Origin of the sequence: Sphingomonas natans (assembly GCF_030546695.1) — a bacterium.
GTDB lineage: Bacteria > Pseudomonadota > Alphaproteobacteria > Sphingomonadales > Sphingomonadaceae > Sphingomonas_I > Sphingomonas_I natans.
In genome coordinates, this window is the sequence record NZ_JAUOTP010000010.1 from 56,456 (window position 1) to 111,857 (window position 55,402).

Annotated in this window: 55 protein-coding genes and 1 tRNA gene (2 of these 56 cut by a window edge); 26 read left to right on the forward strand and 30 right to left on the reverse strand. The window is 66.2% G+C overall.

All coding sequences use genetic code 11. The features are described from left to right. The 4 genes from Q4F19_RS18305 to Q4F19_RS18320 form a co-directional block, all read right to left on the reverse strand. Positions 1-237, reverse strand: the 5' end (the start) of a protein-coding gene (locus tag Q4F19_RS18305) for a PEPxxWA-CTERM sorting domain-containing protein (protein ID WP_303545734.1). It extends 552 nt beyond the left edge of the window; 237 of the gene's 789 nt are visible here — the first part of the coding sequence; it begins with the start codon at positions 235-237; its stop codon lies beyond the left edge, outside the window. 176 nt (positions 238-413) lie between these two features. Beyond that, a complete protein-coding gene (locus Q4F19_RS18310) occupies positions 414-1,034 on the reverse strand; it encodes a glutathione S-transferase family protein (RefSeq protein WP_303545736.1) in 621 nt (206 codons plus the stop codon). A gap of 137 nt (positions 1,035-1,171) precedes the next feature. After that, positions 1,172-2,482, reverse strand: a complete 1,311-nt coding sequence (locus tag Q4F19_RS18315) for an NF038122 family metalloprotease (RefSeq protein WP_303545737.1) — start codon at positions 2,480-2,482, stop codon at positions 1,172-1,174. Positions 2,483-2,696: 214 nt separating this feature from the next. Beyond that, positions 2,697-5,108, reverse strand: a complete 2,412-nt coding sequence (locus Q4F19_RS18320) for a TonB-dependent receptor (protein ID WP_303546073.1) — start codon at positions 5,106-5,108, stop codon at positions 2,697-2,699. Positions 5,109-5,400: 292 nt separating this feature from the next. On the opposite strand from Q4F19_RS18320, the gene Q4F19_RS18325 reads away from it, so the two are divergent. Genes Q4F19_RS18325 through Q4F19_RS18340 form a run of 4 tightly spaced genes read left to right on the forward strand, consistent with a single transcriptional unit; the run spans position 5,401 to position 7,854 of the window. Next, entirely contained in the window at positions 5,401-5,676 is a 276-nt protein-coding gene (locus Q4F19_RS18325; protein WP_303545739.1) for a DUF4242 domain-containing protein, read from the forward strand. Between the two features lie 60 nt (positions 5,677-5,736). Continuing rightward, positions 5,737-6,756, forward strand: a complete 1,020-nt coding sequence (locus Q4F19_RS18330; RefSeq protein ID WP_303546075.1) for a GlxA family transcriptional regulator — start codon at positions 5,737-5,739, stop codon at positions 6,754-6,756. A 37-nt stretch (positions 6,757-6,793) separates the two neighbouring features. Continuing rightward, positions 6,794-7,480, forward strand: a complete 687-nt coding sequence (locus Q4F19_RS18335; RefSeq protein WP_303545742.1) for a hypothetical protein — start codon at positions 6,794-6,796, stop codon at positions 7,478-7,480. Positions 7,481-7,530: 50 nt separating this feature from the next. Continuing rightward, positions 7,531-7,854 (forward strand): UrcA family protein, encoded by a 324-nt coding sequence (locus tag Q4F19_RS18340; RefSeq protein WP_303545744.1) that lies wholly within the window; start codon positions 7,531-7,533, stop codon positions 7,852-7,854. A 56-nt stretch (positions 7,855-7,910) separates the two neighbouring features. Here Q4F19_RS18340 and Q4F19_RS18345 read toward each other — a convergent pair whose 3' ends face one another. The 4 genes from Q4F19_RS18345 to Q4F19_RS18360 form a co-directional block, all read right to left on the reverse strand. After that, on the reverse strand, positions 7,911-8,312 hold the full coding sequence (locus Q4F19_RS18345; RefSeq protein ID WP_303545747.1) for a type II toxin-antitoxin system death-on-curing family toxin: 402 nt from the start codon (positions 8,310-8,312) through the stop codon (positions 7,911-7,913). Then, the gene (locus Q4F19_RS18350) at positions 8,309-8,536 is read right to left on the reverse strand and encodes an AbrB/MazE/SpoVT family DNA-binding domain-containing protein (protein ID WP_303545749.1); all 228 of its coding nucleotides are present in this window, start codon (positions 8,534-8,536) and stop codon (positions 8,309-8,311) included. Before Q4F19_RS18350 ends, Q4F19_RS18345 begins: the two co-directional genes overlap by 4 nt. Positions 8,537-8,664: 128 nt before the next feature. Next, positions 8,665-10,980, reverse strand: a complete 2,316-nt coding sequence (gene clpA / locus Q4F19_RS18355) for an ATP-dependent Clp protease ATP-binding subunit ClpA (RefSeq protein WP_303545750.1) — start codon at positions 10,978-10,980, stop codon at positions 8,665-8,667. A 124-nt stretch (positions 10,981-11,104) separates the two neighbouring features. Continuing rightward, positions 11,105-11,302, reverse strand: a complete 198-nt coding sequence (locus tag Q4F19_RS18360) for a DUF1192 domain-containing protein (protein WP_303545754.1) — start codon at positions 11,300-11,302, stop codon at positions 11,105-11,107. 72 nt (positions 11,303-11,374) lie between these two features. Between Q4F19_RS18360 and Q4F19_RS18365 the strand changes: the two genes are divergently transcribed. After that, complete coding sequence (locus tag Q4F19_RS18365; RefSeq protein WP_303545757.1) at positions 11,375-12,376, forward strand: NAD(P)H-quinone oxidoreductase; 1,002 nt, start codon at positions 11,375-11,377, stop codon at positions 12,374-12,376. Positions 12,377-12,502: 126 nt separating this feature from the next. Then, on the forward strand, positions 12,503-14,413 hold the full coding sequence (locus tag Q4F19_RS18370) for a CocE/NonD family hydrolase (RefSeq protein WP_303545760.1): 1,911 nt from the start codon (positions 12,503-12,505) through the stop codon (positions 14,411-14,413). A 9-nt stretch (positions 14,414-14,422) separates the two neighbouring features. On the opposite strand, the gene Q4F19_RS18375 is transcribed toward Q4F19_RS18370, so the two are convergent. From Q4F19_RS18375 to Q4F19_RS18385, 3 genes are all read right to left on the reverse strand, one after another. Then, positions 14,423-14,926: a retropepsin-like aspartic protease family protein gene (locus Q4F19_RS18375; protein WP_303545763.1), complete on the reverse strand. Its 504-nt coding sequence runs from the start codon at positions 14,924-14,926 to the stop codon at positions 14,423-14,425. A gap of 46 nt (positions 14,927-14,972) precedes the next feature. Further along, complete coding sequence (locus Q4F19_RS18380; RefSeq protein ID WP_303545766.1) at positions 14,973-15,212, reverse strand: class III extradiol ring-cleavage dioxygenase family protein; 240 nt, start codon at positions 15,210-15,212, stop codon at positions 14,973-14,975. A gap of 489 nt (positions 15,213-15,701) precedes the next feature. Beyond that, positions 15,702-17,486, reverse strand: coding sequence for an ABC transporter transmembrane domain-containing protein (locus Q4F19_RS18385; RefSeq protein WP_303545769.1), 1,785 nt, complete (start codon positions 17,484-17,486; stop codon positions 15,702-15,704). A gap of 129 nt (positions 17,487-17,615) precedes the next feature. Here Q4F19_RS18385 and Q4F19_RS18390 point away from each other — a divergent pair, with 129 nt between their 5' ends. Continuing rightward, the gene (locus Q4F19_RS18390) at positions 17,616-18,854 is read left to right on the forward strand and encodes a polyhydroxyalkanoate depolymerase (RefSeq protein ID WP_303545772.1); all 1,239 of its coding nucleotides are present in this window, start codon (positions 17,616-17,618) and stop codon (positions 18,852-18,854) included. Positions 18,855-18,908: 54 nt separating this feature from the next. Continuing rightward, complete coding sequence (dgcA, locus tag Q4F19_RS18395; protein ID WP_303545774.1) at positions 18,909-19,895, forward strand: N-acetyl-D-Glu racemase DgcA; 987 nt, start codon at positions 18,909-18,911, stop codon at positions 19,893-19,895. Positions 19,896-19,925: 30 nt separating this feature from the next. Here the strand turns inward: dgcA and Q4F19_RS18400 are convergent, their stop codons facing one another. The 4 genes from Q4F19_RS18400 to Q4F19_RS18415 all read right to left on the reverse strand — a co-directional run bounded on the left by Q4F19_RS18400 (position 19,926) and on the right by Q4F19_RS18415 (position 24,457). Further along, on the reverse strand, positions 19,926-20,411 hold the full coding sequence (locus Q4F19_RS18400) for a pyridoxamine 5'-phosphate oxidase family protein (protein ID WP_303545777.1): 486 nt from the start codon (positions 20,409-20,411) through the stop codon (positions 19,926-19,928). 58 nt (positions 20,412-20,469) lie between these two features. Further along, entirely contained in the window at positions 20,470-21,684 is a 1,215-nt protein-coding gene (locus tag Q4F19_RS18405; RefSeq protein ID WP_303545781.1) for a mechanosensitive ion channel family protein, read from the reverse strand. Next, entirely contained in the window at positions 21,684-22,718 is a 1,035-nt protein-coding gene (locus tag Q4F19_RS18410) for a DNA topoisomerase IB (RefSeq protein ID WP_303545784.1), read from the reverse strand. The genes Q4F19_RS18405 and Q4F19_RS18410 overlap by 1 nt, the downstream gene beginning before the upstream one ends. Positions 22,719-22,999: 281 nt before the next feature. Continuing rightward, a complete protein-coding gene (locus Q4F19_RS18415; protein WP_303545786.1) occupies positions 23,000-24,457 on the reverse strand; it encodes a Gfo/Idh/MocA family protein in 1,458 nt (485 codons plus the stop codon). On the opposite strand from Q4F19_RS18415, the gene Q4F19_RS18420 reads away from it, so the two are divergent. Next, positions 24,456-24,617, forward strand: a complete 162-nt coding sequence (locus Q4F19_RS18420) for a hypothetical protein (RefSeq protein ID WP_303545788.1) — start codon at positions 24,456-24,458, stop codon at positions 24,615-24,617. The two genes, Q4F19_RS18415 and Q4F19_RS18420, sit on opposite strands and share 2 nt — an antisense overlap. A 103-nt stretch (positions 24,618-24,720) precedes the next feature. Continuing rightward, positions 24,721-25,416, forward strand: a complete 696-nt coding sequence (locus tag Q4F19_RS18425) for a PEPxxWA-CTERM sorting domain-containing protein (protein ID WP_303545790.1) — start codon at positions 24,721-24,723, stop codon at positions 25,414-25,416. Positions 25,417-25,519: 103 nt separating this feature from the next. On the opposite strand, the gene Q4F19_RS18430 is transcribed toward Q4F19_RS18425, so the two are convergent. Next, on the reverse strand, positions 25,520-25,858 hold the full coding sequence (locus Q4F19_RS18430) for a hypothetical protein (protein WP_303545793.1): 339 nt from the start codon (positions 25,856-25,858) through the stop codon (positions 25,520-25,522). Then, positions 25,855-26,040 carry a hypothetical protein gene (locus Q4F19_RS18435; protein ID WP_303545796.1) on the reverse strand — a complete coding sequence of 62 codons (186 nt, stop codon included), beginning with the start codon at positions 26,038-26,040 and terminating at the stop codon, positions 25,855-25,857. The genes Q4F19_RS18430 and Q4F19_RS18435 overlap by 4 nt, the downstream gene beginning before the upstream one ends. A gap of 89 nt (positions 26,041-26,129) precedes the next feature. Between Q4F19_RS18435 and Q4F19_RS18440 the strand changes: the two genes are divergently transcribed. Further along, positions 26,130-26,810 carry a S24 family peptidase gene (locus Q4F19_RS18440; RefSeq protein WP_303545798.1) on the forward strand — a complete coding sequence of 227 codons (681 nt, stop codon included), beginning with the start codon at positions 26,130-26,132 and terminating at the stop codon, positions 26,808-26,810. Positions 26,811-26,963: 153 nt separating this feature from the next. Here Q4F19_RS18440 and Q4F19_RS18445 read toward each other — a convergent pair whose 3' ends face one another. Next, entirely contained in the window at positions 26,964-27,149 is a 186-nt protein-coding gene (locus Q4F19_RS18445; protein WP_303545801.1) for a hypothetical protein, read from the reverse strand. A gap of 88 nt (positions 27,150-27,237) precedes the next feature. Between Q4F19_RS18445 and Q4F19_RS18450 the strand changes: the two genes are divergently transcribed. Together Q4F19_RS18450 and Q4F19_RS18455 are read left to right on the forward strand one after the other, a co-directional pair. Next, the gene (locus Q4F19_RS18450; protein ID WP_303545803.1) at positions 27,238-29,250 is read left to right on the forward strand and encodes an autotransporter assembly complex protein TamA; all 2,013 of its coding nucleotides are present in this window, start codon (positions 27,238-27,240) and stop codon (positions 29,248-29,250) included. After that, positions 29,250-33,431 carry a translocation/assembly module TamB domain-containing protein gene (locus Q4F19_RS18455; protein WP_303545806.1) on the forward strand — a complete coding sequence of 1,394 codons (4,182 nt, stop codon included), beginning with the start codon at positions 29,250-29,252 and terminating at the stop codon, positions 33,429-33,431. The genes Q4F19_RS18450 and Q4F19_RS18455 overlap by 1 nt, the downstream gene beginning before the upstream one ends. A gap of 3 nt (positions 33,432-33,434) precedes the next feature. Here Q4F19_RS18455 and Q4F19_RS18460 read toward each other — a convergent pair whose 3' ends face one another. The 5 genes from Q4F19_RS18460 to Q4F19_RS18480 form a co-directional block, all read right to left on the reverse strand. Continuing rightward, a complete protein-coding gene (locus tag Q4F19_RS18460; protein ID WP_303545809.1) occupies positions 33,435-34,688 on the reverse strand; it encodes a multidrug effflux MFS transporter in 1,254 nt (417 codons plus the stop codon). Between the two features lie 91 nt (positions 34,689-34,779). After that, positions 34,780-35,244 (reverse strand): Ros/MucR family transcriptional regulator, encoded by a 465-nt coding sequence (locus Q4F19_RS18465; RefSeq protein WP_303545814.1) that lies wholly within the window; start codon positions 35,242-35,244, stop codon positions 34,780-34,782. Between the two features lie 109 nt (positions 35,245-35,353). Further along, complete coding sequence (locus Q4F19_RS18470) at positions 35,354-36,364, reverse strand: glycosyltransferase family 4 protein (protein ID WP_303545816.1); 1,011 nt, start codon at positions 36,362-36,364, stop codon at positions 35,354-35,356. Continuing rightward, positions 36,361-37,962: an alpha-amylase family glycosyl hydrolase gene (locus Q4F19_RS18475; RefSeq protein WP_303545819.1), complete on the reverse strand. Its 1,602-nt coding sequence runs from the start codon at positions 37,960-37,962 to the stop codon at positions 36,361-36,363. Before Q4F19_RS18475 ends, Q4F19_RS18470 begins: the two co-directional genes overlap by 4 nt. Beyond that, positions 37,959-39,080: a glycoside hydrolase family 130 protein gene (locus tag Q4F19_RS18480; protein ID WP_303545822.1), complete on the reverse strand. Its 1,122-nt coding sequence runs from the start codon at positions 39,078-39,080 to the stop codon at positions 37,959-37,961. Before Q4F19_RS18480 ends, Q4F19_RS18475 begins: the two co-directional genes overlap by 4 nt. Positions 39,081-39,146: 66 nt before the next feature. Between Q4F19_RS18480 and Q4F19_RS18485 the strand changes: the two genes are divergently transcribed. From Q4F19_RS18485 to Q4F19_RS18495, 3 genes are all read left to right on the forward strand, one after another. Continuing rightward, positions 39,147-39,350: a hypervirulence associated TUDOR domain-containing protein gene (locus Q4F19_RS18485; protein WP_303545825.1), complete on the forward strand. Its 204-nt coding sequence runs from the start codon at positions 39,147-39,149 to the stop codon at positions 39,348-39,350. 79 nt (positions 39,351-39,429) lie between these two features. Then, positions 39,430-39,714: an SWIB/MDM2 domain-containing protein gene (locus Q4F19_RS18490; protein ID WP_303545830.1), complete on the forward strand. Its 285-nt coding sequence runs from the start codon at positions 39,430-39,432 to the stop codon at positions 39,712-39,714. A gap of 175 nt (positions 39,715-39,889) precedes the next feature. Beyond that, entirely contained in the window at positions 39,890-40,348 is a 459-nt protein-coding gene (locus Q4F19_RS18495; protein ID WP_303546077.1) for a Ros/MucR family transcriptional regulator, read from the forward strand. A gap of 14 nt (positions 40,349-40,362) precedes the next feature. On the opposite strand, the gene Q4F19_RS18500 is transcribed toward Q4F19_RS18495, so the two are convergent. After that, a complete protein-coding gene (locus Q4F19_RS18500) occupies positions 40,363-42,276 on the reverse strand; it encodes a S9 family peptidase (RefSeq protein WP_303545833.1) in 1,914 nt (637 codons plus the stop codon). A gap of 128 nt (positions 42,277-42,404) precedes the next feature. Between Q4F19_RS18500 and Q4F19_RS18505 the strand changes: the two genes are divergently transcribed. After that, a complete protein-coding gene (locus tag Q4F19_RS18505; RefSeq protein WP_303546079.1) occupies positions 42,405-43,115 on the forward strand; it encodes a glutathione binding-like protein in 711 nt (236 codons plus the stop codon). Continuing rightward, positions 43,112-44,359, forward strand: a complete 1,248-nt coding sequence (locus tag Q4F19_RS18510) for an MFS transporter (protein ID WP_303545836.1) — start codon at positions 43,112-43,114, stop codon at positions 44,357-44,359. Before Q4F19_RS18505 ends, Q4F19_RS18510 begins: the two co-directional genes overlap by 4 nt. Here Q4F19_RS18510 and Q4F19_RS18515 read toward each other — a convergent pair. Then, complete coding sequence (locus Q4F19_RS18515) at positions 44,332-45,090, reverse strand: competence/damage-inducible protein A (RefSeq protein ID WP_303545839.1); 759 nt, start codon at positions 45,088-45,090, stop codon at positions 44,332-44,334. The genes Q4F19_RS18510 and Q4F19_RS18515 overlap by 28 nt on opposite strands. Before the next feature lie 63 nt (positions 45,091-45,153). On the opposite strand from Q4F19_RS18515, the gene map reads away from it, so the two are divergent. Further along, a complete protein-coding gene (gene map / locus Q4F19_RS18520; RefSeq protein ID WP_303545842.1) occupies positions 45,154-45,987 on the forward strand; it encodes a type I methionyl aminopeptidase in 834 nt (277 codons plus the stop codon). A 489-nt stretch (positions 45,988-46,476) separates the two neighbouring features. Beyond that, positions 46,477-46,815 (forward strand): PEPxxWA-CTERM sorting domain-containing protein, encoded by a 339-nt coding sequence (locus tag Q4F19_RS18525; protein WP_303545844.1) that lies wholly within the window; start codon positions 46,477-46,479, stop codon positions 46,813-46,815. 54 nt (positions 46,816-46,869) lie between these two features. Here the strand turns inward: Q4F19_RS18525 and Q4F19_RS18530 are convergent, their stop codons facing one another. Together Q4F19_RS18530 and pdxH are read right to left on the reverse strand one after the other, a co-directional pair. After that, entirely contained in the window at positions 46,870-47,667 is a 798-nt protein-coding gene (locus tag Q4F19_RS18530) for a PhzF family phenazine biosynthesis protein (RefSeq protein ID WP_303545846.1), read from the reverse strand. Continuing rightward, on the reverse strand, positions 47,664-48,257 hold the full coding sequence (gene pdxH / locus Q4F19_RS18535) for a pyridoxamine 5'-phosphate oxidase (RefSeq protein WP_303545848.1): 594 nt from the start codon (positions 48,255-48,257) through the stop codon (positions 47,664-47,666). Before pdxH ends, Q4F19_RS18530 begins: the two co-directional genes overlap by 4 nt. A 107-nt stretch (positions 48,258-48,364) precedes the next feature. Here pdxH and Q4F19_RS18540 point away from each other — a divergent pair, with 107 nt between their 5' ends. Then, positions 48,365-49,477, forward strand: coding sequence for an acyl-CoA dehydrogenase family protein (locus tag Q4F19_RS18540; protein WP_303546081.1), 1,113 nt, complete (start codon positions 48,365-48,367; stop codon positions 49,475-49,477). Between the two features lie 4 nt (positions 49,478-49,481). On the opposite strand, the gene Q4F19_RS18545 is transcribed toward Q4F19_RS18540, so the two are convergent. Next, positions 49,482-49,817, reverse strand: coding sequence for a DMT family protein (locus Q4F19_RS18545; RefSeq protein ID WP_303545850.1), 336 nt, complete (start codon positions 49,815-49,817; stop codon positions 49,482-49,484). A 99-nt stretch (positions 49,818-49,916) separates the two neighbouring features. Between Q4F19_RS18545 and Q4F19_RS18550 the strand changes: the two genes are divergently transcribed. Next, a complete protein-coding gene (locus Q4F19_RS18550) occupies positions 49,917-50,348 on the forward strand; it encodes a nuclear transport factor 2 family protein (RefSeq protein ID WP_303545852.1) in 432 nt (143 codons plus the stop codon). Between the two features lie 2 nt (positions 50,349-50,350). On the opposite strand, the gene Q4F19_RS18555 is transcribed toward Q4F19_RS18550, so the two are convergent. After that, the gene (locus Q4F19_RS18555; protein WP_303545854.1) at positions 50,351-51,487 is read right to left on the reverse strand and encodes an NAD(P)/FAD-dependent oxidoreductase; all 1,137 of its coding nucleotides are present in this window, start codon (positions 51,485-51,487) and stop codon (positions 50,351-50,353) included. Positions 51,488-51,609: 122 nt separating this feature from the next. On the opposite strand from Q4F19_RS18555, the gene Q4F19_RS18560 reads away from it, so the two are divergent. The 4 genes from Q4F19_RS18560 to Q4F19_RS18575 all read left to right on the forward strand — a co-directional run bounded on the left by Q4F19_RS18560 (position 51,610) and on the right by Q4F19_RS18575 (position 54,615). Continuing rightward, positions 51,610-51,683: transfer RNA gene (locus tag Q4F19_RS18560), tRNA-Gly, on the forward strand. A 44-nt stretch (positions 51,684-51,727) separates the two neighbouring features. Next, positions 51,728-53,608, forward strand: a complete 1,881-nt coding sequence (sppA, locus tag Q4F19_RS18565) for a signal peptide peptidase SppA (RefSeq protein WP_303545856.1) — start codon at positions 51,728-51,730, stop codon at positions 53,606-53,608. Position 53,609: 1 nt separating this feature from the next. Further along, complete coding sequence (locus tag Q4F19_RS18570; RefSeq protein WP_303545857.1) at positions 53,610-54,059, forward strand: RrF2 family transcriptional regulator; 450 nt, start codon at positions 53,610-53,612, stop codon at positions 54,057-54,059. 79 nt (positions 54,060-54,138) lie between these two features. After that, a complete protein-coding gene (locus Q4F19_RS18575) occupies positions 54,139-54,615 on the forward strand; it encodes a hypothetical protein (RefSeq protein ID WP_303545859.1) in 477 nt (158 codons plus the stop codon). 6 nt (positions 54,616-54,621) lie between these two features. On the opposite strand, the gene Q4F19_RS18580 is transcribed toward Q4F19_RS18575, so the two are convergent. Then, on the reverse strand, positions 54,622-55,402 hold the final stretch of the coding sequence (locus Q4F19_RS18580; protein ID WP_303545861.1) for a M28 family metallopeptidase. The gene runs 797 nt beyond the window's last position; the window shows 781 of its 1,578 coding nt (coding positions 798-1,578); the start codon falls outside the window, past its right edge; the stop codon is at positions 54,622-54,624.

Genomic DNA, 55,402 nt, shown 5'->3' on the forward strand with positions numbered 1-55,402 from the left:
CGTACCCACGACGAAACGGCTGCGCTCGCCCTTGAGCTCGATCGAACCATCGCCGTCATGCGCGGATCCACCGGTGATGGTCGCCGATCCGAGCGGATGCCCCGGATAGGCATTCTCATCGGCAGGGTTGCTCCAGCCCTGCATGCTGCCGGGCGTGACCTGCACGACGGTAGCCGAAGCGACACCGGACACGGCAAAAGACACGGCCGCAACGGCCGCCAACGCATAATTCTTCAAGATCGCTCTCCCCTAGGCCTCCGTCGGCCATGCGGACGAGCTACCAAATGATTAACGCGTTGTTAAGAGAAAAATTGTGGCTGATCAAAAGCATGGCGGCGAGCATCGTTTTTCGCTCCGGCCTGCCTGCGATAGCGCGGCATTTCTCGTGGCAGCGCGACTGCCCACGACGATCTTCATTGCGGCTTGGGCATCGCCGCATCGTCGAGTTCGCTCGCCCGGACATAAGCGGGTCGCGTCTTCATGCCGTCCCAATAGGAAACGAAGGCCGGCCGCGCCGGGATCGTCCCGAACTGCAGGCCCCAGCCGATCTGCGATCCGGCATAGACATCCGCCGCGCTGAACGCGCCACCGGCAATATAGGTCTTGCCCGCCACGGCCGTTTCCAGCGCTTCGAGGACGTGATCGAGGCTGCCATAGCCGGCCGACCTGCCCTTGCCCTCCGGCAGCACGAAGCCCATCGCCTTGTTCGTGATCGCTGCCTCCACCGGGCCGGCGGCGAAGAACAGCCAGCGATAATAGTCCGCGCGGTCGGCCGGATCGGGCGCTAGGCCGGCCTCGGGAAACGCATCGGCCAGATAGGCGCAGATCGCCGCGCATTCGGTGACGACCAGATCGCCGTGGCGAAGCGCGGGCACCTTCCCCATCGGATTGATCGCGAGATATTCCTCGCTCTTCAAGGTCCCGCCATAGCCGAGATAATCGACCTCATAGGGCTGGCCGATCTCTTCCATCATCCATCGGGCGATGCGGCCGCGCGACATGGGGTTGGTGTAGAGCGTCAGTGCTGCGGCCACGATATCCTCCCTGCGCGACGAGTCGCGGGCAGCGAGCATCCGTTCTTATTGTGTTCTTGTCGGGCCCGGATCGGCAATGATGCGTGACCGGCATGGCGCACTTGGACGGCTACGCCGCCACGCGATCTGCGCCCGGCTCAGGAAAAGCTGGCGACGCTCCGTCGCCGGCGCAACGTCCCGCCGATCACGCCGAAGCCGACGACCAGCATCGCCCAGGTCGCGGGCTCGGGCGCGTTTGAACTGGCATCCGCAAGAAGGAACGCCTGCGCGGTCGTGAATTTGTATTGCGGGTTGGCCATGACGTCGATCCCGAGATTATAGCCGATGGCGTCAAACGCGGCGAGATCGTCGGCGGAGACGGTGTCGAGGACGCAGGCGCCGATCGTCGGGTCCATAACGCCGATCGGATTGATGTCGACGATGCAGCCGTTAGGGCCGCTCAGATAGGAATAGGCATCCTTCCAGTGCGAGGCTTGGTCGCCGTCGCCATAATTGGTTCCGGTCGCGAACAGCGCCGGATTGCCCGATTCCGCGCCATATGGGGTCAGCGTATTGATCGAAAAGAAGGCCTCGCGACCGGGATCCAGCTGCAGCTGCCGCGATCCGTCGCTTGCGAAGGCGTTGATGCCGTAGCGGAACAGATCGAGGTTGGTGAGCACCGAAGTCTGGTCGACGAACGCCTTCGAAACCGTATCGACATAGCTATAGTCATAATCGTCGGTACCGCTGACGAAGCCCAGCGCGTGCCCGATCTCGTGGATCGCGACGCCCATGAAATCATAGGTTCCGGTTGATATGCCGTTGGTCGGATCGAAATCGAAGGCGAATGTCGAGCTGAACGTGATGTCGCCGTCGCGATTGATGTTCAGCGGCGTGAAGGTCGGATCGTCCGCATAGGCGTCGTTGATCACCTTGAAGAGCGAGTTGTTGTAATCGACACCGATGCCGAGCGCCTTGTCGACCGCGGTGTTGGCGTTGATGAACCGGTTATTGTAGCTGTTATCATTGTCGAACTGACTGCCGGCTGTCGTCGCCGTCAGCAGACCGGTGTTGGGATCGGTCCCGGGCCCGCGATAGCCCACGCCCCCAGCGGCGGTCAGCGGGCGCAGATTGCTGACCGCGATCGCGTCGAGCGAACTCTGCGATTTCGCAGCCATCTGCGCATAGGTCGTCGAGGCCAGCGTGTCGTACGTGTTGCTGTAGGTGCCGCCGAGCACGTTCGGGCCGAGATCCCCGAAGTGGATATCGAAGTCCAACGTCACGTTGGTCGTGATCGTCTGGTTCCAATAGTTCGCCGCCTTCTGAAAGGCGTAGAGCGCCGCGCTGCCATTGGGGGCGCTGGTAAAACCGGAATCGGGATGCAGCACGATGCTGAGCGCGAAAGCCGGCGACCCCATCAAGCCAACGGCCGCGGCGGCATACAAGGCGAGCGTCTTGATCTTCGACATCGGATCGACCCCCTTTGATCTCAGCAACACCAGGCCCGGAGACTCGGTTAATTGTTGGTTAAGAGTTTCATCGATCTGTCATATTGGTCAAGTGGTTATTAACCATGCGCCAGCTGATCTGCGGGCGACCGTTCAGTCCGGAGCCCGAACAGCAGCGCCCCGCTTCGCCCCGCCATCCCGAGATTGGAGATGGCGAAGCGAGCGTCTGTCTGTCCTAGAACCGCGCCTTCAGCGTCGCCCCATACGTGCGCGGATCGGCGGGCTGGCCCACGACGAGGCCGGTGCTGCCCGACTGCGTCGCCAGTACCTCGTAATAATCCTTGTCGAAGACGTTGCGGACCCAGCCATAGACCTCCCACGTCCGGTTGACGCGGATGCCGGCCCGGATGTTGCCGAGATAATAGCCGGCGATGTCGGTCGAGGCCGAGCGCGACGGGTTGGACGAGAATTTCGAGCGGTAGCTGCCGTCGTAGCCGAAGAAGAACTCGCTATCGCCGAACAGCTGCGCGGGCACGCGATATTCGCCGCCATGGCTGGCCGCCCAGCGCGACACGCCCGGCAGCCACTGGCCCGAAATGTCGCAGACGAGCGGGCTGAGCCCCGGCACCCCGGCCGGGGCCGGCGTCGCCCCGTTCAGCGCGGGATTGCCGCCCGCCAGTTCGGGCGGGCACGGCGCATTGACGAACTTCACATATTTGGCGTCGGTGAACGCACCCGACGCGTAGAGGCTGAGCTGGCTCGACGGGCGGAAGCTCGCATCCGCCTCGATCCCACGCGTCCGCACCTTGCCGGCATTGGCGAGATAGCCGCGAATGACGGTGATCTGGCCATTGTTCACCGTCGCCTGATAGTTCTTCACATCGGTCCAGAAGCCCGCGAGATTGAAGGTCACGCGCCGATCAAGGAACTGGCTCTTGAGGCCGACCTCATAATGGTTGACGCTCTCGGGCTTCACCGTCTGCGTCGTGAGATCGACGCCCGTATTCGCCGCGTTGAGCGGCAGGCCGGAAAGGTTGATGCCGCCCGACTTGAAGCTTTTCGCATAGGTCGCATAGGCCAGGACATCGCGTGCGACGTCGAACGAGGCGGTGAAGTCGCCCGACAGGTTCCAGTCGCTGAAGCTCGGCTGGTAGCTCTGCGGCGCGAGCACACCGAGCTGATCGGCGGTCAGCGCGGTGCCCGTGCCGTTGGTCACGGTCGAGACGTAGCTGCCGGTTTTCTTGTCGTAGTTGACGCGCGCGCCGGGCTGGAGGCGCAGGCGATCCGTGACGTGCCACGTGATCTGGCCGAACGCCGCCAGGCTCGTATTCTTGAAGTGGATGTCGTTGAGCGAGGTCAGCCCGTTCAGCACCGCCGGGTTGCATGCCGCCGTCGTCGGCGTGGCGCATCCCGCCGAGCCGACCGCGACGTTGCCGGGATTGAGCAGCCAGCGGCTGGCGGCCGATCCCTGGACCTGGCTGCCGGTCGTGTCGATCTTCTGGTAGAAAGCGTAGAGCCCGCCGACATAATCCAGCGTGCCGCTGTTGCCCGCATAGCGGAGCTCCTGAGTATACTGATCCTGCTTGGACGGGTTCTGCGAGACGGTCGTGATCGGCAGGCCGGTGAAGTCGCGATCGTTCGACGGCGTCCAGTCCCAGAAGCGCCACGCCGTGACCGAGGTGAGCGTGCCGGGGCCGACATCCCATTCGGCGCGCAGCGACGCGCCGCCGATGATCTGCTTGGCCTCGAGCCGCCCGTCGAGATCGGTCACGCGATCGAACGCATTGGTCGAGGGCGGGCGATAGTTGAAGGCGGCGGCGAGCGCGGCGAACTGACGGTTGAGCGGGCGCTGCGTCGGTCCGGTCCGCACGTAGATCTGCACGCAGCAATCCGGATTCTGGCGGTTATAGTCGCCCGACAGCGTCAGCTTGAACGTCTCCGTCGGCTTGTAGAGCAAGGTGCCGCGTACGCCGAGATTGTCCTGCGCGTTCACGTCGGCATTGGTCGTGACGTTGTGGATCGTGCCGTCGCGCTTCGTCGCCGAACCGCCGATGCGGATCGCGACCGTGTCGCTCAGCGGCCCGGAAACCGAGGCCTTGCCCTGCACGAAGCCCAGATTGCCCGCCGAGACCTCGATCTGCCCCTCGGGCGTGAAGCTCGGCGCCTTGGAGGTGATGCTGATCGCGCCCGCGGTCGTGTTCTTGCCGTAGAGCGTCCCCTGCGGCCCGCGCAGCACTTCGACCCGCTCGATATCGAGGAAGTCGAACGTCGCCGAACCCGGCCGGGCGTAATAGACCTGGTCGATATAGAAGCCGACGCCCGGCTCGATCCCGTCATTGATCAGACCGAAGGGCTGGCCGAGCCCACGGATGTTGACCGTCGTGTTGCGCGGATTGGTCGAATAGAATTGCAGGCTCGGCTGGATCTGGGTGAGCTTCAGGACATTGAAGCTGCCCGTCGCGTCGATCGCGCGCGCATCCAGCACCGAGATGGCGAGCGGCACCTTCTGCACCGTCTCCGAGCGGCGGCGCGCGGTGACGAGGATGTCGCCCGACGGCGCAGAGGCTGGCACGGTGCGCGGACGCGCCGGCTCTGCTGCCGGCAGAGCGTCAGTCGTGGCCGTCTGGGCCAATCCCGGCGCCGCCATCAGTGACACGCCTGTCAGCCACGCCAACCGGCTCTTCCCCACACCCATATCAACCCCCTGAGATTCGTTTTTCGTGAGGGTCTCCTAGTTCGGGAATAGGATTAGACGAGTTAGCAAATCTTGGGACGCCCCAAGCCGGAGGCGGGTCCCGCCTTGCGATCGCGGCCGATCGGCGAGAGCGGCGAAGCCCGCCGTCCCGCGCTATCGCCGTCGCTAATTGTCCTGATCGCCATCTACAGTCTGCAGGTTCATCCCGACTATACGGCCTTCCGACAACACACAGGAGGGTGTAATGAACGCCTATATCATCGAACGCGACATTACGGGTGTCGATCAGATGTCAGATATCCAGCTCGTCAATGCTTCGGCTGTTTCCAACGCGGCGATCGAAAAGCTCGCGGGCAAGGTGAAGTGGATCAGAAGCTTCGTCACTAAAGACCGGATTTTCTGTCACTATCTCGCCGAAACCGAGGATTCGATCCGCGAACATGCGCGGCTCAGCGGCTTTCCCGCATCCCGGATCACGCCCGTTGCGGGCATGATCGGCCCCGAAACGGCGAATGGCTGAACGATGGTGGTGGGGGAATTAATGCCGCGGGGCGAACGCGTTCTCGATGTCACGATCGTGATGTTCGAAGGCGGGCTTTCGTCGACCGCGGTCATGCCGACCGAGATCTTCCATTCGGCCGGGCATCTGTGGAACCTGCTGATGGAGGAGCCGGCGCGGCCGCGCTTCCGCGTCAGGACCGTCTCGGTCGATGGCCGCCCGGTGCGGACGCCCTACGGCTTCGCGATGCTGCCCGAATGCGGGATCGGCGATGTCGATCAGTGCGACATCGTCATCGTGCCGACCTCGGGCCTCGATCTGGATCTCAAGCTCGTCGAGAATAGCGCGATCCTGCCGTGGCTGCGGCGGCTGCACGCGCAGGGCGCCTATGTCGTCGGCGTCTGCATGGGCGCCGCGTATCTCGCCGCCGCGGGCCTGCTCGACGGCCGGATCGCGACGACGCACTGGGCGGCTTGTCCCGATCTCGCTGCGCGCTTCCCGGAGGTGATCTGGCGGCCGGAGCTGTTCGTGACCGAGGATCAGCGCCTGTTGTGCAGCGGCGGGGTCGGCGCCGCGATCGACATCAGCCTGTATCTCGTCGCCAAATTTTGCGGGCACGAGGTGGCGGTGCAGACCGCCAAGGCCTTGCTGCTGCCGATGCCGCGGCTGATGCAGTCCGGCTATGCGGTGCTGCCCGTGTCGAAGGCGCATGACGATCCGCAGATCCGCGCCGTGGAAGCCTATCTGCTTGAACATTTCCGGGAGGACGTCTCGACCGAGCTGCTCGCCGAGCGCGCCGCGCTGGGCGAACGGACGTTCGTGCGCCGCTTCAAGGCGGCAACGGGGCGGCTGCCCGCCGCTTATCTCCAGTCGCTGCGGATCGAGGCGGCGAAGGTCATGCTGGAGCATGAGAGCCGCGCGGTCGGGCTGATCAGCGAGGCGGTCGGCTATAGCGATCTCGGCTTCTTCCGGACCCTGTTCAAGCGAACGACCGGCATGACGCCGGGCCAATATCGCGCGCAGTTCGGCCCGATCAGCGTGCGCGGCCACGCGCCGCCCTCGCTCCATCTGGCGCTGCCGGAGCCTCTCGCCCGCTGCTGACGCGGGCGGCTTTTCCCAACCAACGAAGGACAAGACAATGAAGCGACTCTTCGTCGCGGCGTGCTGCGCCGCGTTCCTGGCCGTGCCGGCCTCCGCCGCCGAGTTGATCCTCGACGGCAGCTTCGAGCTGAACCCCGCCGAGATCGGCGGCTACAGCCACCATGCCGGCGGCGGCTCGTTCGACGGCGGCCACTGGTACACGACCGGAGTCGACATCCTCCAGGTCGACCGCGGCTATATGAGCGGCACCGGGCCATCCCTGGTCTTCAATGCGCAGGATGGCCGCAACTCGCTCGATCTGACCGGCACCGGTAACTCCAGCCCCGCCGATGGCGTCTATCAGGACATTTCGACGACGATCGGCGAGGTTTACACGCTCAGCTTCTTCGTTGGCCGCGTGATCGCGAGCGGCAGCGTCTCCTCCGATTACCGGTCCGCCGCGACATTGCGCCTGTCGATCGACGGCGGACCGCTGACCGAGTTCGTCAACGACGACGGCACCGACAATGGCATCGTCTGGAAGCGCTTCAGCCTGCCCGTCACCGCCACCCGCGCGACGACGCGGATCGCCTTCCTGAACGGCGAGGGCAACGATTATCTCGGGCTTGATACAGTGAGTTTCGCCTCCGCCGCGCCCGAGCCCGTCAACTGGGCGGCGATGGTGCTGGGCCTCGGCCTCGTCGGCACGAAGCTGCGCGCCCGTCCCCGCCCCGCGCGGGCCTGATCCCATACCGCCGGGCGGGCGGCTCCCGCCCTTATACCAAGGAGTGAACAATGCTCGATCTACTTGCCTTCGCCGCGCTCGCGGCCTCGTCCCGCCTGACGCTCACCGATGTCCGGCAACTCAGCCGGCCCGTTCCTTATGCCGATCTCGATCTGTCGACGGCATTGGATCGCGAAACGCTCCAGCGTCGCGTCCGCGACACCGCGAACCTGATCTGCCGCGATCTTGCCTTCGGCCAGGCGCTGCCGTCAGGCGAGGAATATCACTGCCGTTCCGAGGCGATGGCGAGCGCGCGCCCGCAAGTGACCCGGGTCCTCGCAGATTATCGCGGCGGGCCGGAAACGGAAGACGTGATCCTTCTCGCGCAGAAATGATCGACGGACTGCCGACCGCCGGCCTTCGCTCGCCAGGGCGGCGGCCGGCGAGAGTGTCAGCCGCCGGCGATCCGACTGCGGAACCAGTCCGCCAATTCCTCCTCGGCTAGCTCACCTGCGGCAAGCGAGAGCACGGTCGCAATGGCATCCGCCGGATCGAAGACAAGGCGTTGATGATTGACGACGAGAAAGAGACGCGCGAGCACCCACGCGGTCCGCTTGTTTCCGTCCACGAACGGGTGATTGCGGGCGATGCCATAGGCATAAGCAGCCGCCAGCGCGGCCGGATCATCTTCGCCGTAGGCCCAACGATTGATCGGCCGGGCAAGGGCGGATTCAAGCAAACCGTGATCCCGTACGCCCGAACCGCCGCCATGCTCGGCGAGCTGTCGATCGTGAATGGCAAGAGCATCGGCAGCGTCGAGCCAGACCGGCTCGATGCGCTCGGGCTCGGTCACTGGGCCAGAACGCGCAATATATCGCGATCTTCACGCATGATCGCTTCGGCCGCCGCCATCTTCGTCTCGAAATTGGGATCGGACGCTGTCAAACGCACCCCATCCGGCGCTTCGCTGGCATATAGGCTATCGCCCAGGCCGACCCGGAGGCGCGCCAACAATTCCTTCGGCAGAACGATGCCCGTCGAGTTACCGATCTTCACGAGTTTTAGCGGCATGTTCATACGAGCGTTATAACGCACTTCGCCGTCACGAGCAACGCGACTCCGGCCAAACCAGTCGGGAATGGACGAATACAGGAAGAGCGCCGGCTCCCGCCGACGCCCTCTCCGTCACCAAATCAAGCTGAAGCCTACGCCTGCTCGGCAGTCTTCTTGGCGCGACCACCCTTCTTGGGCTTCTTCGGCGCGGCCGACACGATCTCGAACGCAAGCGCGCCCTCCTTCATGTGGACCTTCACCTCGCCACCATGGACGAGCTTGCCGAACAGCAGTTCCTCGGCGAGCGGCTGCTTGATCTTCTCCTGGATCAGGCGACCCATCGGCCGCGCGCCATAGAGCTTGTCGTAGCCGCGCTCGGTAAGCCATGCCTTGGCGGGCTCGTCGAGGCTGATATGCACGTCGCGATCCGCCAGCTGCAGCTCGAGCTGCAGAATGAACTTCTCGACGACGCGGCCGATGACCGGCGTCGGCAAATAGTCGAACGGCACGATCGCATCGAGGCGGTTGCGGAATTCGGGGGTGAAGAGCTTCTTCACCGCCTCCTCCTGCACATCCTCGCGGCTGCTCGCGCCGAAGCCGATCGACTCCTTGGCCATGTCGGAGGCGCCCGCATTGGTCGTCATGATCAGGATGACGTTGCGGAAATCGACCGTCTTGCCGTGGTGATCGGTCAGCTTCCCGTTATCCATCACCTGCAGCAGGATGTTGAACAGATCGGGATGCGCCTTCTCGATCTCGTCGAGCAGCAGCACGCAATGCGGCTGCTGGTCGACCGCGTCGGTCAGCAGCCCGCCCTGATCGTAGCCGACATAGCCCGGGGGCGCGCCGATCAGCCGGCTGATCGAATGCCGCTCCATATATTCGCTCATGTCGAAACGCTGGAGCGGGATGCCCATGATCGAGGCGAGCTGGCGCGCGACCTCAGTCTTGCCGACGCCGGTCGGGCCGGAGAACAGATAATTGCCGATCGGCTTGTCCGGATCTCGCAGGCCCGCACGGCTCAGCTTGATCGCCGACGACAGCACCTCGATCGCCTTGTCCTGCCCGAACACGACGCGCTTCAGATCGGTATCGAGGCTGGCGAGCGCGCGCGTGTCGTCGGTCGAGACCGATTTCGGCGGGATGCGCGCCATCGTCGCGATGACCTGCTCGATCTCCTTGGCGGTGATCACCTTCTTCCGCTTGGAGGGCACGACCAGCATCTGCATCGCGCCGACCTCGTCGATCACGTCGATCGCCTTGTCGGGCAGCTTGCGATCGTTGATGTAGCGCGCCGAAAGCTCGACCGCCGACTTGATCGCCTCGGGCGTGTAGCGCACCGAATGGTGCTGCTCGAACGCCGAGCGCAGCCCGGTGATGATCTTGATCGTGTCCTCGATCGTCGGCTCGTTCACGTCGATCTTCTGGAAGCGCCGGAGCAGCGCCCGGTCCTTCTCGAAATGATTGCGGAACTCTTTGTAGGTGGTCGATCCGATGCAGCGGATCGTGCCGCCCGACAGAGCCGGCTTGAGCAGGTTGGACGCATCCATCGCCCCGCCCGAAGTGGCGCCCGCGCCGATCACGGTGTGGATCTCGTCGATGAAGAGCACGGCATGCGGCATCTTCTCGAGCTCGTTGACGACCTGCTTCAGCCGCTCCTCGAAATCGCCGCGATAGCGTGTGCCCGCGAGCAACGCGCCCATATCGAGCGAGTAGATCACCGCCGGCAGCAGCACGTCGGGCACCTGGCCCTCGATGATCTTGCGCGCGAGGCCCTCAGCGATCGCCGTCTTGCCGACGCCCGGATCGCCCACATAGAGCGGGTTATTCTTCGAGCGGCGGCACAGGATCTGCACCGTGCGATCCACCTCGGCGGTGCGGCCGATCAGCGGATCGACGCGGCCGTCCTTGGCCTTCTCGTTGAGGTTGACGCAGAATTGCTTGAGCGCGCTCTCGCCCTTCTGCTTGCCCTCGGATTTCTGCGCCTTCTCGTCCTCGCCCTTCACCTCGCGATTCTCCGTGGGCTGACCGGCCTTGCCGACGCCGTGACTGAGGAAGCTCACCGCATCGAGGCGGCTCATATCCTGCTGCTGCAGGAAATAGACGGCATAGCTCTCGCGCTCCGAGAAGAGCGCGACGAGCACGTTGGCGCCCGTCACCTCCTCGCGGCCCGAGGACTGGACATGGAGGATCGCGCGCTGGACAACGCGCTGGAAGCCGCTGGTCGGCGACGGATCGGCATTGCCCTGCGTCTTCAGGGCATCCAGTTCGGTGTCGAGATAGGTCGTCACGGCGGTCTTGAGATCGCCGAGCTCGACCCCGCAGGCGCTCATGACCTTGGCGGCATGCTCGTCGCCGATCAACGCGAGCAGAAGATGCTCGAGCGTCGCATATTCGTGGTGGCGGGAAGAGGCAGCGGTCAGCGCGTTATGCAGCGTCTGCTCGAGCTCGCGGGCAAAGGATGGCATGGTTCAGCTTACTCCTGGCAGCGGCCGAAGAACGGCCCTGCGACCATCCTCATGTCGTGATGCTGATCCCGCCGATCAAGCCGGGGCCCTTTGCGGGCTTCCCATCCGAAAGCGGGACCCGCCTTCATCGTTTGAATAGGCCTTCGGCACTTGCACGATGGTTAACGGCGAATGCGATCTTGCCGCGGGTCCGTTCGATCTCGCCTTCCAGCGTCGCGATCCGGGCGTGCAGTTCCTCGACGGACAAACTGTCGAGATCCTGCGCCGAAAGCGCCGCGGCGGGATCGGCTGATTTGCGCGGCAGGATGTCATCGAGATCCATGGCAGCAACGTTGACCCTCTTCGGACGCCTGTCAATAAAGCCCGCGACCAACTGCCGGTTCCGGAGAAACAGATGCACGCCTTGCCTCACATGATGAAGGCGCTCGATCCGGAGAAGCCCGGCGGACCCGCGATTCTGGTCCCCGTCGAGCGCCCCGTGCCGGCTCCGGGACCGGGCGAAATCCTCGTCCGAGTCGCGGCCTCCGGCGTCAATCGGCCCGAGATCATGCAGCGCGAGGGCAAATATCCGCCGCCCCCCGGCGCGCCCTCGATCCTCGGCATGGAGCTTGCGGGCCAGGTCGTGGCGGCGGGCGACGCCGCTGGCGAGTCGCTGATCGGCACGAACGTCTGCGCGCTTGTCGCGGGCGGTGCGCAGGCCGAATATGCTATCGCGAATGTCGGCCACTGCCTGCCCGTGCCCGAGGCGCTCAGCCTGATCGAGGCGGCGGCCTTGCCCGAGACTTTGTTTACCGTCTGGCACAATGTCTTTCAGCGGGGCGGCGCGAAAGCGGGAGAGACATTGCTCGTCCACGGCGGCACCAGCGGCATCGGCACCACCGCGATCCTGCTTGCGAAGCTGTTCGGGATCGAGGTGATCGTCACGGCGGGCAGCGCCGCCAAATGCGCGGCCGCGCTCCGGATCGGCGCGGATCAAGCGATCGACTACAAGACGGCCGACTTCGTCGAGGAGGTGAAGCGCATCACTGGCGGCCGCGGCGTGAATGTCGTGCTCGACATGGTCGGCGGCGACTATCTGCCCCGCAACATGAGGTGCCTGGCCGAAGAAGGCCGCCACGTCTCGATCGCGGTGCAGGGCGGGGCGAAGGCGACAATCCCGATCTTCGAGCTGATGGTCCGCCGCCTGACGCTGACCGGCTCCACGCTCCGCCCCCGCGACACCGCCTTCAAGAGCGCGCTCTGCGCCGACATCCGCGAAAAGGTCTGGCCCTTCGCCGAGCGCGGCGAACTGCGCCCCGTGATCGACCGCACCTTCCCGCTCGATCGCGCCGCCGATGCGCATGCCCGCGTCGAGGCGGGCGATCATGTCGGCAAGGTCGTGCTGACGATGGACTAGGCCGCGCGGTCGGATGCCTGGAGCCGGTAAGCGATGCTCCCAGGCAGCCCGCCGCCGCGCACGATCCGGCCCGGTGACCACGCCTGCACCCCTCGCCTTGCGCGCGAAAGCCATTAAGCTGGGGTCATGACCAAGACACTCCCGCTCCTCGCCGCTCTGCTCGCCACCACCGCCACCGCGCAGACGCCGCCGCGATCCGCGCCTGCCGCGAACGACATCCCGGCTCATTATGTCGAGCCGATCGACGGCTATGATTATGTGAAGCGCGTCGTCGAGGTGTCGATGCGCGACGGGGTGAAGCTTCACACCGTCATCGTCGTGCCCAAGGGCGCGACGCGCGCGCCGATCCTGCTAACGCGCACGCCCTATAATGCCGACAAGCGCGCCGCGCGCAACGTCTCGGGCTCGATGCTCGCGATCCTGCCGCAGGGCGACGACCAGTTCGTCGCGGCGGGCTATATCCGCGTCTTCCAGGACATACGCGGCAAATATGGCTCGGAGGGGTCCTATGAGATGACCCGCCCCGTGCGCGGCCCGCTCAACCCGACCGACACCGATCATGTGACCGACGCGTGGGACACGATCGACTGGCTCGTGAAGAATATCCCCGAGACCAACGGCAAGGTGGGGATGATCGGCTCTTCCTACGAAGGCTTCACCGTCGTCATGGCATTGCTCGATCCGCATCCCGCGCTGAAGGTCGCGGCACCCGAAAGCCCGATGGTCGATGGTTGGATGGGCGACGACTGGTTCCACCACGGCGCCTATCGTCAGGGCAGCGACAGCTATTTCGTCGGGCAGGAGAGCAGCCGGAAGGGCGGCGACGAGATCGTCACCTCGAGTGCCGACGATTACGATCTCTACCTGCGCGCGGGCTCGGCTGGCGACTTCGCCAAGGCGCACAAGCTCGAGCAGTTCGGCATGTGGCGGCGCATGGCCGAGCATCCGCGCTACGACGCTTATTGGCAGGGCCAGGCGCTCGACACGCTCGTCGCTGCCAAGCCCTCCAACGTGCCGACGATGTGGCTGCAGGGCCTGTGGGACCAGGAGGACATGTATGGCGCGATCCATAGCTGGGAGGCGCTGAAGGCCGCGGGGCACGAGGCGAACAATTATCTGGTGATGGGCCCGTGGCGGCACAGCCAGGTCAATTACGACGCAGCGAGCCTCGGCCCGCTGAAATGGGACGGCGACACCGCGCTGCAGTTTCGCCGCGACGTGCTGCTGCCTTTCTTCGATCAATATCTGAAGGACGGCGCGCCCAAGGCCGAGACGCCCAAGGTCTTCATCTACAATACGGGCGAGAATCATTGGGATCGCCTGCCGAGCTGGCCGCTCGCCTGCCAGAAGGACTGCCCGGCTCCGCTGAAGCCGCTCTATCTGAGCGCCGGCAAGAGCCTGTCCTTCGCGGCGCCCACCGTCAAAGGCAGCGACGTCTATGTCTCCGACCCCGCCAAGCCGATCCCGTTCGTGCCGCGCCCGGTGAAGATGGACGATGCCGATCAGTGGAAGCCGTGGCTCGTCTCCGACCAGCGCAATGTCGGCACGCGGCCCGACGTGCTCGTCTACGAAACGCCGAAACTGACCGCGCCCGTCCGTATCTCCGGCGCGGCGATCGCCGATCTGTTCGCGGCGACGACGGGCACCGATGCCGATTGGGTCGTCAAGCTGATCGACGTCTATCCCGACGAGGTGCCCTCACAGCCCGAGATGGGCGGCTATCAGCTCGCGGTCGCGCTCGATATCTTCCGCGGCCGCTATCGCGAGAGCTTTGAACATCCGAAGCCGATCCCGGCGGGCAAGCTGCAGGAATATAAGTTCCGGCTGCCGACGACCAACCACGTCTTCCAGCCCGGCCACCGGATCATGGTGCAGATCCAGTCGAGCCTGTTCCCGCTCTACGATCGCAACCCGCAGACCTATGTGCCCAACATCTTCTTCGCCAAGCCGGCCGACTACAAGGCGCAGACGATGACCGTCGCGCATTCGCCCGGCGCCGCGAGCGCGGTGTGGCTGCCGGTCGTGGATGCCAAGTGAGGGCCGGGATCAGCTCAGCTTGAGCGTGTCGCCGGAGATGGACACGACCTGGAAGCGCGCCAGCAAGCTCTGGCCCATCAGGCCGATGCCGCTGCTGGAGGGGGTCACCATGGCCGGGACGTCCTGGAACGTGCGGCCCGCCACCGTCATGTGATCGATCATGACGCGCGCCATCGGCACCGAGCCGGCGCTTGTCATCACCCGTTCGTGATAGGCCAGCGCCTTCACCGGAACGCCCAGCCGCGTCGCCTCGGCGGTCGACAGCATGATCGCGCTGGCGCCGGTGTCGATCAGCAGCCTGACCTTGCGGCCGTTCACCTCGGCAGAAGCGTAGAAGAAGCCATCGGCGCTGCGCGCGAGATACTGATCGCCCACCGGGGCCGAGGGCGCGAGATCTGGAGTCATCGCCTCCGCCTGCGCGGGCCGCGTCGCGCCGAGCGTATAGGCGGTCGGCAAGCCTGCCGTGAGAAGCGTGCCGAGTGCCATGACGGCAATTCCGAGGTGTCCGGCCATGATCGCGTACTTTCGCTAAGCTACTGATACAAAATTCGATGCGCGGTTATCTGATCGCGGCGACGAATATGGCGATCAACCCGATCCAGCTGGCGATGCCGCCGCCGACGATGATCGCCGCGCGCACCGGCGCCGGCCAGCGATCCGAAACAGACTGAGCAACAACCTCGGCGTGCAGCGCGCGCAGCCGGGCCGCGTCGATCCGGTCGGCGGTCTGCGACGCGGGTCCGACGAACGGGGGGACGTTCCGGTCGGGATATTCCCGTGCTGTCGCGGCGAATGCCATTTCCAATTCCTTCGTTCAGCGAGTCTCGCCGATCGTATTCATGATGGCAGAACCTCCCGCCGCAATCCCGGTTCCTTCACTGATAGATAATTCGAAGAATATCACGATCTCATTCAAGATGATGTAAGGTTCATTTAACTTCGTTAATTCGTCTTAACCATAATTGCCACGCTGATTAGTGCCTAATGCAGTGTTAGGTGATGTATTAAGAACTAGTAATATATTGGCTTCCAGCCCGCAGACCGACTACGCGTCTTACAGCGTGTAAACAGATCATGCGGTCGAGCGCATCGAAAAAAAGATCGATCGACCGCTCAGCGGGAATGCGACGCGGTTCTTAAGTCTGCCGTTCCGCGACAGGATAGGCCGTATCCGCTCGCGCGATCGCCCGTCCGGCAATGACCCTTGGTCGATGCCCGGTCGCGCGGAGCACTCGCGATCCGTCGATGTCAGCGCGACATCATGCCTGCGACGGCATGACCCTCTGGATCACGCGACTTCGCTGTCGAACTGCAGCTTCGCGAGCCGCGCATAGAGGCCGCCCCGCGCCACCAGCGCGTCATGCTTGCCCTCTTCCACGATCCGGCCCTGGTCCATCACCACGATCCGGTCCGCCATCCGTACCGTCGCCAGGCGATGCGCGATGACGATTGTGGTACGGCCCTTCATGAGCCGCTCCAGCGCGCGCTGGACGAGCCGCTCGCTCTCGGCATCCAGCGCCGAAGTCGCCTCGTCGAGCAACAGGATCGGCGCATCGCGCAGCACCGCGCGCGCGATGGCGAGCCGCTGGCGCTGCCCGCCCGACAGCCGCGCGCCGCCCTCGCCCATGAACGTGTCCAAGCCCTGCGGCAGATCGCTCAGAAACTTGGCGGCATTGGCGCTCTCGGCTGCCGCCCAGATCGCCGCATCGTCCGCATCCCACTTGCCGTAACGCAGATTGTCGCGCGCGGAGGCGGCGAAGATCACCGTGTCCTGCGGCACGATCGCGATCCGCGCGCGGACATCGGCGGGATTGACCTGCGTCAGCGCGACACCGTCGATCCGCACCGTCCCCGCCATCGGATCGTAGAAACGCTGCGCCAGCTGGAAGAGCGTCGATTTGCCCGCACCCGACGGGCCGACGATCGCGACCGTCTCGCCCGGCTCGATATTGAGGCTGAAATCGTGGAGCGCCGCTACCTCCAGCCGCGTGGGATAGCGGAACTCGACATGATCGAAGGAAAGCCCGCCGCGCGGCGGCAGCGGCAGCGCCTGCGGCTTGAGCGGCGCCGCGATCTCGGCTTTCTCGGTCAGCAATTCGCCGAGCCGCGCCGCCGCGCCCGCGCCGCGCAGCAGATCGCCATAGGTTTCGGTCAGCGCACCGAATGCGCCGGCGACGAGCCCAGCGACGACGACGAACGCGAAGATCGATCCCCCCGTCATCCGCCCCCTGGCGACATCGACCGCGCCCTGCTGCAGCACGAGCGTCACCGCGCCGAAGATCAGCCCGATCACGATCGCGGTCATGATCGCGCGGATCACGATGCGCGTGCGCGATGCGGCGAAGGCGCGCTCAACGACATCGGCGAAGCGGCGGCGCTCGCGCGATTCTTGGTTGAAGCCCTGGACGATCTTCATCGCACCGACGACTTCGGCCACCGTCGCGCCGATATCGGCGACGCGATCCTGCGAGGTACGCGAATGGGCGCGCACGCGCCGGCCGAACATCACGATCGGAACGACGGCCACCGGGATCGCCAGCAGCAGCAAGGCCGCCAGCTTCGGCGACAGGATGAACATGTAGGCGATGCCGCCGAGGCCGATGAAGATGTTGCGGAGCGCTATCGAGACGCTGGATCCCACGACCTGCTCGATCAGCGCGGTATCCGCCGTCAGCCGCGAGGCGATCTCGGACGGACGATTCTCCTCGAAAAAACGCGGGCTCAAGGTGAGCAGATTCGCCTGTACCTCGCGCCGCACGTCGGCGATGACCCGCTCGCCGAGCCAGGACACATAATAAAAGCGCAGGGCCGTCGCGATCGCCAGGACGCCCACGATCATCAGCAGATAATGGAAGCTCGTCGCGACATGCGCGGGCGATCCCCCGCTGCCGACGAAGCCGCGATCGATCACGCGCTTGAAGCCATAGGGTATGCCCAAGGTGGCCGCCGAGGAGACGATCAGCGCCGCCAGCGCGCCAGCGATCCGCCCTGGATAGCGGGCGGCGATCCGCCAGATGAGGCCGAGTTCGCCCAGCCGGCGTTTATCGGGTGCGGTATCAAGGGAAGAGGCCATATGCCGTTACTAGCAGTGCCCCGATAGGGGCTCAATCACACGTCAGCGGACGTGCATTATATTGCATTGCAACACCTACGGGCTCACAATCGTTTGTCCGGAAACGACGGATTTTTGGGAGACACCTTGGTGTTGTACGAAGCTTACGAGATGCAGCGCAGCTTCCTGGCTGGCGCCAGCGCGTTGGCGGGCGCCAGTTCGGATTGGATGACCAATCCGTCCAATCCCTTCTCGAAATCTCCGCTGACGCCGATCTTCGCATCCGGCCTCGATGTGTTCGCCCACGCCTCCGCCAGCTACGGCAAGCCCAGCTTCGGCCTGCCCACGACGCAGATCGCCGGCAAGGCGGTACCCGTGATCGAGAAGATCGAGGCGGTCCGCCCGTTCGGCCAGCTCATCCATTTCACCCGTCCCAAGGCGCCGAAGAACCAGCCCAAGCTGCTCATCGTCGCGCCGATGTCGGGACATTATGCCACGCTGTTGCGCGGCACGGTCGAGCGCATGCTGCCCGGCCACGACGTGTGGATCACCGATTGGGCCGATGCGCGCCAAGTGCCGCTCGCCTTCGGCACCTTCGATCTCGACGATTATATCGATTACGTCGTCGATTTCCTCGACCATATCGGCCCGGGCACGCACGTCCTCGCGGTTTGCCAGCCGGCGGTGCCGGTCTATGCCGCCGCCGCCTTGATGTCGGCCGAGAAGCATCATGCGCGGCCGCGCTCGATCACGATGATGGGCGGCCCGATCGACACGCGCGAGGCGCCGACCGCAGTCAACACCACCGCGACGCAGCGCCCGCATAGCTGGTTCGAACAGAATGTGATCCAGACCGTGCCGTGGTTCCATCCCGGCGGCGGGCGCAAGGTCTATCCGGGCTTCGTCCAGCTCAGCGGCTTCATGGCGATGAACCTCGGCAACCACCTCGTCAGCCACTGGCAGATGTTCAAGCATCTCGTCGACGGCGACGAGGAGCATGCCGACTCGACCAAGGCTTTCTACGAGGAATATCGCTCGGTCTGCGACATGACCTCGGAATTCTACCTGCAGACGATCGACGTCGTCTTCCAGCGCCACCTCCTGCCCAAGGGCGAGATGATGCATCATGACGAGCGGGTCGATCCGGGCGCGATCATCGACATCGCCCTGCTCGCGGTGGAAGGCGAGAAGGACGACATCTCCGGCCTCGGCCAGACCAAGGCCGCGCTTACGCTCGCGACCAACCTGCCCGATGCCTACAAGACCTATTATATGGCGCCCAAGGTCGGCCATTACGGCATCTTCAACGGCCGCCGCTGGCGCGACGAGATCGCGCCCGTGCTCGAGAAGTTCATCCTCGACGCCGACGCGCGCGCCGCCAAGGCCTGACTCGGCCATAGGCATCCTTGGCGCGAGCCGCGCCAGGGGCCTATGATCGCGCCGATGCTTCACCGTACCTTGTCTGCCCGGATCGAGCGTTGGCCGGTCCGCGGCGCCTTCACCATTTCGCGCGGCGCCAAGCGCGATGTCGAGGTGGTCATCGCCGAACTCGCCGAGGGCGGGCTCGTCGGCCGAGGCGAGGCGACCGCCATCTATTATCACGGCGAAAGCGCGAGCGGCATCCTCGCCGTGCTGGAAGGCGTGCGCGAGCAGGTCGAGGCCGGCCTGGACAGCATCGCGCTCCAGACCCTCCTCCCGCGCGGCGCGGCGCGCAACGCGCTGGATTGCGCGCTGTGGGATCTGGAAGCCAAGCGCAGCGGCATCCCGGTCTGGCGGCTCGCCGGCCTCTCGGCGCCGCAGCCGCTTGAAACCGCATTCACTATCTCGCTCGGCGAGCCCGCCCGGATGGAGGCGGACGCGCGCGCCGTCGCCAATCTGCCCCTGCTCAAGCTGAAGCTTGCCGGCGAGGGCGACATCGCGCGCGTCGCCGCCGTCCGCAAGGGCGCGCCCGCCGCGCGCCTGATCGTCGATGCCAACGAAGCCTGGACCGGCCGCGACGTCGCCGCCGAAGCCGGCGCGCTCGTCCCGTTCGGGGTCGAACTGATCGAGCAGCCGGTGAAGGCGGGCCAGGATCATCTGCTCGACAACGTCGTCAGCCCGATCCCGCTCTGCGCCGACGAAAGCTGCCAGGATCGCGCCGATCTGGAGCGCTGCGTCGGACGCTACGCCGCGATCAACATCAAGCTCGACAAAGCGGGTGGCCTCACCGAGGCGCTGGCACTGGCGGCGGAAGCCCCCGCCGCGGGACTTGAGATCATGGTCGGCTGCATGCTCGCGACCTCGCTCGGGATCGCCCCCGCCGCGCTCGTCGCCTCGCAGGCCCGCTGGATCGATCTCGACGGCGCGCTCCTGCTCGCGGAGGATCGCAAACATGCGATGACGGCGACGAAGGGTCTCCTCGCCGCCGCCGCGCCGGAATTGTGGGGCTAACCCTTCCCAGCTTTGCTGGAGAGGGTGAAGTTACAGCGCCACTTCGGCGACATTGTCCTTGTAGCTCGCCTTCGGATCCTTGCCGAACAGGCGCGTCAGCGCCGCGCCGATCGAGGAGCCGCCCAGCCAGATCTTCGCGCTTTCCGTATCCAGGCGCAGCAGAGCCAGCTTGGGATCGCTCTTGCCGCCCTCGTACCAGGCTTCGACATGGCTGTTCCATAGCCGGTCGATCGTGGCGGGATCGCTGTCGATGCTCAGCGAACCGTGAATGCTGGCGAATAAATCGTGGCCCTTGCCGGTGAAGGTCGCGATCGCGCGATCCGACGTGCCGAGCTCGGCCACCAACCCATTGTCCTTCGTCGTGAAGAAATAGAGCGGGCCGCTGTCGTCGCCATCGATCTGCGCGGTCATCGGCTGGGTGTAGCCATCGCGCGCGCCGTCCAGGCCCAGCATCACGAAGGGGCTGGCCTTCAATTCCGTCCAGAAGCGCGCCTCGATCTGAGCGTCGTCTGCCATCGTGTCTCTCCTCGAAAACCGTCCCGGGAAAAGCGCCCGGCAGGCTTTCGGGTTCCGTTCAGGCGGGGGCGATCTCGCTCTCGGTCGCTTCGTGCGTCGCGGCCGCCGGGTGAGGCAGCCCCGGCCTGCTTGCATGGCTGTCCGCATCGATCATCGGCTTGCCGTCGGGGCCCGCAATCACCGCGGTCTGGGTCGGGAAGGCGAAGTCGATATGCGCTTCATTGAAGGCCTCGAGGATCGCGACGCACACCTTGTGTCGCGCCGCGAACACCTCGTTGTAATTCTCGGAATGCACGTCGAACTGCAGATTGAAGTCGAGCGTCGAATCCCCGAAGCCGAACATGCCGCAGCGCACGAGCGTGCACTTGTCCTGCGCCTCGACGATCCCCTTCAGCATCGCCGGCACGCCCGCGCACACGTCGGGCGGCGTATAATAAGCAAGCCCCAGCACCATCTCGATCCGGCGCCGGTCCAGCCGCGCCATATTGTGCAATTCCTTGTTGAGCAGGTTGGTGTTCGAGATCACCACCTCCTCGCCGCTGACCGATCGCACGCGCGTCGTCTTCAGCCCGATCTGCTCGACGGTGCCGCTCGTCGAATCCCAGCGGATCGAATCGCCGCGCTGGAACGGCCGGTCGAAGATGATCGACAGCGCCGAGAAGAGATCGTCGAAAATGCCCTTGGCGGCGAGACCGATCGCGATGCCGCCGATGCCCAGCCCGGCGACGAGCCCGGTCACGTTGACGCCGAGATTATCGAGGATCGCGACGCCCGCGATCGCGAACAGCACGATCGTCACGAGCAGCCGGATGATCCCGATCGCGCTGCCGAGCCCGCTGTGAATGTCGTCGCCCGCCCTATGCTCGACGATGCCGAGCACGAATTCGCGCGCCCACAAGGCGCCCTGGATCGCGGCGGCGACGGTGAAGGCCACGCTGATCGTCTGCGCGACCAGATGCGGCGGATCGGCATAGCCCGAGACGAGCTTGGCTGCGAACAGCACCATGAACCATAGATGCGTGCGCATGATCACACGCCCGATCGTCACCGGCCAGTGGGTGAGCGTCGATCCGCGCCGGCAGAGCCGTTTGCCCAGCCAGCGCAAGCCCAGCATCACCGCGACCAGTACCGCGCCGATCGCGGTGGCGATCGTGATCTGGAGATAGTGGCTCAGGATCCAGGCGATGCTCTGGTCCCAGAGCGCCTGCAGCGAGCTGGTCGAGACGACGAGCGGCTGCTTCATCTGGGCGGTATTCACGATCGGATCTGCCATCAGGCGGCCTTCGCTTCCTTGCTCGCGGCCTCCGCAATCTCGTCGAGGAAACCGATCAGCGCGCGTTCGGCGCCGGTCATATATTTGGTCGCGCGGGGCAGCCTGAGCGCGCACATCGCATCGCCCTTGCCCTGCCGGCAGAGCTCTATCAGCGCGGGATGAACGTAGGATTTGCGGCTGATCGCGGGCGTGTTGCCGAGCGCGGCGGCCACTTCCTCCAGCATCGGCTTCAGCGAGAGCTTGCCGCCCTTCGCCGCTTCCATGATGTGCTCGAAAGCGAGCAGGCTCGCGCCCCAGGTGCGGAAATGCTTGGCGGTGAAATCGCCGCCCGTCGCCTCGCGAATGTAGGCGTTGACCTCACCCGAGCCGACCGCATGGGGCGCGCCATCCTCGCCGACATATTCGAACAGATGCTGCCCGGGCAGGTCCTGCGTGCGGCGCACGATCGAGGCGAGGCGCTTGTCCTCGATGGTCAGTTTCTGCTTCTTGCCCGATTTGCCCATATATTCGAGCCTGAGCTTCGCGCCCGCCACCTTGGCGTGGCGATTTCGCAGCGTCGTCGCGCCGAAGCTGTTGTTATCCTTCGCATAGGCCTCGTTGCCGACGCGGATATGGCCGAGATCCAGCAGCCGCACGACCGCCGCGACGACCGTATCGCGGTCCAGCGAGCGCGACGCGAGATCTTCCTCCACCCGCGCGCGCAGCAGCGGCAGCGCGCGCCCGAAATCGGCACAGCGCTCATATTTGTGCGCGTCCTGCGCGGCACGGAAGGCGGTGTGGTAGCGATATTGCTTGCGCCCGCGATCGTCGACGCCCGTTGCCTGGATATGCCCGTCCGGACTGGGGCAGAACCACGCCTCCTTGTAGGCGGGCGGCAGCGCGATCGCGTTGAGCCGATCGATCTCGTCGCGGTTCGTGATGCGCTTGCCCTTGGGATCGTAATAGCCCCAGCCATGCCCGGCTTTCTTGCGGGTGATTCCGGGCAGCGCATCGTCGACATAACAGAGGACGGCGGGTCGTTCGGTGTCTGACATGTCGGGGCCAACGGGACGGGAGCCGTCTAGGTTCCCACCCGCTCCGGCTCCGACGAAGCGAGTCCCCCTCCCCCGCTCATCCTGAGGAGCCATTGAGCCCTTCGACTGCCTGCCAAGGCAGGCGCTCAGGATAAACTTCGTGCCAAAGGCACGAAGTCGAAATGGCGTCTCGAAGGACGGGACGCGACGGTGCCTGTTCTTCGAGACGGGCCTTCGACAAGCTCAGTCTCTCCTCAGGATGAGCGGTTGGGGAGATGGGGGACGGGCTATGGAACGAGGCGTCACACCTTCTTCAGCGGCCGCGGCATCGGCACCGGCCCCGTATGATCGGGCATCTTCGGATAAACGGGCGGGGTCAGCCCGGTGACCAGGTCCGCGATCTTCACCGGCTGCCCCGTCTGGAAGCAGCGGTTCGCCGCCACCCCGATCACCACCGCCGCCGCGCCGCCGCGCTCGTCCGCGCGCCGCAGCAGGGGATCCGCCGGCGCGTTGGGATCGAAGATCTCCGCCAGCATCACCGCATCGCCGCCGCCATGCCCGCCCGCACCCGTCGCCGGCGGGATGTCGCGCGGATCGCCGCGCATCGGGATGATCCGCGTCTGGATCGCATCGCCCATGCTGCTGCCGTTGAGCCCGGATATGCCCGCCTGCTCGATCACGACATGCTCCAGCCGCCCCTTCGTACCGTTGAACGCGATCGTATAGCCTTCCCAGGCATTGATGGCGTTGAGGCTGTAGCTGAGCGTCGTGCCGCCCTGATATTTGACGATCACGTTCATCGTATCCTCGATCGTGATCGAGGGCCGCCACACGCACTGGTCACGGAAATAGCCGTCATAGCGCTCGGCATCGAGATACATCGCCTTCAGGTCGGGGTCCGCCGCCAGATCGAAGAAGAAGGTGCACTTCGCCGCTTCCGGGCAGGTGTGGCAGCGCTCGTGCGCGCCGGTCAGCCCGAAGCGGCGCGCCATCTCGGGCGTATAGAAATCGCGCTTGCCTACCGCCTGCACCTCGACCGGCATGTCCGACAGCCACCAGTTGACGAGATCGAAATGGTGGCTCGCCTTGTGGATCATCAGTCCGCCGGAAATCGCCTTGGTCGCATGCCAGCGGCGGAAATAATCGGCCCCGTGGCTGGTGTTGAGCAGCCAGTGGAAATCGACCGACAAGATATCGCCGATCTCGCCGGTCATCAGCAGCTCCTTCACCTGGCTGCGATAGGGCGCGTAGCGATAATTGTGCGTCACGCGGATGTGGCGGCCGGTGCGCTTGACCGTATCCAGGATGCGCTGCGCCTTCTCGGCGGTCGTCGTCATCGGCTTTTCGGTCAGCACGTCGCAGCCCGCCTCCAGCGTGCGGACGAGATACTCGTCGTGAAACGCATCGGGCGGGGTGACGATGATCACGTCGGGCTTCTGCTCGCGGATCATCTTGTCGAACTCGCTGGCCAGATAGGCCTTGGGCGCGGCCGCACCGTTGGCGGCGGCGAGCTTCCCGACGAGCGCGAGCCGGCCGGGATTGACGTCGACTGCGGCGACCAGGTCGGCATGCTCCTTGTGCGGACCCCAGATCGCCTGTTGGTACATGCGATTGCGGCTGCCGACGCCGACCGAAACGTAGCGCTTGCGCTTGGTGGTGGCCGCCGCCGCGGGCATCGCCCCTGCCGCGACCGCAGTGCCCGCGGCGATGCCGCCGAGAACGTCGCGTCGCATGAGACCCGTGCCGTCCGATCCGTCCATGTCCATCTCCCTGTCCGGCGATGCTTTTGTCTCCGCCGGTCGGATAAAGGGTAAGATCAAAGACGTCGCCGCGGGAAGGGGCATCTCTCACCAGATGAAAGCCCGCGACGAAAAGGGCGTCTGGCAGCGCGCCGCCCCGACGCGAGCAGTCGATCGTTAACCATGAATCGTGGCCTATCAAGGCGTTAACTTAACAAAACGTTAGACAAGCGTTCGATAATCGCTATCCGCCGATTCGCGTTCAATGCTCCAGGGGGAATGTGATGCGTAAGCTTGGTTTTGCGGCGTTTTTGGGGGTCCTGTCCTTGTCGGCCACCGCCGATGCGACGACCTTTTATGGTTATACGGCGACGCCCAACGGCGTTGTCTCCGGTGCCGCCAAGACGGCGCATGACTCCTTCATCGCAGCGCTCTCCACCAGCAGCGTCGAAGACATCGAAAGCTTCGCGGTCAACCAGGCTCTGCCGCTCGCGCTGAGCTTCGAAGGTTCGGCCGGCACGGTCGCCGCGACCTTGTCCGGCAGCGGTCAGGTCCGTCAGGCCTTCAACGGCCTCTTCCCCACCTCGCCGTCGCGCGAACTGTACGCGACCGGCGATCTGACGATCAGCTTCACCGGCGGCGTCTATGCGTTCGGCTTCTACGCGACCGACGTTTCGGACTTCGGCTCGGCGCTGTCGGTGACCTTCAACGACGGCACTGCCGGATCGTATCAGGTCACGACGACCGCGGCGAAGCCGGACGGCAATCTGCTGTTCTTCGGCCTGACCTCGGACACGGCGATCACCAGCGTCTCCTTGAAGGGCGCGAAGGCGTCGGACGGCTTCGGCTATGACGATCTGACGATCGGTGCGCCCGCCGCAGTCCCCGAGCCCGCGACCTGGGGCATGTTCATCGGCGGGTTCGGACTCGTCGGCGGCTCGCTCCGCCGGCGCCAGCGGACCAATCTGCGCTTCGCCTGATCGGCCAGACTACCGCGCGCCGCCGATCGCAAGATCGGCGGCGTTCGCTTGACCAAGCCGGGTGAACGGCAGCCCGCCCACATCGGGCCGGCTGGCTGCCGCATCAACTCTCCTCGATCGTCAGCGCCTCGATCTCCAGCAGGGTCCCGGCCCCCGCTGCGCGCCGCCCGGCGACGACGATGTCCGCCACGAGATGCCCGCGCAGTGCGAACTGCGCGTCCGCCAGTCCGTCCTCGAACGCAGCCACCGCCGCCGCGCTCGGCAGGCAGATCTCCAGCCTGTGGCGTGCGCCGGAAAAGGTCGCGCTGGCCCAGTTGCGGCTCGGCAGCGCACGCACGTCGCTCTCCTCCCCGCCCCGCGCCGCCAGCGCTGCGATCAATTCCTCGCGCGCGCCGGGTCGCCCGCTCCGTGCGCTTGGCGGCCGGTTGCCTGCCGCGATCATCGCCGCGCCTCCTGCGCATCGGCGATGTAGGTGCAGACCTTGGCTATGGTCCGCGGCCCCGGTTCGCGGCCGGCGCGCAGATCGCTGACGAAGCGCGGATCGTTCAGGACCATCCTCCCGAACAGTGTCTCCGGCATGCGTGTCCGTTGCAGATGGCGGGTGATGAGGCCCAGCAGATACACGATTCGCCCTCCGATTTCGTTCCTGTTATGTTCTAGCTTGCAAGACAAATCCTACATGTCTAGGAATTTTCCTATGTGCGGAGGAAAAAATGGCCGTTGACCCGCGTGCGGCGCTGGAGGCGCTTATCGCCGAGCGGCGCGAGGATTATGCGGGCCTGTCGCGGATGCTCGGCCGCAACCCCGCCTATATCCAGCAATATGTGAAGCGCGGCTCCCCACGTCGGCTTGCGGAGGAGGATCGTCGCGCACTCGCCGCCTATTTCCGCGTCTCCGAAGAGGCGCTGGGCGGGCCGCCGGCTGCGCCCCGCCCCGTCCCCGCCGCCGCCCCGCGCGAGGCATTGCGCGCCGCCGCGATCATCGCCGTGCCCCGCCGCGCGCTCGGCGCCTCGGCCGGGCCGGGTTCGCTGGAGGAGGAGCGCGGCGCTCCGGCCGAGGCCCTGCCCTTCGCCGCGCCGCTGCTGCGCGAACTCGGCGTCGGCGATCCCGCGGGCCTGTCAGTGATCCGCGTCACGGGCGATTCGATGCTGCCCGCTCTGGCCGACGGTGACGACATCCTGGTCGACACGAACGACGCCGCCGAGCGCCTGCGCGACGGCGTCTATGTCCTGCGCAACGAGGATGCGCTGATGGTCAAGCGCCTCGCTTTGCGCCCCGACGGCGGCCTGGCCGTCCTCAGCGACAACCCCGCCCACCAGAGCTGGCCCGATGCCGACCGCAGCCGGATCCGGATCGTGGGCCGGGTGCTCTGGGCGGGCGGGCGGGTGCGGTAGGCAAGATCAGGCCCTCAACCCGTTTGGTTCGAGCTTGTCGAGAACTCCGCAGCATCGAGCGAAGTCGAGATGTGTCCCACGCAGCGCGCCGAGCAAAACTTTTCGACTACGCTCTCGACAAGCTCGATCTCCGCTTGAAACGAACGGAGGGAATTAAACCCCCGTGCGCTTCCGATCGCGCCACCAGAAGAGCAAGGCCGCCACCACGCCCACCGCGACCCCGCCGACCACGCCGGCGGAAGGCTGGCGCGCGATCATCCCGATCACCGCGCCGCCCAGGATCGCGATTGCCAGCAGCACGCCGGCCGCAGAGGGATTGGGGGTCTGGGGCGTGCTCATCGTGTCCTCCCTGCCACTGTCGCGGGGATGTGACCAGCCCGCGCCATCGCCGGCTGGCGGCGGCGCATGGCCTGCACTAGGGAGGGGCATGCCTGCGGTATCGATGCGAGCGGCACTGGGCGCCGCCGCGGCTGCGACCTTCTGCCTGACGCCGCTTCCCGCCGGCGCCCAGACGGCCGCGCCCGATACGCCGCCGCCCCCTCTCGCCGATGCACCCGTCCCACCGGTCACCACCGCCGATCCAGCCCCGCTGACCGCCGATCTGCCATTGGCTCCCATGCCCGATCTCGGTGTGGACTGGCCCGATCTGTCCGCCCCCGATGCCACGGCACCGGTCGCGCCGGATGCGGCCGCAGCACTCCGCGCCAACGATGCCGAACTTGCCCGCCCCTATCGCGTGGCGATCACCGGCATAGACGAACTCGGTGCCAATTTCCGGTTGCGGTTCAACGGCCTGTCCGCGCTCGCGGCCGGCAACAACAAGCCAGCCAACGCCGCGCAGATCAACCGCCGCTTGGTCGGTGACGAGGATCTGATGCGCCAGTTGCTCCGCGCCGTCGGCCGCTACGACGGCACGGTGGAAGGTCAGGTCGATGCCGCCGCCACGCCGATCGCCGTCACCTTGGCCGTCACTACCGGCCGTGCCTACCATTTCACGACGATCACCCTCCCCGGGCTCGACCGGGCCGGCACCCGCACCGCGCCGCTCGCCGACGCCTTCGCGATCCGCCCGGGCGACGCGGTCGATGCCGACCGCGTCACGACCGAGGTCGCCAATTACCGCGCCCGCCTCGGCCGCGAAGGCTACCCCTTCGCCAAGGTCGCCGATCCGCAGGTCACCGTCGATCATGCGACCGGCGAGGCGACGCTGAGCCTCGCCGTCGATCCCGGTGCGCCCGCGCGCTTCGGCCGGATCCTGCCGACGGGCACCCGCCCCGTCTTTTCCGCGCACCACCTCGGCGAGATCGCCCGTTTCCACGAAGGCCAGGAATATGACGCCGCCCGGCTCGACGATCTGCGCCGTGCGCTGATCCAGACGAGCTTGGTCTCGGTCGCGACGATCACGCCTGTCCCCGCCGCCGATCCCGCCGTCGTCGATATCCAGGTCCTCACCGAACCCGCTCCACCGCGCACAATCGCGGGCGAACTCGGCTACGGCACGGGCGAAGGCGCGCGCGCCGAATTGTCGTGGCAGCATCGCAACCTGCTGCCCCCCGAGGGCGCGGTCACCTTCCGCGGCATCGCCGGCACGCGCGAACAATTGCTGAGCGCGACCTTGCGCCGCTCTAATTATCAGGCGCGCGATCGCATCCTGAATGCGCAGATCGCCGCCTCGCACAGCAATCTCAACGCCTATGACGCCAAGAGTTTCTCGGTTTCCGCCGATCTGGAACGGCAGACCAACATCATCTGGCAGAAGAAGTGGGTCTGGTCGGTCGGCGGCGAATTGCTGGCATCCGACGAACGCGACACCATCCAGGCGACCGGAGCGGATCGCCGCCGGACCTTCTTCGTCGTCGCCGCACCCGCGACGCTGGCCTATGACGGCACGGACGACCTGCTGAACCCCAGCCGAAGTTACCGCATCGCGGGCCGCATCTCGCCCGAAGCGTCGCTCCACAAGACCGCCGACCTCTATGTGAAGCTCCAGCTGGACGCGAGCGGCTATTGGCCGGTGACGCCGTCGATCGTCCTGGCGGGCCGCATCCGCGTTGCCTCGATCACCGGCGCCAATACCGAGATCATCGCGCCGTCGCGCCGGCTTTATTCTGGCGGCGGCGGATCGGTGCGCGGCTTCGGCTACCAGAAGATCGGCCCGGTCGATATCGACGGCGATCCGGTCGGCGGCCGCGGCCTCGTCGAGTTCGGGTCGGAGGCGCGTTTCCGCTTCGGCGCGTTCGGCGTCGTGCCCTTTCTCGACGGCGGGCGGCTGACCGACAGTAACGTCCCGACGGTCAGCCACATGCGCTACGGCGCGGGGCTCGGCGCGCGTTACTATACGAGCTTCGGCCCGATCCGGATCGACGTCGGCACTCCGCTCAATCGCCGCGCGGGCGAGTCCCGCATCGCCGTCTATGTCTCGCTGGGCCAGGCCTTCTGATGGAGCTCGATACCGAGACGATCGAGACCGACGCGTCGCCCAAACGCCCCAACCGGCTGCTACGTGCGATCGCTTGGGCGCTGGCCGGCCTGGTCGCGGTCGTCGGCGTCGCCATCTGGAGCGTCGATACCGGCCCGGGCCATCGCCTGATCGTCGATCGCATTGCCGCGCTGAAGATCAAGACGGGCCTGCGCATCCGTATCGGCCGGATCGAGGGCTCGATCTGGAACCACGCGGTGCTGCGCGACGTGCGGCTCTACGATCTGCGCGGCCAGTTCTTCGAGGCGCCCGCGATCCGGCTCGACTGGCATCCGCTCGGCTGGCTCGCGAACCGACTCGATATCGACACGCTCTCCTCCGATCTCGTCACGCTCGATCGGCTGCCGAAACTCAGGAGCACCAAGCAGGGTCCCATCCTCCCCGGCTTCGACATCCGCATCGGCAAACTCGAGATTGCGCACCTGCGCCTCGGCAAGGCCGTCGCGGGCACCGCCGCCGAAGCCCGCGTCGCAGCGCGCGCCGAGATACATGGCCGCCGCGCGATGATCTGGGTGCAGACCGCGAGCAACAAGCGCGACCGGCTCGCGATTGATCTCGATGCCGAGCCCGATGGCGATCGTTTCCGTCTCGCGGCGCACGCCGAGGGCCCGGCCGGCGGCGTGCTCGGCGGACTGTTTGGCACGAAACTCCCAATCCTCGCCAGCGTCGACGGGCGCGGGACATGGCATCGCTGGCACGGCGCCGCGCATGCCCGGCTGGACGCCCGCAGCATCGCCGATCTCGCGCTGACCGTGAAGGACGGCGATTATGGCCTGACCGGCCGGCTCGCGCCTTCGCCCTTCCTGAAGGGCAAGCTGCAGCGTTTGACGGCACCGGCCGTCAGCGTCGCCGGCCATGCGCGGCTCGCCGATCGCCAGCTGACCGGCGACCTCGCGCTGTCGGCGCCCGCGCTCCGCCTCGCCACGCGCGGCCGTCTCGACCTTGCCGAAAGCGCGTTCCGCGCCTTCGCGCTCGACGTCGAGCTGCGCCAGCCATCCGCTTTGTTCCCGAACATGACCGGGCGCGAGGTGCGCCTGCACACCGTGCTCGACGGCGACTTCAGGGAGCCGGCCTTCCGCTATGCGCTGACGAGCCCGCACATCGCCTTCGACCAGACCGGCTTCGATCGCATCTCGGCCGTCGGCTCGGGCCGCTTCGGCAAGGTCCCGGTGCTCGTCCCGATCACGCTTTCGGCGGCGCGCGTCACGGGGATCGGCGATGTCGCGGGCGGCATCCTCGCCAATCTCAAGGTGAAGGGTACGCTCGCCGTCGATGCCAAGACGGTGACGGGCGCCGGCCTGCTGCTCTCGTCGGACAAGCTGAACGGCAAGCTTGGCCTGCGCCTCGATCTGGCCAGCGGCGCCTACGATGTCGCGCTGACGGGTGGCCTGCGACGTTATCTGATTCCCGGCCTCGGCATCGTCGATGTCGATAGCGTGCTCTCGGTGGTCCCGGGCCCAGGCGGACGCGGGACGGTCGTCAGCGGACGCGGCACCGCCGACGTGCGACGCTTCGACAATGCCTTCCTGCGCTCGCTCGCCGGCGGGCTCCCGCATCTCGGGGCGAAGCTTATCCGCGATCCCGACGGGACGTTGCGCTTCCAGAATCTCGTCCTGACCGGTCCCGCGATCCGGATCACCGGCTCGGGCCTGCGCCGTCGCGACGGCACGTTCAAGTTCGACGGCACCGGCCGGCAGGACAGCTACGGCACGTTCCGCATCGGGCTGGACGGCGCGATCGATCACCCGAAGGTCGATCTCGTTCTCGACGCGCCGGTCCCCGCGCTCGGTACGACGGACGTCCGGCTGAACCTCGATCCCGTTCCCAACGGTTTCGATTTCCGCGCGGCCGGCGGTTCTTATCTCGGCCCGTTCACGGCCAACGGCGTGATCGATACCAGCCCGAACCAGCCGACCGTCATCGACGTCCGTGCGCTCGACGTTTCGGGCACGCGGGCCAGCGGCCGACTCCGCTCGGACCCCAACGGCTTCTCCGGACGGCTCGACGTGGCCGGTGGCGGCATCACCGGTGCGCTGCAGTTCGCGCCGCAGGGCACGATCCAGCGGATCGATCCGCACCTGACATTTGCCGGTGCCAAGCTCGCCGCGGCCACGCCGATCGCCATCGGCCGCGGTCAACTCGACGGCACGATCCTGCTGGATTCGGCGGGCGTCGGCATCGACGGTAGCTTCGCGGGCCGGGGACTGCGCCGCGGCGCGGTCTCGATCGCGCGATTGGCCGAAGAGGCGCATCTTCGCGGTGGACGCGGCACGGTCGCGGGCACGATCGTCGGCAGTCGCGGGAAGACCTTCGATCTCAAGTTCGGCGCGACGCTGGATCCGGGCCGTGCCGCGATCACTGCCTCCGGCAATCTCGATGCCAAGCCCATCCGCTTGCCCGAACCGGCGATCATTACCGCTCAGGGAGACGGCTGGCGGCTCGCTTCGGCCCGGCTGGATTATGCCGGCGGCACGGCGCGCATCGGCGGTGAGTTCGGCCCCGGCCGGGTCGTGCTCGATTCCACGCTCGACCGCATGCCCCTGATCCTGGCGGACATCTTCGTGCCCAAGCTCGGCCTAAGCGGCTATGCGAGCGGCAAGCTCTCCTTCCGCCGCGAAGGCGCGGCCGCACCGACCGGCCGAATGGACCTCACCTTGCGGGGCCTCGCGCGCGCCGGTCTCGTGCTCGTCTCCCAGCCGATCGATGTCGGTCTGGCCGCCGCGCTCACGCCGAGCGGCATCGCCGCGCGCGCCGTGGCCATCTCGCAAGGCAAGACGATCGGCCGGGCCCAGGCGCGCATCGCCCCGCTTCCGCCGGGCGGCGATCTGTCCGACCGGATCCTGCGCGCACCCTTGTTCGCACAGCTTCGCTACATCGGCCCGGCGGACATATTGTGGCGGCTGACCGGGGTCGAGACGATCGATCTCTCCGGCCCGCTGACCGTGACGGCCGACGCCGCAGGCACGCTCGCCGATCCGCTGATCCGCGGTTCGCTGCGCACCGATGCGGGCCGCGTCGAGAGCAGCGTGACCGGCACGGTCGTACGCAGCGTCAAGGCGACCGGCACATTCGAAGGCTCGCGACTGCTGCTCTCGGCGATGAGCGGCGTCACGCCCGATGGCGGCACCGTCACCGGGCGCGGCGATTTCGATCTTTCCGGCGCGACCGGCGTCGCGATGAACCTGTCGCTCGTCGCCAAGGACGCGCAGATCCTCAATCGCGACGATATCGGCGCGACGGTGACGGGTCCGATCACGATCCGATCCGATGGGCGCAGCGGTGTGATCAGCGGCGATGTCGTGCTGGAAAAGAGCCGCTACCAGCTCGGCAGCGCTGCTGCGGCGCAGGTCGCGCAGCTCAACGTCACCGATCTGAATGCCGACGATGAGGATTTCGGCGATGCGCTGCCCGCGGCGGCCTGGCAGCTCGATCTGAAGGCGCGTGCGCGCAATCGGGTGATGGTGCGCGGTTTGGGCCTCGACAGCGAATGGCGCGCGGACCTGACGATCAAGGGCGCGGTCAACAATCCCGTCATCGGCGGCAAGGCGGATCTGGTTCGGGGCGGATATCAGTTCGCCGGGCGCCGTTTCGAGCTCGAGCGCGGGACGATCCGCTTCACCGGCGCCGCGCCGCCCGATCCGATCCTGGACATCACCGCGCGCGCCGACATCCAAGGGCTCAACGCCTCGATCCAGGTCTCCGGCACAGGACTGCGCCCGGAAATCAGCTTCCAGAGCGTGCCGGCCCTGCCCGAGGACGAATTGCTCTCACGCTTGCTGTTCGGCACCTCGATCACCAATCTTTCGGCGCCGGAAGCGCTTCAATTAGCCGCGGCCGTGGCCTCGCTCCGCAGTTCGGGCACCGGCGGAGGGCTCAATCTCGATCCGATCAACGCCGTGCGCCGCGCGGTCCGGCTCGATCGGCTGCGCATCCTGCCCGCCGATCCGACGACGGGCGCCAAATCGGCGGTCGCCGCAGGCAAGTATCTCGGGCGCCGGACCTATGTCGAGGTCGTCACCGATGGCGCCGGCTATTCGGCGACGAGCGTGGAATTCCGCATCACGCGCTGGCTGTCTTTGCTCTCGACCATCTCGACGATCGGCCGCCAGAGCGCCAACGTCCGCGTGTCGAAAGATTATTGAGGACTAGGTGGCGACGGGCGCGTGGTGCGGGCGGAAGAGCTTGCCCCGCTCCGTGATAGTGACCGCGGCGATGATGCCGAAGCCGATCACCGTGAACCCCACGGCCAGCGGCACCGTCGTACCATTGAAGGACTGGCCGATGACCAGACCGATCGAGGCACCGATCAACGTCTGGGAAAAGCCCTGGATCGAAGATGCGGTGCCCGCAATGTCGCCCACGGTCTCCATCGCCATCGATCCGAAATTCGAGCCCATCATGCCGAAGAAGAACATCGTACCCGCCTGGATGAGCGCGAGACTCCAGATCGTCTCGTGACCGCTCAGGGACACCGCAAGGTGCAGCAGCGAGAGGCCGGTAAAGCCGAACATCGCCGCTTGCGACACCCGCCGCGTGCCGAAGCGACCCACGATCCGCGAGTTGACGAAGGACGAGACGCCCATGGTTCCGGCAATGCAGGCGAAGACTAGCGGGAACAGGGTCGCCGCATGGAACACGTCGGAGAAAATCTGGCCGACCGAATTGATAAATCCCATCATCGATCCGAAGGAGAGAGCGCTGCAGATCGTATAGCCCGCCGAGGTTCGGTTTCCGAACACGCGCGCCGCCGCCGACCTGAGCCCCGCGAACGAAACGGGCCGCCGATATTCGGGGTGCAGCGTCTCCTTCAGCTTCAGCCCCGCGACGAGCGCCACCGATCCGCCGAACGCGCCGAGCAGCAGGAAAATCCAGCGCCAGGATCCGGTTGCGAGCAGGATGATCTGGCCGATGCTGGGCGCCAGGATCGGCACGGCGAGGAAGCACATGAAGGCGAGGCTCATGACCCGCGCCATCTGCCGCCCTTCATAACAATCGCGCACAATCGAGACGACGAGTACACGCGACGATGCCGCCGCGATGCCCTGCAGGAAGCGTGCGGCAAGCAGCAACGGAAACGTCGCCGAGAGGCCTGCAACAAGGCTAAGCACACCGAACAATGCCGTGCTCGCGACCAGGATCGGCTTGCGGCCGAAGCGATCTGCGAGCGGTCCCCACACCAGCTGGGCGAGGCCGAAGCCGATCACATAGACGACGATGATCCATTGCCGCTGATTTTCGGTGGGAATGTGGAGGCTGTGCGCGATCTCGGGCAGCGCCGCGAGCATGATGTCGATCGCAAGCGCGTTCATCGCCATAAGACAGGCCATCAGCGCGACGAATGGCCTGAACGAAAGACCAGGATCGCTCGCGCCGGGCGCACGGTTGGGCGGCACGGACATGCGCGGCCTCTTCACAAAGAAAAAGGGCGGGAGCAACCGCCCCCGCCCCATTATTCTGCGTATCGATCGCCTGACCGACGATCCCGGCAGGTCAGGCCTCGGCGGGCTTGCGACCCCTGCGCTTCGGCGCGGCGGCTGCGGACGGTGCGGGCGCGGCAGCGCGAGGCTTGCGGCCAAGGCCGATCTTGTGGGCGAGCGCGCGGCGCTGCTCGGCGTAGCTGGCGGCAACCATCGGATAGTCGCGCGGCAGGCCGAATGCCTCGCGATAGCTCTCCGGCGAATAACCATGCTGCGAGATGTGACGGCGAAGCATCTTGTACGGCTTGCCGTCGATCATGCTCACGAGAAAATCGGGCTTGATCGAGGAGCGAAGCGACACGGCGCCCTTCGGCTTCTCGGCGGCCGGCTCCTGCGTGGGTGTACCCAGCGCGCCGAGCGCACCATATACGCTCTGGATCAGCGCGCCGACTTCGGCGGTCGGTACGCTATTATTGCTGACGTGCGCCGAGACGATATCGGCCGTAAGCGTGATCAAATCCTGATTGTCTGTAGACACGGTCAACTCCTTCGGGGTGGGCGGGATATAGTTCGGTGCGCGCCGAGCGCCAGAAGAAATTTGTAACATCGCATCACAAATAGGATGAATCGTCGCAACGCGGAGGCAATCAGCGCGTCAGAACCCGCTTATAGAGTTCCAGATAAGCATTGGCCATGCGATCTACCGAAAAGCGTTTCTTGGCGGTTTCGCGGCATACAACGCGGTTAATCTCGCCGACACGTGCGATTGCCGCAACGGCTTCGTCGAAACTATCGACGAGAAAGCCGGTCACGCCGTTTTCTATCAATTCGGCCATCGAACCCCGCCGATATGCGATGACGGGCGTTCCGCACGCCATCGCCTCGACAACCGACAGGCCGAACGGCTCGTCGAAATCGATCAGATGAAGAAGCGCCCGCGCCCCGCCGAGCGCCCGCGTACGATCTGCACCGCCGACCGCGCCGAGATGGACGACGTTTTCGCCATCCAAGAAAGGCGCGACCTCCCGGTCATAATAGCCTTGATCCTGCACGATCCCCGCCATGGTAAGGCGCCGTCCGGAAGCCTGGGCGGCCCGGATCGCCTCGCCCGCACCCTTGTCCGGGTGCATCCGCCCGAAAAACAGCAGATCTTCGCTGCCGACAGGATCGAAGGGGAAGTCCTCGATTGGGATGCCGTGATGAATAGTCGCGGCATAACGCAGATCTGGATGCCGGTCCGACTCGGAGATCGCGACATAGTGTACGCGATCCTCATATCGCTTGAAGACCGGCACGATCCGTTCCGATGAAAACCCGTGAATCGTGGTCACGATCGGCGTATCGACGAGCCGGCTGAAGGCGAGCGGCATGAAATCAGCCTGGTTGTGGATGATGTCATAGTCGCCGGCATGCTCGAACACGTTGGAGATATGCAGGATCTCCATCACCTTGGCATCGAGCGTCGGATCCTCCGAATAACCGGTGGGCACGACCGACTCGAGTTGGCCCGCGGTAAGGCTGTCGGCAGTCGCGAACAGGGTCACGTCCACGCCGCGCGCGACGAGCGCCTCGGTGAGCAGGCTCGTTACCAATTCCCACGGACCGTAATGACGCGGCGGGGTGCGCCATGAAATCGGCGCGAGCATCGCAATCTTCATGAGAATTTGTCCAGGAGGAGAAGACCCTCGTCGGCCTTTAAGGTGATAAAATGGCTGCCGACGCGGGGCAGCGGGCTCGGATCGATCGTAGAAAGCGCGCCCACGCAGACGAAATCCTTGGGCAACCCGACCGTCGCCTCGATCGATCCAAGGTTGAGCAAGACGATCGCTCGCTCGCCTTCATGATGTCGTTCGTACGCCAGTATCTGTCCTTCCGTATCGATCATCGTCATGTCACCCACGGCAAGCGCCGGATGCGCGCGCCTCAGTCGCAGCAGATCACGATGCAGCGACAATGACGACGCCGAATCTTGGCGCTCGGCCGCGACATTGCGGCTCCGCCAGTCCGCATGAAGCGGGAGCCAGGGATCGCCGGTTGTGAAGCCTGCATGCGCCGAGCCGTCCCATGCCATCGGCGTGCGTACCGGATCGCGCCCGAAGCCGAGGCCGGGCTCGCGCAGTTCGCGCGGATCGGCGACGCGATCCGGCGGGATATCGACCGTGCCGATGCCGATCTCGTCCCCATAATATATCGTCGGTGTCCCCCGCAGCGTAAGCAGCAACATCGCCGCCACGCGCGCCTGCGCCTGGCCGAGACGCGCGGCCGCGCGCGGCCGATCATGATTGCCGAGCACCCAATTGGGCCATCCCCCGGCCGGCAATGCCGCCTCATACGCCGCGACCAGATCGTGAAGCCCCCGCGCGTCCCACGGCGCATCGATCAGCTGAAAGTTGAAGGGCAGTTGCACGCCGGGTGAGGCCGGGCTGCCATAATAAGCCATCAGCCGATCCAAGGGCAGATAGATCTCGCCCACCAGCAAGCGATCGCCGTAGCTGTCGGCCAGCGCGCGCATCTCGGCCGCGAGACCGTGAATCTCGGGCTGGTCGGTCGAGTGGAGCTGGAGCACGCGATGCATGTCGGCCATGCCGGGCGTCCAGGCCGGATTGAGCGGATTGTCGGGAAAGCCCGCCGCCTTGATCATGTGCCAGAGGATATCGACGCGGAAGCCATCGACGCCGCGATCATACCAGAATCGCATCGCATCGAGCATCGCCGCCTTCAGGCCCGGATCGCGCCAGTTCAAGTCCGGCTGCTCGACTAGCATCGCGTGATAATAATATTGGCCCGTCGTCCCATCCCATTGCCAGGCAGAGCCGCCGAAATCGCTGATCCAGTTATTGGGCGGGCCACCATCGGACGCGGCATCGCGCCAGATATACCAATCGCGCTTGGGATTATCGCGAGACGATCGGCTTTCGAGGAACCACGGATGCTGGTCGGAACTGTGGTTTGGCACGAAATCCAGCAGCAGCTTCAGTCCGCGCGCATGCGCGGCAGCGATGAGCCGGTCGAAATCCTCGAGCGTGCCGAACATCGGATGGACGCCGGTATAATCGGAGACATCATAGCCGAAATCGACCATCGGCGATGGATAGATGGGCGAGATCCAGATCGCGTCGATGCCGAGGTCGACGAAATGATCCAGCCTCCGCTCGATCCCGGCGAGATCGCCGATGCCGTCACCGTTGGTGTCCTGAAACGAGCGCGGATAGATCTGGTAGACGACCGCCTTTTCCCACCAGAGTCGATCGGTCACGCGAAGCGGCTCTTCGGGATATGCGTGATCCGGCACGCGAGATCCGCCTCTCCGCTCGCGACGATATAGGAATCACCGCCATCGGCGATGCCGGTCGTGAAGACGACCTCGGTAGGAAGATATAGCTGGTGCGCGATCGGCGCGGTCAGCGCGGGCTTAGCTTCCAGCAAGGGCGTTGCATCTTCGAGGCGGAGGATCTTCCAGGGCTCGTCGCGATCGAGCAACGCCCAGAATGTGCGGTAGATGCCGACCTTCGCGCGCGTCTCGACGCCGTGATAGAGCATCAACCAGCCCGCATCGGTCAGGATCGGCTGCGATCCTCCACCCACTTTCATCGCCGACGTCGAACCGCGCCGCGCCCGCAGGAACGGATGATCGATCGGCTTCCAGTGCAGCGCATCGGGCGACTGGGCGAGGTTGATCGACGGGCCGCCGACATAGTCGCTGCCTTCCGGATAAGCGAAATACAGTTCCCCGAGCGGGCGCGTCAGCGCCATGAACTTCCCGCCGACCTTTCCTTCGAAGAAGATCATGTCCTTGTTCTGATGATCGAGGACGACACCCTCCAGCGTCCAGTCCAGCCCATTGTCGGAGGTGTGCAACGTCGTCGAATGGCGTTCCGGGGAGACCGAGCAGGTCGTCATGTACCAGCGGTCACCGATCTGCGTGATGCGCGCATCCTCGACGCCATAAGCCTGGTAGGGCGCCGCCGGCGCGATCGCGCGGTCATAATGAACCTCGACCACCCTGCGTCCGTCCGCATCGAGCTCGACCGGCAGGAGCCAGGAAAGCGAGGTAAGCGCCAGCATCCGGTAATTCGAACCACCCACATCGAACTGGCGCGGATCGCTCATATTCACCGCCGTCAGCGGATGCGCGTCCAGCACATATCCGCCATCGGCCCAGCGGATCGCGTGCACATGATCCCTGACGACGGGCTCCCGAAGCGCCTCCGCGATGCGGACCATCAAAAGGAGATTGCCGTTCGGCAGCCGCGTGAGGCCAGGATTGAAGGCGCCGAGTACATAGGTTTCGGCACGCAGCGACGCGCGCAGAGGTGAATGTCGAAGATCGACATCGTCGGGTACAAAAATCAGGTAATCGTTCATAATCGCCATTTCGCCCCGATCTTACGCAACCAAAACCGCGACGGCGCGATTGGCTCCCGAAGGAGCTTGCCTCACATGACGACTTTCAAGAAGGGCGACGCAGTGAGTTGGCAGTCGCATGGCGGCACTGCCCACGGTTCGGTCGAAAAGAAGCTGACCGGCGAAACCCACATCAAGGGTCACAAGGTCGCAGCATCGAAGGACGACCCCCAATATCTCGTGAAGTCCGAAAATGGCGGCAAAGCTGCGCATAAACCCGGTGCGCTCGAGCGCGACTAGCGCCCCGCCCCTCACGAAAGCACTCGCCCTCCCCGAAAACGCCGCTTAAGGAGGGCTATCCAGAGCAGGAGAGCATAGAATGGCTAAGGCAACCACCGCTAAGGCAACGACCGCGAAGGCACCGACTGGCGGCATTCATAAGCCCGTCACTCCCTCCGCCGAACTCGGCGCGATTGTCGGCACCAGTCCGCTGCCGCGAAGCGAGATTGTCAGCAAGATGTGGGAATACATCAAGAAAAACAATCTTCAGGATGCCAAGGACAAGCGGCAGATCAACGCCGACGACAAGCTGGAGAAGGTCTTCGGCAAGAAGAGCGTCAGCATGTTCGAGATGAACAAGCACATCTCGACGCACGTCAAGTAAGCGTTCGCGGGCGGGCGGCAGCAAATGCCGCCCGCTCAAAGCTTTACGCTGGCCCATGCGAGAAGGGCTGCCTCAAGATAAGCGCTTCTCAGCGAACCATTTAGTCTGTTATGAGGCCGGAACGACAATCCGGCGCGCTTCCCAACGCGTGTCGCGCGAGCCCGAGGGAACAACCATGACGGAGCAAACGGACAAGACGATCTTGACGCTGACTGCGGAGATTGTTGCCGCACATGTCGGCCATAACCGGATCGTCCCCGGAGACCTTCCCGATCTCATCCAGCGCGTTCATCAAGCCTTGACCGGCCTTGGCCAAGACGGCGTGCAGGAGGCCGTTGCGACGGACGCGAAGCCGGCTGTTTCCATCCGGGCTTCGATCAAGCCCGACTATATTGTTTGTCTTGAAGACGGCAAAAAGCTCACGATGCTGAAGCGCTATTTGCAGACGCGCTATGGAATGACGCCACAGCAATATCGTCAGAAATGGAAGCTGCCCGCGGACTATCCGATGGTCGCGCCCAATTATGCCGATCGTCGTCGCGAGCTTGCCAAGGCGATTGGCCTCGGCCGCAAGCCGAAGGCTGTGCCCGCCGCCGCGCCGGTGAAACGCGGACGCAAGCCCAAGGCCGCCTGACCCGGGGCGGTCGCCTATTGCTTTTGCCCTTGCAGATAGCGATCGAACCAGCCGAGCATCCGCTTCTCCTGATCTGCCAGATTTTTCGGGTCGCGGATCGCATGGCCCTCGTCCGCGTAGATGACGAGCTCGGTCGGTACGTTCATCGCCTTCAGGCCATGCCAGAATTCCAGGCTTTGCGCGGCCGGCGTCTCCACGTCGCGTTCGCCGACATACATCAAGGTCGGCGTCTTCGCGGCGCGCACGGCGCGGACGGGCGACAATTTGTCGTAGATGGCAGGCTCGTCATAGGCCGAGGCCCCGAAATAGGGGACCATCCACTGGTCGATACCGTTCTGCCCATAATAAGCGACCCAGTCGGCAATGCCGGCGCCCGCCACCGCCGCCTTGAAGCGCTGGCTGTGCGTGACCGTCCACATCGTCATGAACCCGCCATAGCTGTGGCCATAGACGCCCAGCCGCTGGCCATCGATCGGCGCCTGCTTCTCGACCGTATCGATGCCGGCGAGGATGTCGGACAGATCGCCACCGCCGAAATCGCGGACATTGGCGCGCACGAAGGCAGCGCCCTGACCGTAGCTGCCGCGCGGATTGGGCTGAAAGACCCAATAGCCCGCGCGCAGGAATGCAGCGACCGGCCCCGTCCACGCGAAGCGCGGTGTCGAGGCCGAGGCAGGTCCGCCGTGGACGATCGTGATCATCGGCGCTTTCGCCGTCGGCGTAGCGGCATCAGGCGCAAGCAGCCAGCCCTGGACCTGGCGACCATCGTTGCGCCAGCGGACATCGGTCGCGACCGTCGTCGAGACGAGCGCGTCATTCTCGTGGCTGATCGGCTTCATCCGCCCGAGCGGGCCGAAGACGATGCGCGGCGGCATCGCATAGCACTCCGCCACCGCCGCCGCCCAGCCGCCCGTGCGATCCAGCGCGACGCGGCCGTCGCCGGCCTCGATCGTCTCGGCCGCCACCGTCGGCGTGGCAAGCACGCCTTTCGCCGGATCGATCGCGGCGATGCCCGTCGATCCGCCCTGCGTGACGCCGGCGATGAGGCGCTGCCCGCGCCAGGCGAGCGAGGTGAAGCTGGCCGGATAAGCAGCCGTCAGGTCGCGCGGCGTTCCACCCGTCAGCGGCACCAGATAGACGTCGCCGCCGATAGCGCCGAAATCGCTCATCAATCCGCCGATGAACGCGACGCTTTGCCCATCGGGCGCCACCCGCGGCATATTCATCTGCATCTTCGGCGCGGCGATGATCCGCATCGCGCCATCGATCGGGAAGGCGCGCAGGCTCGCCACCCACCATTGATTGTCACCATTGCCCTCGGCGGCAGTACCGACGAAGCCGCGCCCGTCCGGCGTCCAATCATATTCATAGACGAACGTGCCTTCGGGCGAGACCAGACGGGGATTGCCGCCCGCCGCTGGCACGATCGCGATCCGGCGGCTGTCATCCTTGCTACCGATGACGCCGACCTGGCGAACGCCGGGCTGGGTCGCGCCGGTTTCCTTGGCGGCATCGATCGTCGCGAGGAACGCGATCTGGTTGCCGTCCGCCGACCAGCGCGGGCTGGCGGCGAGGCCCTTCACGCTCGTCACCTTCGTGACCGTGCCGCTCTCGAGCCGATAGAGCGTCGCCTCGCCCCGGCCGCTGGCGACGAAGGCCAACGCCTTGCCGTCGGGCGACCAGCTCAGCCCGTCATAGCGACATATCTCGCACGGATCGTAACCGACCGGTGCCGCCTTGCCCGTCGTGTCGCGGATCGTGACGATGCCGTGCCCGGCCGAGGGCGCGCCCGCCGCGTGGAGACTGTCGACGGTTGCGATGCGCTTGCCGGCCGGATCCAGAGCGAGGCTCGCATATTTGGCAAGGGCAGCGGGACGAGGCGAAGCGGCGGCGGGCGCCAAAGCAGCGGCGGCAATCAGTGCGAGCATCGGCGAAAGGGATCCGTGACCAGAGGCGAAGCCGGCCGGAATGCGCCGCGGTCCGCGCGCTGGCAAGCATCCTGGTTTGCGAGCCCATAGCTGCACGCTAGATGATGTCGACCAAAAGGGACAAGCACATGATCGATCTCTATTATTGGCCGACGCCGAACGGGCACAAGATCACGCTTTTCCTCGAGGAGACCGGGCTGCCCTATCGCGTGCAGCAGATCAACATCGGCAAAGGCGAGCAGTTCGCGCCCGATTTCCTGGAGATCGCGCCGAACAACCGGATGCCCGCGATCGTCGACGATGCGCCGGCCGACGGCGGCGCGCCGCAGAGCGTGTTCGAGAGCGGCGCGATCCTGATCTATCTCGCGCTGAAGACCGGGCGTTTCTACGGCGAGACGCCGCGCGAGCGCACTGAGATCCTCCAGTGGCTGATGTGGCAGATGGGCGGGCTCGGCCCGATGGCCGGGCAGAACCATCACTTCTCGCAATATGCGCCCGAGAAGATTCCGTACGCGATCGATCGCTATGTCAAGGAAACCAACCGTCTCTACGGCGTGCTGGATCGGCGGCTCGCGGATCGGCGCTTCATCGCCGGCGACGATTATACGATCGCCGACATAGCCGCTTACCCGTGGATCGTGCCGCACGACCGGCAGGGCCAGCGGCTTGAGGATTTCCCGAATATCCTGCGCTGGTTCGCCGAGATCGGCGAACGCCCCGCCACCATCGCGGCCTATGCGATCGGCGAGAAGATACGGACGACGAGCCAGCCGATGACCGACGAGGAGAAGACAGTGCTGTTCGGGCAGACCGCCGCGAGCGTAGCGCCCGTCGCATGACCCCGTCTGCAGGCGCGCCCGCTGCCAACGCGATCCGCTTCGTCCTGCTTGCGGTGCTCATCGATTCGATGGGCTTCGGCATCGTCATGCCGGTGCTGCCGGATATCGTGATGAAGCTGGGCCATGTCGATCTGCCCGAGGCCACGCGGATCGGCGGATGGCTCGGCGTCGTTTACGCGGCGGTGCAGTTCCTGACCGGTCCGTTCGTGGGCAATCTCGGTGACCGCTTCGGACGGCGGCCCGTGCTGCTCGGCGCGCTGGCGGGCTTCACCGCCGATTATCTGCTGCTGGCGTTCGCGCCGTCGCTGGCCTGGCTGTTCGTCGGGCGCGCGCTCGCGGGCCTGTTCGGCGCCTCGTTCGGGCCGGCGGGGGCCGCCATCGCCGACATCTCCGCTCCGGACGAGCGCTCGCGTTACTTCGGGATGATCGGCGCTGCGTTCGGGATCGGCTTCATCGTCGGCCCCGCGATCGGCGGGCTGCTCGGCGAATTCGGACCGCGCGCGCCCTTCTATGCGGCCGGCGCGCTCTCCGGCGCCAATTTCTTGTTCGGCCTGGTCTTCTTCCCCGAGACGCTCAGCTCGGGCAACCGGCGGCCGTTCAGCCTGGCGCGAGCCAATCCGGTCGGGGCGTGGCGGTCGCTCGGCAAGCTGCACGGCGTGATCCCGCTCAGCATCGCCGCCTTCTTCTGGCAGGTCGCGGCGATGATCTATCCGGTCACCTGGGCCTACTTCGCGATCGCCGCCTTCGGCTGGACGCCCGGCATCATCGGCGCGTCGCTGGCGATGGTCGGCTGCCTGATGGCGCTGAGCCAGATCCTGCTGGTCGGCCCGGTCGTGAAACGGCTGGGCGAGCGCGCCTCGGTCGCGGTCGGGATCGCGGGGGCGACCGCGCAGTTCCTTTGCTATACGATCATCCATGACGGCTGGATGGTGTTCGTCGTGATGCTGCTGATGCCGATCCAGAGCCTCGTCTTCCCCGCGATCAACGGGCTCATGTCGCGCAAGGTGCCGCCCGATGCACAGGGCGAGTTGCAGGGGTTCAACGGCAGCATCGCCGCGATCGCGGCGATCTTCGCGCCGGCGATCTTCAGTCCGGCGCTGGCTTACTTCACCAGCCCCGGCGCGCCCTTCCAGTTCGTCGGGATCGGCTTCGCGATGGCGAGCGTGCTTGCGCTCGTCTCGCTCGCGATCCTGCTGCTGGCCGGACGCCGGCCGGATCAGATGCCGCCGTCGACCGCCAGATAGCCCGCCTCGGACAACCGCGCGATCAGCTCGGCCGAGCATCGCCCGAGCTCGTCCTCGTCGGTCGAGCGGATCACGAAATTGGCGCCTGTCCGCCCTTCGCGGAAGAAGGGGTAGGAGCCGATCTGGCAGCCTTCATGATCCTTCTCGGTCACGCGCAGCAGCTCGGCGACCTCGCTCTCCGCGACCCAGCAGCCGATCGTGCGGCTGACGAGCGGGAGCCCGCCCTCCAGCGTGCCGGTCAGCGCCTCCAGCATGCGCGCGGCGATATGCGGCACGCCCGCCATGATGAAGATGTTGCCGATGCGGATGCCGGGCGCGCCGGACATCGAATTCTCGATCAGGCTCGCGCCTTCGGGCACGCGCGCCATACGCAGCCGCGCCTCGTTGATCCCGCCCTTGGGCGCGTAATAGGCCTCCAGCACGGCCTTGGCCTTGGGATGGACGATGACGGGCACGCCCAGCGCGGCGGCGATCGCATCGACGGTGATGTCGTCGTGGGTCGGGCCGATCCCGCCGGTCGTGAACAGATAATCGTTGCGGCCGGCGAGCAGGGTCACCGCCTCGCCGATCGCATCCATCTTGTCGGCGACGACGCGCACTTCGGCAAGGCGGATGCCCTGGACGTTGAGCCAGGAAGCGGTCTGCGCGATATTCTTGTCCTGCGTGCGGCCTGACAGGATCTCGTCGCCGATGACGAGCAACGCGGCCGTCCAGATGCGTGCCCTGTCCATGCGCGCCGCCATAGCGCCCCGCGCCCGGCTGGCAAAGCGCGCGGCATCGTCTATATTCGGAGCATGACGCATTATCAGGTGATCACGTCCGACGACGTCGTCTCGCGCACGGGCGCGATCAAGCTCTATGGCCCCGAAGGGTTCGAAGGCATGCGCCGCGCGGGCCGCCTCGCCGCCGAGATCCTCGATGCGCTCGCCGCGCATATCGTCCCGGGCGTGACGACCGAGGAGATCGACCAGATCGTCTACGACATGACGATCGCCGGCGGCGCCGTGCCCGCGACGCTCGGCTATCGCGGCTACACGCACAGCTGCTGCATCAGTCTCAACCATGTCGTCTGCCACGGCATTCCGGGCCCCAAGACGATCAAGGACGGCGACATCGTCAATGTCGACGTCACGCCTTTGCTCGATGGCTGGCACGGCGACACCAACCGCACTTATCTCGCCGGCGACGTGCCCTTGAAAGCCAGGAAGCTCGTCGAGGTCACCTACGAATGCATGATGCTCGGCATCGCACAGGCGAAGCCCGGCAACCATCTCGGCGACGTCGGCCACGCGATCCAGACGCATGCCGAGAAGCACCGCTACGGCGTGGTGCGCGACTTCTGCGGGCATGGCGTGGGGCGGCTGTTCCACGACGCGCCCGAGGTCGTCCATGTCGGCCGGCCGGGCACCGGGCCGGAGCTGAAGCCGGGCATGTTTTTCACGATCGAACCGATGATCAATATCGGCCGCCCCGACGTGAAGGTGCTGGACGACGGCTGGACGGCGGTGACGCGTGACCGCAGCCTCTCGGCGCAGTTCGAACATTCGATCGGCATTACCGAGACGGGCTGCGAGATCTTCACGAAGAGCCCGGCCGGGCTGGACATCCCGCACCTTCCGAAGGGCTGAGCAGGCGCCGAGTGGCGCCGGAAGTTCACGAACTTCACGACATTCCCTTCTCGAAACGGCGTTCCGGCGCGCGAAAGGTCACTGGAAAGTCGCACCAATGCGCGCGTGCGCGGGGGCGTGTACGCGTGCATGGGCGCGCGAGCAGGGCAAAGGCGGGCGGAACGACAATGGGCCACGGCGTCCGACTCCGGAAGGATGAGCGGACAGACCAAGTCTTACATCAAATCCTACATTGCAAAGGGCAATCTGGCGGGGTGACCGGATCGGTTACGGCCGTTGTGGCGCCCCCTTTCCGGGTGCGGGAGGTCTGAGGAAGTCCTTTGGAGAACAGTCCCACCTCCGCTGCAGTCACTGCCGCGCCAACGGGCCGTTCGAGATCAGCCCTCGCGAGCTGACTTCCAAACGCATTGGTCGCCCGACGTGAAAGCGGGCTGAAAGCAGCCACCGCTCTCGCCCCCCACGAATGCGTGGACCGACCTGAGCGCGTCGTTGAACAGCGGCATCTTCTGGGCGAGCAATGCCGCGCTTGGCCCGAACAATGCGGGCGCCAATGGCCAGAAGACGTTGCAGGCGTGGATCACCGACAATGCCGGATCGCAGCTGACGGTTGTCGGGGTCAGCATCGGGGTCGGCTCCGGCTGGGCGGGCGACTTCAAGGGCGCGGTCGACAATGTCGATGTGCGCTTCGATCGCGCGGCGGCGATCGTCTCCAATTTCGAAGTGGCCGCGGTGCCCGAGCCCGCAACGTGGGGGATCTTCATCGGCGGATTCGGCCTGGTCGGCGGCGCGCTGCGGCGCAGCCGGCGGACGAGCGTCCGCTTCGCCTGATCCCGACGAAACGGCGAGCGCCGCCGGTCGCGAGACCGGCGGCGTTTCGCTGCCTCAAGCCAGCGTCATCACGCCTTCGATCACCGTAACGCAAGTGCCGCCGAGGACGACGCGGTCGCCCTCCAGCCGGCAGGTCAGGTGTCCGCCGCGCGCCGAGGCCTGGAAGGCGGTGAAGCTCGTGCGGCCGAGGCGCTTGGCCCAATAAGGCACGACCACCGCATGCGCGGAGCCGGTCACCGGATCCTCGTCGATCCCGCCCGCAGGCGCGAAGGCGCGGCTGACGATGTCGGTCGAGGTTCCGGGCGCGGTCACGATCGTCAGCCAATCGCCGACGCCGGCGAGCGCGCGCATGTCGGGGGCGCAGGCGCGCACCGCCGCCTCGTCCGCGAGCACGACCACGCCATAATCCTTGGGATGCCACAATGTCTCGACGACGCCGGCGGGATCGATCTCCAGTGCGGCGACGACCTCCGGCAGAGGCTTGGGCGACGGCGCCCAGGCGGGCAGCGTGAGCGCGTAGCCGGCACCGTCCCGCGCGACTTCCAGCACGCCGGCCTGGCGGGTGCGGAAGCGGACCGACGCGCGCTCACCGATCAGGACATGGCCCGACGCGAGCGTCGCATGGCCGCACATCACGACCTCCGAGGTCGGAGTGAACCAGCGGAGCTCATAGTCCGCCTCTTCGCCCGCGAGCGGGACGGTGAAGGCGGTCTCGGCGAGGTTGTTTTCGGCGGCGATCGCCTGGAGCACCTCATCGGCGAGCCATGCATCGAGCGGCATCACCGCCGCCGGATTGCCGGTGAAGGGCCTGTCGGCAAAGGCATCGACCTGGGTCAAAGGCAGTCGCGTCATGGGTAGAGCAATCCTTCGGTCCAGCCGTCGCCGTCACGCGTGAACAGGCGGCGCTCGTGGAGGCGATGCGCGCGATCCTGCCAGAATTCGATACGCTCGGGGTTGACGCGATAGCCGCCCCAATGCGGCGGGCGCGGCACCGCGCCGCCCTCGAAGCGCGCGGCCATCTCGTCGAAGCGCGCCTCGAACGTCTCGCGCGCGTCGAGCGGGCGCGACTGGTCCGAGGCCCAGGCGCCGAGCTGGCTGTCGCGGCCGCGGCTGGCGAAATAGGCGTCGGCCTCGTCGGCGGCGACGATCGAGACCGGGCCCTCGATCCGCACCTGCCGGCGCAGGGACTTCCAGTGGAACAGCAAGGCGGCGCGCGGCGTGCCCGCCAGCTCGCCCGCCTTGCGGCTCTGCTGATTCGAATAGAAGACGAAGCCGCGCGCGTCGTGCCCCTTCATCAACACCATCCGCGCCGAGGGCTGGCCATCGGCCCCGACGGTAGCGAGCGTCATCGCGACGGGATCATTGGGCTCACTGGCCTGCGCCTCGGCGAGCCAGGTTTCGAACAGAGCGTCGGGATCGGTCACTGTCTGGCGGTCGGTCATGGCGCGGGTCTATAGGGGCGTAAGGCGCTCGCGCGAAGCACCGGAAATTTGGAGAGCAGATAGTGGCGGTTGCAGCCCTCGATTTCGCGTTGGGCGAGGCGGCGGACATGATCCGCGAGACGACCGCGCGCTTCGCCGCCGATCGGATCGCGCCGATCGCCGCGCGGATCGATCGCGACGACGCTTTCCCGCGCGATCTGTGGCCGCACATGGGCGCGATCGGGCTGCACGGCATCACCGTGGCGGAAGAGGATGGCGGGCTCGGGCTCGGCTATCTCGAGCATGTCATTGCCTGTGAGGAAGTGGCGCGCGCCTCGGCCTCGATCGGCCTGTCCTACGGCGCGCACTCCAATCTGTGCATCAACCAGATCCGCCGCTGGGGATCGCCCGAGCAGAAGGCGCTCTATCTGCCCAAGCTGATCTCGGGCAAGCATGTCGGCAGCCTGGCGATGTCCGAAGCGGGCGCGGGATCGGACGTCGTCTCGATGACATTGCGCGCACGGAAGGCCGAGGGCGGGTGGCGGCTCGACGGCACGAAGTTCTGGATCACCAATGCCGGCGAGGCGGACACGCTCGTCGTCTATGCCAAGACGGATCCGCAAGCGGGATCGAAGGGGATCAGCGTGTTCCTGATCGAGAAGGGCATGGCGGGCTTCGCGATCGGCCAGAAGATCGACAAGATGGGGATGCGCGGATCGCCGACCGCCGAGCTCGTGTTCGACGATTGCTTCGTTCCCGATGCCAACGTGATGGGCGAGATCGGCGCGGGCGTGCGGATCCTGATGTCGGGGCTGGATTATGAGCGCGTCGTGCTTGCGGGCATCCAGCTCGGCATCATGCAGGCGTGCCTCGACGTGGTGCTGCCTTATGTGCGCGAGCGCAAACAGTTCGGGCAGCCGATCGGCAGCTTCCAGCTGATGCAGGCGAAGGTCGCGGACATGGCGGTCGCGCTCAATTCGTCGCGCGCTTACGTCTATGCGGTGGCGAAAGCGTGCGATGCGGGGCGGACGACGCGCCACGATGCGGCGGGGGCGATCCTGCTCGCCAGCGAGAATGCGGTGAAGGTCGCCAACGAGGCGGTACAGGCGCTGGGCGGCGCGGGCTACACGAAGGATTGGCCGGTCGAGCGCTATCTGCGCGACGCGAAACTGCTCGATATCGGCGCGGGCACGAACGAAGTCCGCCGCTTCCTGATCGGCCGCGAGCTGATCGGCGGATGAGCGCTCAGCGCCCCACGAACAGGAACGCGACCGCGCCCATGATGCACAGGAAGGCGGCGGCGTGGCGCCAGTGGAGTGGCTCGCCGAGCACGAGCACCATGAAGCCGCCGAAGACGATCAGGGCGAGCGCCTCCTGCACGATCTTGAGCTGCCCGGCCGACCAGCCCGACGCGAAGCCGATCCGGTTGGCGGGGACCGCGAAGCAATATTCGACGAAGGCGATGCCCCAACTGATCAGGATCACAAGCGCCAGCGGCTTGTTCATTCCGCCCTTCAGGTGCCAGTACCAGGCGGTGGTCATGAACAGGTTCGAGACGAGGAGGAGCAGGATCGTCGGCATGGAGCGGCTTTAGCGGCCGACCGCCCGTGCCGCCAATGGCTTCCCTCCGGCACGTGCGTCCCATAGCCTGACCGTCTTTCGACGGAGGATATATTCGCCATGCTGCTCTCCTTGTTCGCCGCCGCCGCGCTGACCGCCGCTGATCGCGCCGCGGTGCTCGCGCCCGTCGAGGCGACCTTCGCCGCATTGGCCGCGCACAACGGCCAGGCGATCCTCGCGCAGACGTGGGGCACGGGCGGCGCGACCGTCGCGACCGAGAAGGAGGACGGGACGCGATCGGTGCGTCAGCTGAGCTGGGCGCAGTTCGCGGAGGCGATCAAGCCCGCGCCAGAGACGTATGAGGAAAAGCTCGGCGACACGATCCTGCGCGTCGATGGCGATATCGCGATGGTCTGGGGGCGGTACACGTTCCGCATCGACGGCAAGGTCCACCATTGCGGCATCGACCATTTTCAGCTGACCCGGATTTCCGGCCAGTGGAAGATCACGAACCTCAGCTGGTCGACGCGGACGACGGGGTGCGGCGCCTGAGATCAGGCGAAGAGCCGGTCGGGCATCACCTGCTCCGGACGCACGCCGAACGCTGCCAGTTGCTCCGGCCACGCATCGCCGAACAGCAAGGCCTCTGCCGCGAGCGCCATCGCCGGCGCGGTCTGGAGGCCGTAACCGCCCTGCCCCGCCAGCCAGAAGAAGCCCGGCGCATCGGGCGCGAAGCCCGCGGTCGGCACCTTGTCGGCGGTGAAGGTGCGCAGCCCCGCCCATTTCGTCTTCACGCGGCCGACTTCGAGGGTCGTCGCCTCCTCCACGCGCCACGCCGCGAGCGCGACGTCATAATCCTCGGGCTGTGCGTCAGTCGGCTCGGTCGGGGTCACGTCCATCGGCGAGGCGAGCAGCCGCCCGGCATCGGGCAGCATGTAGAAGCCCTCGTCGCCCGCCGTCTTGGTGAAGGGCCAGGCCGCTATGTCGAGCCCCGGCGGCGGATCGAAGCCGATAATCGTGCGCCGCATCGGCTGGAGCCCGAGCGGGCGCACGCCCGCGTCGATCGCGATCGCATCCGCCCACGCGCCGCCGGCATTGACGACGATCCCGGCGGAGAGGCTTTCACCGGCCGTCTCGACGATCCAGCGCGCTCCGTCGCGCCGCACGGCGATCGCGCCGGCGTCGGTAACGACCTCGCCGCCGCCTGCGCGCACCGCTCTCGCATAGGCCTGGAGCAGCAGATCGCTGTCCAGCTTGCGCCCGCTCGTGTCGAGCAATCCCTCGACGATGCCGTCTGCGCCCGTCTTCAGCACGGGGACGATGTCGCGCATCTCGGCGGGGCCGACGCGCGTGATCGTATCGGTGAAGCGCGCCATCTCGCCTTCCAGCGCGCGCAGTTCGCCGAGCAGTTCTGCGGTGGCGATGAACAAGGCCGGCTTGGCGAGCGACAGCGCGCCTTCGACGAATCTCTCCGGCGGCGCCTCGAAGAAGGGTCGGCTGGCCGCGGTCATCCCGCGCACGGTCGCGTCGCCGATGCCGTAATGGCAGAAGGTCGCGCTGCGCCCCGACGAATGATAGCCGAGCGCGCTCTCGCGTTCGATCACCACCACCCGCGCGCGCTTGCCGAAGCGCATCGCCGCCGAAAGCCCGGCGATCCCGCCGCCGATCACCACGATATCCGTTTGCCGCATGCCCCACCTTAAGCACGGGCCGTGCCGCTTGCCAGCCGCGCAGGGGGCGGCTAATTCGCAACTCTCCTGGGCTGGCCGTTGGAATATGGGCGGTCGAGGATTATCGCGGAATCCGCCGATCCGCGGGTGTAGCTCAATGGTAGAGCAGAAGCTTCCCAAGCTTACGACGAGGGTTCGATTCCCTTCACCCGCTCCACTATCCCGGTGGACGGCTGCGACGCTCGCGATGCGGAGACAGCGATGCGCGTCGTGAAGGGCTTCTGGCGGCTGCTCGTGGGGATCAAGGACGCGCTCGTCCTGCTCCTGCTCCTGCTGTTCTTCGCAGCTTTGTTCGCGGCGCTCTCGGTACGCCCCAACCCCGCAATCCCGACCTCCGGCGCACTCGTGCTGAAGCTGGACGGGACGATCGTCGAGCAGCCCGCCGATGCCGATCCGCTTGCCGTGCTCTCGGGCAATGGTCCTGCGACGCGCGAATATCGGCTGCGCGACGTGGTCCGCGCACTGCGCGTCGCCTCGACCGACGCGAACGTGAAGGCGGTGGTGCTCGATCTCGATCGCTTCGCGGGCGGCGGGCAGGCCGCGCTTGCCGAGACGGGCGAGGCGATTGATGCGGTGCGCCGCGGCGGCAAGCCCGTGCTCGTCTATGCGACCGGCTATGCCGATGACGGCTACCAGCTCGCCGCGCATGCCAGCGAAGTGTGGCTCAATCCGCTCGGCGCGGTGTTCCTCGCCGGCCGGGGCGGCTCGCAACTTTACTATAAGGGCCTGCTCGACAAGATCGGCGTGACCGCGCACCTCTATCGCGTCGGCCGCTTCAAGTCGGCTGGCGAGCCTTATATCCGCGCCGACCAATCGCCCGAGGCGAAGCAGGCCAACCAGGCGCTGGCCGACAGTCTGTGGGCGCGCTGGGGCGAGGAAGTCTCGAAGGCGCGGCCCAAGGCGAAGCTGGCGGCCTACATTTCCGATCCGGCAGGTTCGCTGGAACGCGCGGGCAACGATACGGGCAAGGCCGCGACCGATGCCGGGCTTGTCGACCAATTGGGCGACCGCATCGCGTTCGGCCGGCGCGTCGCGGCGATCGCGGGTGCGGCCACGACCAACCGGCCCGGCGACTATCAGGCTCTGCCGCTCGATCGCTACCTCGCCGCGCATCCGGAAAGCGCGGCGGGCCGCGTCGGCGTGCTGACGATCGCCGGCGAGATCGTCGATGGCGAGCGCGGTCCGGGCACGGCGGGCGGCGAGACGATCGCCCGGCTGCTGACCGACGAGCTCGGCAAGAAGCGCATCAAGGCGCTCGTTATTCGCGTCGATTCGCCTGGTGGATCGGTGACCGGTTCCGAGCGGATCCGCAGCGCGATCCTCGAGGCGAAGGCGCAAGGCCTGCCGATCATCGTCTCGATGGGCTCGGTCGCGGCCTCGGGCGGCTATTGGGTATCGACCCCGGGCCAGGCGGTGTTCGCGGACCCTGCGACGATCACCGGATCGATCGGCGTGTTCGCGCTGATCCCGACCTTCGAGGGTGCGCTCGCCAAAATCGGACTGTCGGCCGACGGGGTCGCGACGACGCCGCTCTCGGGCCAGCCCGACGTCTTGCGCGGCACCTCGCCCACGGTCGACCGGCTGATCCAGGGCAGCATCACGAGCACCTATGCGCGCTTCATGAACATCGTCGGCGCGGCGCGGCACATGACGCCGCAACATGTCGACGAGATCGGCCAGGGCCATGTCTGGGCGGGCGGCACCGCGCGCCAGCTGGGGCTGGTCGATCGCTTCGGCGGGATCGACGACGCGATCGCCTTCGCCGCCTCCGCTGCGAAGCTGAGCGGCGCGGATGCACGCCCGCGCTGGATCGAGCGCGAGCCCAATCCGTACAAGGCGCTGCTGCGCGACTGGACCGAGCGCAAGCCCGAGGGCGACGCCGATGCGGTGGTCGATCCGCTCGCGCGCATCGCCCGCGCGCCGCAGACCGCAGCACTGCGCGCGCTGACCGATGCGAGCGCGATCCTGTCCGGCCCGGTCGTGCAGGTCCGCTGCCTCGAATGCGGCGGCGCGACCACCCCGCCCGATCCTGCCGCGGTCCGCGCCCTGTTGCCGGGGCTGCTGGCGCGCCTCGGCCGCTAGGATGCTGTCGCAGCACAGCCGCTATGCGCTGAAGGCATTGCTGCATCTGGCGTCGTGCAATCGGGTCGGGCCGCAGCCGATCGTCTCGATCGCGGCCGAGGCGAACGTGCCGCGCAAATTCCTCGAAGCGATCTTCGTCGACCTCAAGCGAAACGGATTCGTCAACAGCACGCGCGGACCGCGCGGCGGCTATGTGCTGACGCGTCCGCCGGCCGAGATCACCTTCGGGCAGGTCATCCGATCGATCGAGGGGCCGCTCGCGCTGATCGGCTGCGCGAGCCAGAAATTCTACCGGCCCTGCCGCGACTGTCCCGACGAGGGCGCCTGCGCGCTGCGGCGGGTAATGATGGAGGCGCGCGAGCAGCTCGTCTCGGTGCTCGACAACCGCACGCTGGCCGATGCGACGAGCGACGATTTCTGCGTGGTGCCGGAACTCGCCCCGGCGGAATGATTAGCCGGCAGCCGCGAAGAAACGTAGATTAGTAACGCTCGCGGCTCTAGCAACGATCCTTCGTCGTCGAGGACCGATCTTGCGCCCACACGCCCCGCTGGAACTGCATCATAGCTGGCCCTTGTTCGAGCAGGACCAGCGCTTCGATCTCGGATTGATGTGCGAGCCCAGGGCGTTCGAACGCGCTTTCTCGCCGATCAGCCGGAGCGATCGCGACGCGGTCGTCCGCGAGGGCATGGGGCAATGGTCCTGCGACCTGACCGACAATAGTCTAACCTGGTCGGATCAGGTTTTCGACCTGTTCGGGCTACCGCGAGGCGCCAAGCTTACGCGCGCCGAGACGGTCGGCTATTATGGCGAGGGATCGCGCGCGGCGATGGAGAAGTTGCGGGCTTATGCGATCCGCCACAGGCGCGGCTTCATCCTCGATGCCGCAATCCGCGGCGCGGACGGCCGCCCCAAATGGATGCGGCTCATCGCCGCTCCCGTCTGCACCGGCCCGCGCGTCACCGCGCTGCAGGGGCTCAAGCTGGACGTGTCCGAAACCTATCGCTGAAGCTCGTCAGGGCCTCACGAACTTCTTGAACGCGCTGTCCGCATTCCAGGTCGGGCGCGCAGGGCCGTTGGCGACGCGCAGCGCCATCTCCGCGACGAAATCGTTGAGCTTGACCGCTTCTTCCTTCTCGACCGGCTGATCCACATCGTCGGACGGCGAATGGTAGCGGACCGCGCGCCATTCCTTCTCGATCGCCTCCTGCGGCGTGCCGCGCGCGAAGCCGAACTTGAACGCGACCGCGGGTATGCCCTGGCGGATGAAGCTGAACTGGTCGGAGCGGGTGAAGCTGTTCCGGTCCGGCAGTGGATCGGGCACGAGCGGCAGCCCCTGCGCGACGCTGACCGCCTTGGCGACCTCGCCGAGGCTGCTCTCCTCGGCGCCGAGGACGAGCACGGTCTCCAGCGGCCACAAGGGCAGCGGCATATCGAAATTGAGATCGGCGACGATCGACTTGGCCGGCACGGTCGGGCGGCTGGCGAAGTAGCGCGAGCCGAGCAGGCCCTTCTCCTCGGCGGTGACGAACAGGAACAGGATCGAGCGCTTGGGTTTGGCGCCCTCGGCCTTCAGCTTGGCGGCGATCTCCAGCACGGTAGCGACGCCCGAGGCATCGTCCATCGCGCCATTGTAGATCGTGTCGCCCTTGATCGGCTCGCCGACGCCGAGCCCGTCGAGATGCGCGGAGACGACGACATTCTCCGACCTCAGCGCCGGATCGGAGCCGGGCATCCGCGCGACGACATTGGCCGACATCACGTCGCGGCGCTGCGCGGCGACCTTGACCTTCAGG

Coding starts and splice junctions, on each gene's coding strand:
- pdxH (WP_303545848.1), bottom strand. CDS start 48,257: ATGACCGACCGCCAGACAGTGACCGATCCCGACGCTCTGTTCGAAACC.
- Q4F19_RS18315 (WP_303545737.1), bottom strand. CDS start 2,482: ATGTCGAAGATCAAGACGCTCGCCTTGTATGCCGCCGCGGCCGTTGGC.
- Q4F19_RS18405 (WP_303545781.1), bottom strand. CDS start 21,684: ATGGCAGATCCGATCGTGAATACCGCCCAGATGAAGCAGCCGCTCGTC.
- Q4F19_RS18325 (WP_303545739.1), top strand. CDS start 5,401: ATGAACGCCTATATCATCGAACGCGACATTACGGGTGTCGATCAGATG.
- Q4F19_RS18570 (WP_303545857.1), top strand. CDS start 53,610: ATGCTGTCGCAGCACAGCCGCTATGCGCTGAAGGCATTGCTGCATCTG.
- clpA (WP_303545750.1), bottom strand. CDS start 10,980: ATGCCATCCTTTGCCCGCGAGCTCGAGCAGACGCTGCATAACGCGCTG.
- Q4F19_RS18505 (WP_303546079.1), top strand. CDS start 42,405: ATGATCGATCTCTATTATTGGCCGACGCCGAACGGGCACAAGATCACG.
- Q4F19_RS18455 (WP_303545806.1), top strand. CDS start 29,250: ATGGAGCTCGATACCGAGACGATCGAGACCGACGCGTCGCCCAAACGC.
- Q4F19_RS18460 (WP_303545809.1), bottom strand. CDS start 34,688: ATGTCCGTGCCGCCCAACCGTGCGCCCGGCGCGAGCGATCCTGGTCTT.
- Q4F19_RS18400 (WP_303545777.1), bottom strand. CDS start 20,411: ATGGCAGACGACGCTCAGATCGAGGCGCGCTTCTGGACGGAATTGAAG.
- Q4F19_RS18380 (WP_303545766.1), bottom strand. CDS start 15,212: ATGGCATTCGCCGCGACAGCACGGGAATATCCCGACCGGAACGTCCCC.
- Q4F19_RS18430 (WP_303545793.1), bottom strand. CDS start 25,858: ATGATCGCGGCAGGCAACCGGCCGCCAAGCGCACGGAGCGGGCGACCC.
- Q4F19_RS18415 (WP_303545786.1), bottom strand. CDS start 24,457: ATGGACGGATCGGACGGCACGGGTCTCATGCGACGCGACGTTCTCGGC.
- Q4F19_RS18550 (WP_303545852.1), top strand. CDS start 49,917: ATGCTGCTCTCCTTGTTCGCCGCCGCCGCGCTGACCGCCGCTGATCGC.
- Q4F19_RS18510 (WP_303545836.1), top strand. CDS start 43,112: ATGACCCCGTCTGCAGGCGCGCCCGCTGCCAACGCGATCCGCTTCGTC.
- Q4F19_RS18420 (WP_303545788.1), top strand. CDS start 24,456: ATGTCCATCTCCCTGTCCGGCGATGCTTTTGTCTCCGCCGGTCGGATA.
- Q4F19_RS18340 (WP_303545744.1), top strand. CDS start 7,531: ATGCTCGATCTACTTGCCTTCGCCGCGCTCGCGGCCTCGTCCCGCCTG.
- Q4F19_RS18320 (WP_303546073.1), bottom strand. CDS start 5,108: ATGGCGGCGCCGGGATTGGCCCAGACGGCCACGACTGACGCTCTGCCG.
- Q4F19_RS18335 (WP_303545742.1), top strand. CDS start 6,794: ATGAAGCGACTCTTCGTCGCGGCGTGCTGCGCCGCGTTCCTGGCCGTG.
- Q4F19_RS18545 (WP_303545850.1), bottom strand. CDS start 49,817: ATGCCGACGATCCTGCTCCTCCTCGTCTCGAACCTGTTCATGACCACC.
- Q4F19_RS18440 (WP_303545798.1), top strand. CDS start 26,130: ATGGCCGTTGACCCGCGTGCGGCGCTGGAGGCGCTTATCGCCGAGCGG.
- map (WP_303545842.1), top strand. CDS start 45,154: ATGACGCATTATCAGGTGATCACGTCCGACGACGTCGTCTCGCGCACG.
- dgcA (WP_303545774.1), top strand. CDS start 18,909: ATGCTTCACCGTACCTTGTCTGCCCGGATCGAGCGTTGGCCGGTCCGC.
- Q4F19_RS18540 (WP_303546081.1), top strand. CDS start 48,365: ATGATCCGCGAGACGACCGCGCGCTTCGCCGCCGATCGGATCGCGCCG.
- Q4F19_RS18425 (WP_303545790.1), top strand. CDS start 24,721: ATGCGTAAGCTTGGTTTTGCGGCGTTTTTGGGGGTCCTGTCCTTGTCG.
- Q4F19_RS18500 (WP_303545833.1), bottom strand. CDS start 42,276: ATGCTCGCACTGATTGCCGCCGCTGCTTTGGCGCCCGCCGCCGCTTCG.
- Q4F19_RS18370 (WP_303545760.1), top strand. CDS start 12,503: ATGACCAAGACACTCCCGCTCCTCGCCGCTCTGCTCGCCACCACCGCC.
- sppA (WP_303545856.1), top strand. CDS start 51,728: ATGCGCGTCGTGAAGGGCTTCTGGCGGCTGCTCGTGGGGATCAAGGAC.
- Q4F19_RS18445 (WP_303545801.1), bottom strand. CDS start 27,149: ATGAGCACGCCCCAGACCCCCAATCCCTCTGCGGCCGGCGTGCTGCTG.
- Q4F19_RS18365 (WP_303545757.1), top strand. CDS start 11,375: ATGCACGCCTTGCCTCACATGATGAAGGCGCTCGATCCGGAGAAGCCC.
- Q4F19_RS18490 (WP_303545830.1), top strand. CDS start 39,430: ATGGCTAAGGCAACCACCGCTAAGGCAACGACCGCGAAGGCACCGACT.
- Q4F19_RS18495 (WP_303546077.1), top strand. CDS start 39,890: ATGACGGAGCAAACGGACAAGACGATCTTGACGCTGACTGCGGAGATT.
- Q4F19_RS18530 (WP_303545846.1), bottom strand. CDS start 47,667: ATGACGCGACTGCCTTTGACCCAGGTCGATGCCTTTGCCGACAGGCCC.
- Q4F19_RS18375 (WP_303545763.1), bottom strand. CDS start 14,926: ATGGCCGGACACCTCGGAATTGCCGTCATGGCACTCGGCACGCTTCTC.
- Q4F19_RS18515 (WP_303545839.1), bottom strand. CDS start 45,090: ATGGACAGGGCACGCATCTGGACGGCCGCGTTGCTCGTCATCGGCGAC.
- Q4F19_RS18480 (WP_303545822.1), bottom strand. CDS start 39,080: ATGGCGATTATGAACGATTACCTGATTTTTGTACCCGACGATGTCGAT.
- Q4F19_RS18385 (WP_303545769.1), bottom strand. CDS start 17,486: ATGGCCTCTTCCCTTGATACCGCACCCGATAAACGCCGGCTGGGCGAA.
- Q4F19_RS18350 (WP_303545749.1), bottom strand. CDS start 8,536: ATGAACATGCCGCTAAAACTCGTGAAGATCGGTAACTCGACGGGCATC.
- Q4F19_RS18485 (WP_303545825.1), top strand. CDS start 39,147: ATGACGACTTTCAAGAAGGGCGACGCAGTGAGTTGGCAGTCGCATGGC.
- Q4F19_RS18330 (WP_303546075.1), top strand. CDS start 5,737: ATGTTCGAAGGCGGGCTTTCGTCGACCGCGGTCATGCCGACCGAGATC.
- Q4F19_RS18360 (WP_303545754.1), bottom strand. CDS start 11,302: ATGGATCTCGATGACATCCTGCCGCGCAAATCAGCCGATCCCGCCGCG.
- Q4F19_RS18410 (WP_303545784.1), bottom strand. CDS start 22,718: ATGTCAGACACCGAACGACCCGCCGTCCTCTGTTATGTCGACGATGCG.
- Q4F19_RS18555 (WP_303545854.1), bottom strand. CDS start 51,487: ATGCGGCAAACGGATATCGTGGTGATCGGCGGCGGGATCGCCGGGCTT.
- Q4F19_RS18470 (WP_303545816.1), bottom strand. CDS start 36,364: ATGAAGATTGCGATGCTCGCGCCGATTTCATGGCGCACCCCGCCGCGT.
- Q4F19_RS18450 (WP_303545803.1), top strand. CDS start 27,238: ATGCCTGCGGTATCGATGCGAGCGGCACTGGGCGCCGCCGCGGCTGCG.